The following is a 44,157-nucleotide window of genomic DNA, read 5'->3' as shown; positions in this document are numbered from 1 at the left end:
CGCGCACAACGTCGAGACCGTGCCGCGGATCTTCAAGCGCATCCGCCCCGCGTTCCGCTACGACCGGTCCCTGGACGTCATCACCCAGGGCCGGAACCTGGGCATGGTCACCAAATCCAACCTGATCCTGGGCATGGGCGAAACCCGGGAGGAAATCTCCGAGGCCCTGAAGGACCTGCACGAGGCCGGCTGCGACCTGATCACCATCACCCAGTACCTGCGCCCGTCCGAGCGGCACCTCCCGGTGGACCGCTGGGTCAAGCCGCAGGAATTCGTGGACCTCCAGCAGGAAGCGGACGAGATCGGCTTCCTCGGCGTCATGTCCGGACCCCTCGTCCGGTCCTCCTACCGCGCCGGCCGGCTCTGGGCCACCGCGATGCGCAAGAAAGGCTGGGAAATCCCCGCCGAACTGGCACACATCGAAAGCTCCGGCAGCACCCGCCAGGAAGCCAGCTCGCTGCTCGCAGCGCACTCCTAGCACCAGCCGTCTCCCTGCGGCAAAGGGCCGGACACCGGAGCTTTCCGGCGTCCGGCCCTTTGTCGTAAATCACGTAGAATTAAGGCACTATGGCGAAATCCCCTGATTCCAGTAACAACACTCCGGCTCCTGATGCCCGCAAGCGTGCCCTCTTCGCGCGCAAGCCGAAAGAGGCGAAGGCCCAGAAGCCCAACCGGCTCAAGCAGATCAGCGAAGTCTTCAACATGACCCGCCGCCACGATCCAATGGTTCCGTGGCTCATGCTGCTGGCGTTCCTGGGCGTTGTCGCCATCAGCCTCATCATCGGCCTGGTGCTGGAAAACTGGGTTACCGGCCTGATCATCGGCATCCCGCTTGGTCTGCTCGCGGCTACCTTCATCCTGTCGCGGCGCGCCGAACGTGCGGCTTTCGCCCAGATCGAGAATCAGCCCGGTGCATCCGGCGCTGCACTCAGCACGCTGAAGCGCGGCTGGATCACCGAGGAGCAGCCCGTGGCCGTTAACCCGCGGACCCAGGACGCCGTCTTCCGCGCCATCGGCCGACCCGGCGTCGTGCTCGTCAGCGAGGGCCCGACCCACCGGGTGAAGCCACTCCTGGATGCGGAGCGCAAGAAGCTGGCCCGGATTCTGCCCAACGTCACCATCCACGTGATCGAGAGCGGCCGCGGCGAGGGCCAGGTCCCCATCAGCCAGGTCGCGAAGAAGATGAACAAACTGAACAACGAACTGACCAAGATCGAGGTCAGCGCCGTTTCAAAGCGGATCTCGTCCCTGGGCACCCGGCTCCCCATTCCCAAGGGCATCGATCCCTACAAGGCCCGCCCCCAGCGCGGCCGCTAGCATTTTCCTGATCCGCCCCGGCGGCCGGACTTCCCTCCGGCAGCCGGGGCGTTTTCATTTGTCCGAAATACCGAGATACCACGTGAAGCCGGAGAGCTTGTGAATCCACCGTCAAGTGGCCATTCTTCGTGGCGCTTTTCGCCGGCTTTTCGGCCGTCTTGCCTTTCACCACGGTTCTTTTTGAACAATGGGCGGGTCGCCGAAGTTACCTTGCGACGGCCGAGGGGGCGACGGCCGAGGGCAGCCGGCTCCGGGAATCGGCTGCAGAAGAAACCGCGGACGCTTAGCGGGCTCCGGACCGTCTACATGCGGACGAGCACAGTCCCCATGGCCTTGTCGTGGACGCCGCGCTGGTCCGGATCGAAGATGACCGCGGGAACCACCAGGCAAAGCAGCAGGGTACGGACAAGTGCCGCCAGCGGTCCTGCGGGCGAGCCGCCGAGCCGGACCACCTGGATTCCCAGTGCGCGGTGGCCAATGCTGTAGCCAAGGGTTCCGATCAGCAGGATCTGTTCCGCGGCAAAGACGGCCAGTGTGCCCCATGAGTTGCCGGCAAAAAAGAAGTTGCTGATCAGCAGCGCGATGGTCCAGTCAATGGTGATTGCCAGGATTCTCCGCCCGGCCCGCGCGACGGACCCCGGACCCGACTCCGGCAGCCCGAGGCGCTCCCCGGGGTACTTGGAAATGCCGGATGTGTCGGGCCCGCTGAGCCAGGAGCCAATGTCTCTTCGATCTACCACTGTCCAAGTTTACCGGGGTGTCGCCCGGCCAATAACCGCCCAGAGTGTGGATGCGGATAGACCACAGTGTGGACACCGTATAGCGTTTACATATCAGGCGGTTCTGTAACCTGCCGGAAACAAAGCGGACACGGCCGGGAAATCCCGTGTCCCTAGGGTGGTAACAGTTGCTAGCGATCTGGGAGCGGGGGCACTTTTGTGTTTTCGCGCTGTCGGACTGCGCTGGACCACGATTGCGCTGGACCACATTGGATTTCCAGCCAGTTATTAAATATGCGTAAGGAGCATAGATGTTCAAGACTGCGGACGAAGTCCTCAAGTTCATCAAGGACGAAGATATTAAATTCGTCGATATCCGCTTCACCGATCTTCCTGGCGTACAGCAGCACTTCAACGTGCCGGCCAAGAGCGTGGACGCTGATTTCTTCGTCAACGGCCAGCTCTTCGACGGATCCTCCATCCGCGGCTTCCAGGGCATTGCAGAGTCCGACATGCAGCTCATCCCGGATGTCACCACTGCGTTCCTGGACACGTTCCGCATGGAGAAGACCCTTGCGCTGAACTTCTCCATCGTGAACCCCCGCACCGGTGACCCTTACCACCGCGACCCCCGTGGCGTAGCCGAGAAGGCTGAGGCCTACCTCGCGTCTACCGGCATTGCAGACACCGCGTTTTTCGCCCCCGAAGCCGAGTTCTTCGTCTTCGACAACGTCCAGTACCAGTCCTCCCCGCAGGGCAGCTTCTACAAGATCGACTCCGAAGAAGCGCACTGGAACACCGGCCGCGAAGAAGAAGGCGGAAACCTCGGCTACAAGACCCCCGTCAAGGGCGGCTACTTCCCGGTTTCCCCCACCGACAAGCAGGCCGACCTGCGCGACGCCATGTGCGTTGCCCTGGACGAAGCCGGCCTTGAGGTCGAGCGCAGCCACCACGAGGTGGGTTCCGCCGGCCAGGCTGAAATCAACTACAAGTTCACCACGCTGACCCACGCGGCTGATGACCTGCAGAAGTTCAAGTACGTCATCAAGAACACCGCCGATGCCTGGGGCAAGTCGGTCACCTTCATGCCGAAGCCCGTCTTCGGTGACAACGGCTCGGGCATGCACTGCCACCAGTCGCTGTGGAACGGCAGCGAGCCGCTCTTCTACGACGAAAAGGGCTACGCCGGCCTGTCTGACATGGCCCGCTGGTACATCGGCGGCCTGCTGAAGCACTCCTCGGCTGTCCTGGCATTCACCAACCCGACGGTCAACTCCTACCGCCGCCTGGTCAAGGGCTTCGAGGCTCCGGTCAACATGGTTTACTCGCAGGGCAACCGCTCCGCAGGTATCCGTATCCCGATCACCGGCTCCAACCCGAAGGCCAAGCGCATCGAGTTCCGCGCTCCGGACCCCTCCTCCAACCCGTACCTGGCCTTCGCTGCCCAGCTGATGGCCGGCATTGACGGCATCCGCAACCGCATCGAGCCCCCGGCTCCGATCGACAAGGACCTCTACGAGCTCCCCGCCGAGGAGGCCAAGGACATCCCCAAGGCTCCGGGCACGCTTGAAGAGGCCCTGGACGCACTGGCCGAGGACAACGAGTTCCTGCAGGCCGGCGGCGTGTTCACCCAGGACCTGATCGACACCTGGATCGAGTACAAGTACGAGAACGAGATCCGCCCGCTGTCGCTGCGCCCGAACCCCTACGAGTTCGAGCTCTACTACGGCGTCTAAACCCACCCCCGGGACATACCGGGTGTAGTGAGCAGTGAGTCCACGGGATTCCTGGCACCGCAAGGGCGGCCATCGGTGACGAAACCGGTGGCCGCCCTTTGCCGTTGCCGGCTGTACTCCCGCGGTGTGTTCGGGCCCCCGGGTATCACATTCCCCGGCAGGGCTCCTCCGCGTAAAGTCCCCAGAGTGAATCGGGTCCGGCACCCCCGAACGCCTCCCTGTCTGCGGACAGGGCGCGGCACAGGATGAGCGATTCCGCGAAACTTCGCCTGATATAAGCCTCCCAGTCTGCCCTTTCAGAGGTGAAGGCCTGCGTTCTCATCTGGTACTTCAAGTGGGCAAAGTGATCCAGTATCCGGTGAGCCGTGGCTTCAGACCTGGCGGCCAGTTGCTGTGCCTCCCGCCTGGCCGCAGGATCCTGGGTGGCCGCAGGATCAGGCAGTTCCTGGCGGCGCCAAAAGTACGGCTGAAGGTCCACATTCTCCACGAAAATCTTGTCGATCTCCTGCTGCTGGGCATACAAAGACGCGGCCGTACTGCTTTCCAGTGTGCTCCTGATGCCGAAATACTGGTACGCCGCTGCGATGAGGGTGGCAGCCACACCGGCCCCGATGAGCAGCAGCTCGACCCTTCTGTGCTTTCTGGCGCGGCTGCTTTTCACCTGCGCCCGGGCATGGTCCGTGTCCTGGCCCACCGTGCTTCGCAGGCCGCTGCCCGGTTCTTCCGGGGATGCGGCCGGGCCCTGCCTGCCTGGTTCGCCTTCCGGGTCGCCGAGTTCCATTTCCGCACTCCGTGGTGGTCACGCTGCCTTCCCCCCAACAAGGTTGAAGAGCGCTGCCAAGACACAGCGTAAGCACGCACTCGGGCCAGCGCAACGGCCCGACGAGACCCAAAGCCTGGGGCTTCATCAGAAGGCCGCGTACATGGTCCGCTGCGGACCGGCCTCGCCGCCCAGGTAACGGCCCCGGTCCTCGAAGCCTGCCTTCAGGTAGGCGGCGAGGCCTGCACCGTTGCGCTCATTGACTGAAAGCACGACGCCGGTCTGGCCGCCCCCCAGCCTGGCCGTCAGTTTAGCGGCAGCCGCCACGGCTGCGGCAGCGGCTGACGGGCCCAGTCCCCCGCCCTGCCGTCGCCGGTCTATCAGGAATCCCCGGAGCAGCCACACGGACTCGTCGTCCGGCCACCCCGCCAGCCGCGCGGCACCGGACTGGAGTGTCAGCACGCCCACAGCCTCGCCGCCTGCTTCGATGACATAGGGACGGCGCGAGTCTTCCTCCAGCCCAACGAGCATCATCCGCAGCGGATCGCCGACAAAGTCATCCTGGCCGGGGCCCAGTTCCATCCCGGCCACTTCGCCAAGGTGGATGGAACGGGCATCGTCATCAAGGTCCCTGAGGGATATCAGCCAAACGTCGGGAAGCATAGTCCGAGCCTACCCACGAACTGACGGCAGGCGGGACGCGCGACGGAACCGCCGCCGTCGTCGGCCTGCTGCCCTTATTGCGGCGCGGCAGTCTCGCCGGAGTCGGCGGGCGGGCCCGCGGGGTCCATCCACATGACCTCCCACAGGTGGCCGTCGAGGTCCTGGAAGCTGTGGCTGTACATGAAGCCGTAGTCCTGGACCGGCTGGGACTCCTTGCCGCCGGCGGCGATTGCCTTCCGGTACATGTCATCCACGCCCTCGCGGCTGTCGACAGAGAAGGCCATGATCGCTTCGGTGCTGCCGGTCGAGTCCACGATGTCCTTGGAGGTGAAGGTCTTGAAGAAGCCCTCCACGAGGAGCATGACGTAGGCGTCGTCGTTGATGATCATGCACGTGGCGTTCTCGTCGGTGAAGTCCGGGTTGAAGGAGAACCCGAGCGCCGTAAAAAACTCCACCGCTTTATCGAGATTTTTGACGGGAAGATTTACATAGATTTGGGTAGCCATGGGCCCAAGCTAGCAGTTGGCCCCCTCCGTGTCAGCCCTTGGCCGGCTCGGGCTCCCGGCGTCCTTTGGCGTCCTATTGACCGTAGAAGACCTTCTCGAAGACGCCCCTCGCGCGCCGGCTGACCCGAAGGTAGTCTTCCTCAAAGGCGGTGGCCATCCCCTCCTCATAACCGCACCAGCGGGCCACCGCTTCCAAGTCACGCCGGGACGAGGGCAAAAGGTCCGAAGCGCGGCCGGTCCAGATCACGTTGGCGGAGCGGATTCGGCTGGCAAGCCGCCAAGCCTCCGCGAGCAGCCCGGCGTCTTCGGCGTCGAGGAGTTCCAGCGAAGCCGCAACCTCCAGCGCCCTGAGCGTGGACGTGGTGCGCAGCTCGGGATGCCGGCCGGCATGCTCGAGCTGGAGCAGCTGCACCAGCCATTCGACGTCGCTGAGTCCGCCCCTGCCGAGCTTGAGGTGACGGGCAGGGTCGGCGCCACGCGGCAGCCGCTCTGATTCCACCCTGGCCTTGACCCGCCTGATCTCCCGGACGTCGGCCTCGGACAGCGCCGCCGGGTAGCGGATCGGATTGATCAGCTTAAGGAAATCATCCGCGAGCTGGTCGTCCCCCGCGATGGGCCGGGCGCGCAGGAGGGCCTGGGCTTCCCAGACCAGGGACCATCTGCGGTAGTACTCGGCGTAAGAGTCCAGCGACCTCACCATCGCGCCGCTTTTGCCCTCCGGGCGCAGGTCGGCGTCGACCGCCAGTACACGTTCAGCCATGATGGCGGGTCTGAGGGGCTGCGTCAGCAGGCTCGAGAGGTGGCCCACAATCTTCGCTGCCTGCTGCTGCGCTTCATCATCCGCGGCCCCAGGCAGCGCCCGGTGCACATACATGACATCCGCGTCCGAGCCGTAGCCGATCTCCCGGCCGCCCTGTCTGCCCATGGCTACCACCAGGACCGAGGTCTTCAGGGGACCGGACGCTGACACGATGTTTTCGGCCACCCGCAGGGCCCCGAGGATGGCCGCCCTGTCCGTTTCGGCGAGGGCTTCACCCACCTGGTCCTGTGCGAGCAGCCCGGAGCTGTCGGCCACCGCGATGCGCAGTATCTCCCGGCGGCGGATCAGCCGGATGAGCCGCATGGCGCTCTCCGGCTCCGCGTGCCGGGACATTTTGGACGTGATTTCCTGCCACTGGGCCTCAAAACTGAGCGGTGCCAGCTCCTTGTCCGTCCCCAGCCAGGCAACGGACTCCGGTGACACTTCCAGCAGGTCGGCGATGAGCCGCGAGTTGGACAGCATGTGGCAGAGCCGTTCGGCTGCCGCGGCGGAGTCCCGCAACATGCCGAGATACCAGTGAGTGGTGCCAAGGGCCTCGCTGACCCTGCGGAAGGCGAGCAGTCCGGCGTCGGGATCCACGCCTTCCGCGAGCCAGCCCAAAAGGATGGGGAGCAGCTGCCGCTGCAGGGCGGCCCGCCGGCTGACGCCCGCCGTCAGGGCCTCAATATGCCGCATGGCGCCCTGCGGATCGCGGTAGCCGAGCGCCGCGAGCCTGCCCTGTGCTGCTTCCGGGGTCAGGCGGGCATCTTCACTGCTCAACTTGGCTGCCGTGTTCAGCAGCGGGCGGTAGAAGATCCGGTCGTGAAGCTCCCGGACGGAGCGTTTGGTCTTCTGCCAGGCCGCCATGAGCGCGTCCGGGTGCGGCCGGTCGGTGGAGAACGGGCCCAGCACAGCCTTGGCGAGGGCGCGCTGCGAGGATTCCTTGACGGGCATCAGATGCGTCCGGCGGAGCTGGAACAGCTGGATGCGGTGTTCGAGCAGCCGCAGGTAGCGGTAGGCGTGGTCAAACGCTGCCGCGTCAGCCCGGCCGATATAGCCGCCCGCGGACAAGGCCGCGATTGCCGACGTCGTGTCGCGGCGCCGCAGCGTTTCATCGGCTTTGCCGTGCACGAGCTGCAGGAGCTGCACCGTGAATTCGACGTCCCTCAGCCCGCCCCTGCCGAGCTTGATCTGGCGCTGCTCCTCCGCCGCGGGAATATGCTCCGTCACCCGGCGCCGCATGGCCTGCACCGATTCGACGAACCCTTCCCGGTTCGCGGAGGTCCACACGAGGGGTGAAACTGCGTCTTCGTACCGCGTGCCCAGATCGGCGTCACCGGCGATCGTCCGGGCCTTGAGGAGCGCCTGGAATTCCCAGCTCTCGGCCCACCGCGCGTAGTAGCTCCGGTGCGAGTCAAGCGTGCGGACCAGGGGTCCCGACTTGCCCTCGGGGCGGAGGTTGGCGTCCACTTCCCACAGGCCGGGCTCGCGCGCGGGAGACGAAATGGCGCGGGAGATGCCGGCGGCCAGTGCCGTGCCGATGGTGTTGGCCCTGGCGTCATCCGGTTGCCCGGCCTCGACCACGTAGATGACATCGACGTCGGAGATGTAGTTCAGTTCGCGGGCGCCGCACTTGCCCATGCCGATCACGGCAAGGGCGACGTCGGCGACCTCCTCAGGATCGAACTGCGACGCCGCTTCAGCCCTGGCGACAGCCAGGGCCGCTTCGATGGCGGCGCCGGCCAGATCGGCAAGTTCGGCGCCCACGGCCGGCATGAAGTCGAGCGGATCCGCGGCGCAGAGGTCTTTGACTGCCAGGTCCACCACGCCCCGCCGGTATGCGGCTCGCAGGGCCTCGTAGGCCTCCGGGCCAGTGATTCCCGCGACCGGACGGGCGGCCTTCGGGTCGGCGCGCACCGACCTCAGCAAGTGGTTGCGCAATTCGGCTGGCTCCGCCTGGACCGGCTCGGGGCTCGCAGTCACATTGAAGGCATCCAGATGTTCGGGATGGCGGATGAGGAACTCACCGAGCGCCTCGCTGGCACCCAGGACGCGGTACAGCGGCTCGCTCGTGTCGGTGTCCGCCGCTGCCAGCTTCTTCAGGTCTGGGTGTTTTTCGATCAGCCGGACCAGCGACTGCAGCGCGGCGTCCGGACTCGCCGCCAGCTGCAGGCCGGCGAACAGCACGTCCTGGTCGATGCCCTCCAGTTCAGGGGCAGCGAGAAACCTCTCGCCCTTCTCCAGGTCGCTGAAGCCGGCCGAAATGAGGCGGCGGGCCAGGCTCACCGCGCAGTCCTAAAGGATGCCCAGGTTGCGCTGCAGCTCATAGGGCGTCACCTGCAGCCGGTAGTCCTGCCATTCGGCCCGCTTGTTGCGCAGGAAGTGCTCGAACACCTGCTCGCCAAGGATCTGGGGCATGAGTTCGGAGTCTTCCATGGTGCGGATGGCGTCGTGCAGGCTGGCAGGCAGGGGGTCGTGGCCCATGGCCCGGCGCTCGGCCGAACTCAGCGACCAGATGTCGTCTTCGGCCGCCGCGGGGAGCTGGTAGCCCTCCTCGATTCCCTTAAGCCCCGCACCCAGCAGGACCGCGTACGCGAGGTACGGGTTGGCCGCCGAGTCGATGCCGCGGTATTCGATCCTGGCCGACTGGCCCTTGCCCGGCTTGTACAGGGGAACACGTACCAGGGCGGAGCGGTTGTTGTGGCCCCAGCTCAAGTAGCTGGGCGCCTCTCCCCCGCCCCAAAGACGCTTGTAGGAGTTCACGAACTGATTGGTTACCGCCGTGAGTTCCGGGGCGTGCTTGAGGATGCCGGCGATGAACTGGCGGGCCGTTTCGGAGAGCTGGAACTCGGAGCCCGCCTCGTAGAAGGCGTTCGCGTCACCTTCAAACAGCGAAAAGTGCGTGTGCATGCCTGAGCCCGGATGCGCCGTGAACGGCTTGGGCATGAACGTGGCGTAGGTGCCCTGCTGGAGCGCCACTTCCTTGATGACGGTGCGGAACGTCATGATGTTGTCCGCCGTCTGGAGGGCGTCCGCGTAACGGAGATCGATTTCGTTCTGTCCCGGTCCGGCCTCGTGATGGCTGAACTCCACGGAGATGCCCACCGATTCGAGCATGGTCACGGCCGTGCGCCGGAAGTCCTGTGCCACGCCCCCGGGCACGTGGTCGAAGTATCCGCCTTCATCCACAGGCACCGGGGAGCCGTCCGGGCCCGGCTCCTGGGACTTCAGGAGGTAGAACTCAATTTCCGGGTGCGTGTAGCACGTGAACCCCATATCGGCGGCCTTGGCCAGGGTGCGCTTGAGGACGTTGCGGGGGTCCGCAGCGGAGGGTTCGCCGTCAGGGGTCAGGATGTCGCAGAACATCCTGGACGTCTGCTCGGTTTCGCCGCGCCACGGCAGGATCTGGAAGGTGGCGGGGTCCGGCTGGGCCAGCATGTCGGATTCGAATACGCGGGCCAGGCCTTCGATCGATGAACCGTCGAAGCCCAGGCCCTCTTCGAAAGCGCCCTCAACTTCGGCCGGCGCCAGTGCCACCGATTTGAGTGAACCCACGACGTCGGTGAACCAGAGACGTACGAACCGCACGTCACGCTCTTCGATCGTGCGCAGGACAAACTCTTGCTGGCGGTCCATGAGGCCTCTTCTCCGGGTCAACGTTCACGCCGCGGCCCATCACTAACCAAGCCGCCGGCAGCTCACGAATCACTTTACTAAGCATTCACGCCTGATGTTGGCGCAGGTGCTCCGCGTAACACAGCGTTAACACAAGGGGTGGCCTGAAGCGCCTGAAAGGGGCCGGCCGGGCACCGCCAAGCGACAGCTTGTGACGGGAATCACCCGGAGGCCGCCGCTGCCCGGTAGCTAGGACGTTGGGTCTCGGTTTACGCTCTAGCATATGGCCCCAAGCAGCAGTCCCGACGCAAGCATGTCCGCTGAAGTACCCGCCCCGTACGGCAACGGTCCCGCGGCGGCCGCAGCGCCGTCGTCGGAATCCACCAAAAAGGCTGTGCCAAGAATCCGCACGCACCACCTTCAGCAGGCGAAGGTTAAAGGGGAGCGCTTCGCAATGCTCACGGCTTACGAGCAGTACACGGCGGAGATCTTCGACCAGGCAGGTATCGAGGTCCTGCTCGTGGGCGATTCAGCGTCGAACAACGTTTTCGGCAACGAGACCAGCCTCCCGGTGACCGTTGATGAGCTGCTGCCGCTGTGCCGCGCCGTCGCGCGTTCGGCAAAGCGGGCCCTGGTGGTGGCTGACCTGCCGTTCGGCAGTTATGAGGTTTCCCCACAGCAGGGAGTGGCCACCGGCGTCCGGTTTCTGAAGGAGGGCCTGGCGCACGCCGTCAAGATCGAAGGCGGCAAGTTCTACGCCGAAACTGTCCGGGCCATGGTCCAGGCCGGCATCCCGGTGATGGCCCACATCGGCTTCACGCCGCAGAGTGAGCACTCCCTGGGCGGCTACCGCGTGCAGGGCCGCGGCGACGATGCGCAGCGGCTGATCGACGATGCCGTGGCCTTGGCCGACGCTGGGGCGTTTTGCGTGCTCATGGAAATGGTCCCGGCGGAGACAGCGGCAGCAGTGGACGCGGCGGTCCAGGTGCCAACAATCGGAATCGGCGCCGGGAACGTCACCACCGGCCAGGTCCTCGTCTGGCAGGACATGGCAGGGCTCCGCGGCGGCAAGATGGCCAAGTTCGTCAAGCAGTATGCCGACCTGCGCACCACCCTCGGCGATGCGGCCAAGGCTTACGGCGACGACGTCCGGTCAGGCCAGTTCCCGGGCCCGGAGCACTCGTTCTAAAGGATCTGTCCCTCCGGAGGTTCAGTCCTCGCGGGCATCAGTCCTCGTCGCCTTTTTCCCAGGCCTCGTTGCGGGCGTGGACCTTCTCCATCGCGTGTTCCGCCTCTTCCCGGGTCTTGTAGGGGCCAATGAGCTGGGTCCAGTCCGACATCGCGTCCTCTTCCACCTCATGGGTCTTCACGTTGTACCAGTACTCGGGCATCGACGTTCCTCGCTTCCGGTTGACAGCCGACCCCGCCGGCGTGATCCACGTAACGTAAACCGCAACCGGGGCCGGTGGCCGCACAAAATTTACATGGCAATCTGCGCTGCCTTATATGATCAATCTATGCCTTCCTTAGCCTCGACCGCACCCACCGGCACGCTCACCCCGGGATCGATCAGCCCGCAGCGGCCAGTCCCCGCGTCCATCCCGCGGCCCGAGTATGTCGGCAAGCCCGCTCCGGCCAAATTCACCGGCTCCGAAGTGAAGTCCGCTGAAACCATCGAGAAGATCCGCGTTGCGGGCAGGATAGCAGCGCAGGCCATCGTGGAGGTGGGAAAACACATCGTGCCTGGCGTCACCACGGATGAACTGGACCGCATCGGCCACGAATTCCTGCTCGACCATGACGCCTACCCGTCCACGCTCGGGTACCGCGGCTTCCCGAAATCCCTCTGCTCGTCACTGAACGAAGTGATCTGCCACGGCATTCCGGACAGCACCGTGGTCCAGGACGGCGACATCCTCAACATCGACATCACGGCCTTTGTTGGCGGAGTGCACGGCGACACGAACCACACCTTCCTCGTCGGGGACGTGGACGAGGAATCCAGCCTGCTCGTGGAGCGGACCAGGGAATCGCTGAACCGCGCCATCAAGGCAGTCGCTCCCGGGCGCCAGATCAATGTGATCGGCCGCGCCATCGAGTCTTACGCCAAGCGCTTCGGCTACGGTGTGGTCCGTGACTTCACCGGCCACGGCGTGGGCGAGGCCTTCCACACCGGCCTGATCATTCCGCACTACGACGCCGCGCCCGCCTACAACACGGTCATTGAAACAGGCATGGTCTTCACCATTGAGCCCATGCTCACGCTGGGCACAGTCGAATGGGACATGTGGGCCGACGATTGGACAGTAGTGACGCGGGACCACAAGCGCACCGCACAGTTCGAACATACGCTCCTTGTCACCGAAACCGGCGCCGAAATCCTCACCCTTCCCTGACGCCGCCTGTAGCGTCCCCCTGACTCTCCCGGCAAGCGACCCTTGCCCTGCCCGAGCCCAAACCCAGCCACGAACGGAATCCCATTGGCCAAGAAGGACGAAAAGACCCGCAAGCACGCCCCGCTGATCGGCATCGACATCGGCGGCACCGGAATCAAGGGCGGCATCGTCGACCTGAAGAAGGGCAAGCTGATCGGCGACCGCTTCCGCCTGGCAACGCCCCAGCCGGCGACGCCCGCAGCGGTAGTGGAGGTGGTGGCGCAGGTGGTCGAGGAATTGTCCGCGCGCCCTGACGCACCGGAGGCAGACAGCCCAGTAGGAGTGACCTTCCCCGGGATCATCCAGCACGGTGTGGTTCATTCCGCCGCCAACGTGGACAAGAGCTGGATCAACACCGACATCGATGCGCTGCTCACCGCGCGGCTTGGCCGTCCGGTGGAGGTTATTAACGACGCCGACGCCGCCGGCCTGGCGGAGGCCCGCTATGGTGCTGGTGCGGGAATAGGCGGCACGGTCCTCGTGATCACGCTCGGCACGGGCATCGGATCCGCCTTCATCTTCAACGGACACCTGGTTCCCAACGCCGAACTGGGCCACCTGGAGATCGATGGCTATGACGCCGAAAGCAAGGCGTCAGCCGTGGCGCGTGAGCGTGACGGCCTCAGCTGGGAGGAGTACAGCGTCCTCCTGCAGCGATATTTCTCGCACGTGGAGTTCCTTTTCTCCCCCGAACTGTTTATCGTCGGCGGCGGCATATCCAAGCGCGCGGACGAGTACCTGCCGCACATGCGGCTGCGCACCCCGATCGTTCCCGCCGAGCTGAAGAACGAGGCCGGCATTGTGGGCGCGGCCCTTGAAATTGCAGTGAAGCACGAGCTGGCAAAATAATTAGCTTTGGCGGAGGGACCCACTCCGGCCAAGGCACGCAGAAGGCGGCAGACACAATGTCTGCCGCCTTCTGCGTTTCACTGGAGCCGGTGGCGGCTGCGGCTTCCCCTCCGCTGCCGCCACCGGAGTCTAGAGCGGGCTCTTTTCGGAGCTCTTGCCTTCGGAGCGCTTGGCTTCGACTTCGCCCTCGTGGCGCAGCAGCGCGATGGCGGATTCGAAGTCTTCCAGCGATTCAAAGGCCTGGTACACGCTGGCGAAGCGAAGGTACGCCACCTTGTCCAGCTTCTGCAGCGGACCAAGAATTATCAGGCCGACCTCGTGGGCATCGATTTCCGCGGCCCCGGAAGCCCTGATGTTCTCTTCGACCTCCTGCGCCAGCAAGGCGAGGTCGTCCTCGCTGACGGGGCGGCCCTGGCAGGCTTTGCGGACACCGTTAATAACCTTGCTGCGGCTGAAGGGTTCGCCGACGCCGGAACGCTTGATCACGGAAAGGCTGGTGGTTTCGACCGTGGTGAACCGGCGGCCGCACTCAGGGCATTGCCGCCGCCGTCTGATCGCGGAACCGTCATCAGCCATTCGGCTGTCCACCACGCGGGAATCGGGGTTGCGGCAAAACGGACAGTACATGTTCGTTCCTTCCCCTGGCGCGCGGTAGCGGTGCGGGCCTGGCGCCCGGCGCTTCTCCCGAACCAGTTTACGGCTAGATGTAGCTGAATAACAAGCCTGTAATTACTACATGTAGTGGTCAGCTGCCTGATTTGAACCGGGCGGTGACCGCGTCGCCGTGGGCAGGCAGGTCCTCCGCCCCGGAGAGGCTGACGATGTGCCCGCTGACCTGCTCCAGCGCGGCTTCGGTGTAATTGATGACCTGGATTGCGCGCAGGAACGTTGTGACGTTCAGGCCCGATGAGAAAGCGGCCGTTCCACTGGTGGGCAGGACGTGGTTTGACCCCGCGCAGTAATCACCGAGGCTCACGGGACTGTAGTCGCCAACGAAAATGGCACCGGCGTTCCTGATCCGGGCTGCAACGGCGGGAGCGTCCGCCGTCATGATTTCGAGGTGCTCGGCCGCGTAGGCATCGCACGCGGCGATCCCCTGGTCGAGGTCGTCCACCAGGACGACGCCGGACTGCGGGCCGGACAGAGCTTCACGCACCCGCTCGCCGTGCTTGGTGGTGGCGGCCTGGAGCTCAAGCTCCTCCCGCACGTCGGCGGCGAGCTGCTCGGAGTCCGTGATCAGGACCGAGGCGGCCTTCGGATCGTGTTCAGCCTGGCTGATCAGGTCCGCGGCAACGAACGCCGGCCGGGCCGTGGCATCGGCCAGGATGGCGATCTCCGTGGTGCCCGCCTCGGAATCGATCCCCACGACCCCCTTGACCAGACGCTTGGCCGTGGCAACGAAAATGTTTCCCGGTCCGGTGACGACGTCCACCGGTTCCAAGGCTGCTTCACCCTCGGCGCCCGGGACTCCGTAGGCAAAAGCGGCGATGGCCTGGGCCCCGCCAATCGCGTACACCTCGCTGATGCCCAGCAGCGCCGCGGCCGCCAGGATCGTGGGGTGTGGAAGACCGCCGAAGTCCTTCTGGGGCGGGGAAGCCAGTGCGATGGATTCCACACCAGCTGCCTGCGCGGGAACCACGTTCATGATGACCGATGACGGATAAACGGCCAGGCCGCCCGGAACGTACAGTCCCACCCGTGCTACCGGCACCCATTTCTGGCTCACGACGGCACCATCCCCGAGGGCAACGTCGACGTCGGCAGGTCGCTGTCCGTCGGCAAAGCGCCGGGCACGGCTGATGGATTCCTCCAGCGCCGAGCGAACAGCCGGCTCCAGGCCGTCCAGCGCGGATTTCAGCGCCTCTGCCGGAACACGCGGGTGCGCCTGCTCCACGCCGTCAAAGCGCCGGGCAAAATCTGCCAGGGCAGCGAAGCCGCGCTGCCGGACCGCTGAAATGATGTCCGTTACCTTCTGCTCGGCATCTGCCACCGTCTGGTGCCGGGCACGCGGCACAGCCTCCCTCAGCTCCGCGAGGCTGAGCTGGCGGCCCCGCAGGTCAACGGTGCGAAAATCGACGGCGGAGGTATTCGGGCGTACGGAGCTGTCCGGAGAAGTGGTCACCGGTCCATTTTACGCAGGAAACCGAGCAGGCCGATGGCGAAGTAGCCGGCCGCAACGGCCGCCGGCCAAAGGAGCAGAACCGGGTAAGACCTCAGGGAAAATGCAACGCTTGCGCTGGCTGACGTGTCCTGTGGTCCGCCGAACCAGAGACCGGCAAGCACCCCGCTCTGCCAGGCGACGAGGGCAGCCGCGCCGCTGGCAGCCACCGACGCCGCCAGCATGCGGCGCGATCCTGCATCCTTCCGGCCGGTCAGCAGCACGGCGACGAGGCAGCCGGCGAAGAGAAAGAGTCCAGCCAGCACAAGGTCCCGCGGGAGCCAAACCTCGGTGTTGGTTCCGGATGCCAGCGCGGCATTCCCGGAAACGAGGTTCAGGCCGCCGGGCGCCAGCAGCCACCACAGGATGCCGGCAGGTATTCCCGACGCTGCGATTCCCGCCGCCCACGGCCAACTGCGTCGGTTGCGTTTCCGGCCCCTGAAGCTGCTTTCCTGGGCGTGGTCCGCCTGTTCCTGGTGGCGGGCCGGAGGTGCGGCTGCTGGCTGGGTCATGAACAAACGTTAACAAATGTTCGCCCGCATTGCGGAAAGAGGCCCTCACTGCACGCGGATCACGCAACCCGCCGGAAGCCCAATACTCTTGTAGTGGGAACCCAACAACCACCAGATCAGCAGGGAGATCGATAACAGTGGCCTCAGATGACGCCGCCTTCGAGGGCACGTTCAAGGAAATGTTCCGCCGTCATGCAGCTGGCGTGGCCATCATCACGGTGAACTTCAACGGCGTACCGTACGGCTTCACAGCCACCTCCGTGGCGTCGCTGTCGGCCAAGCCGCCGCGCTTCACGTTCAACATGGCACGCAGTTCGAGTTCATGGCCGGCGGTCGCCAACACCACGTACATCGGCGTGCACATGCTTGGCCTGGAAAACCAGGAACTGGCTGACCGTTTTGCCCGCACCAAAGAGCGCTTCGCCGGCGATCACTGGGCACTGGGCCCCCACGAGGTGCCCATCCTCAAGGACGTCGCCGGCTGGCTGATCGGGAAGATCCAGATGCGGCTCTCCTTCGAGAACAACGCGGTGGTCGTGGTGGAAGTGGTGGAAGGCCAGGTGGGCGAAGACGGCTCACCCCTGCTCTACCATTCCGGAACGTACGGGCAGCCCGTGCCGCTGGACTACGAGATCTAGCCCCGGTCCGCCGGGCCTGGGAGACCGAGCGCAGCTCCTAGGCGTCCAGGCAGGCAGGACCGAGCAGCACTTTGAGGTCTCCGAAGAGGGAGGGGTTGGGATTGACCCGCAGGTGCACGGGCAAGCCCATGACTTCTACGCGGGTGTCGCCCTGCAGGTTGATCCGCACCTCGGAGTTTCCCCGGTGGTTGCGCAGCACGTCCCCCAGTTCGGTGACCACGGCTTCCGTGGCCTTGTGCGTGGGCATCGTGATCACGACGGGCCCGTTAGTGCCCTCGCTGAGGTCCGGCACGGAAAGTTCCATGCAGTTCAACGTGACGGCGCCGTCGTCGCGCCGTTGAAGTCGGCCCTTGACCACCACGATCAGGTCCTCGGCGAGGACCGATGCGATGGGCCCGTACACCTGGCCGAAGAACATCACTTCGATGGAACCGCCGAGGTCCTCAATCTCGGCCCTGGCGTAGGCGTTGCCGCTGGCCTTGGCGATCCTGCGGCTGAGCGAGGTGATCATGCCCGAAATGGTGACGATCGCGCCGTCATGCGGCCCGTCTTCGGCGATGATCGAGGTGATGGACTGGTCGGCGTGCTGGCTCAGGAGCCCTTCGAGGCCCTGCAGCGGGTGGTCGGAGACGTACAGGCCGAGCATGTCGCGTTCGAAGGAGAGCTTGTCCTTCTTTTCCCACTCGGGAAGGTCTGGGATCTCAATGCTCAGAGACGCCTCGGACTCGGCTTCGTCAAAACCGGCGAAGAGGTCGAACTGACCGATCGCCTCGTTGCGCTTGAGCGTGATGACGGAGTCGATGGCCTCTTCATGGATCATGGCCAGGGCACGCCGGTGGTGGTTCAGCGAGTCGAACGCGCCGGCTTTGATCAGGGATTCAATGGTGCGCTTGTTGCAGACCACCGCGGGGACCTTCATGAGGTAGTCCTTGAAGGACGTGTAGGCGCCTTCTTTTTCGCGCGCCGCCACCATGGCTTCGACGGCGTTCACGCCGACGTTGCGGATGGCGCCCATCCCGAAGCGGATGTCGTTGCCCACAGGGGTGAAGTTCAGCGCTGACTCATTGACGTCGGGCGGCAGCACCGTGATGCCCATCCGCCGGCATTCGTTGAGGTAGATCGCCGACTTGTCCTTGTCGTCGCCCACCGAGGTCAGCAGGGCCGCCATGTACTCCGGCGCATAGTGCGCCTTCAGATACGCGGTCCAGTAGGAGATCACGCCGTAGGCGGCCGAGTGCGCCTTGTTGAAGGCGTAATCGGAGAACGGCAGCAGGATGTCCCAAAGCGTCTTGACTGCGGCCATGGAGTAGCCGTTGTCCTGCATGCCCTGCGAGAAGCCGGCGAACTGCTTGTCCAGTTCCGATTTCTTCTTCTTGCCCATGGCGCGGCGCAGGATGTCGGCCTGGCCCAGGGTGTAGCCCGCGAGCTTCTGCGCCACGGCCATGACCTGCTCCTGGTACACGATCAGGCCGTACGTGCCACCGAGGATTTCGGAGAGCGGTTCCTCGAGCTCCGGGTGGATCGGGATGACCTCCTGGATTTTGTTCTTGCGCAGGGCGTAGTCGGTGTGCGCGTTGGCGCCCATGGGGCCTGGCCGGTAGAGGGCCAGCACGGCGGAGATGTCTTCGAAGTTGTCAGGCTTCATGAGCTTGAGCAGCGACCGCATGGGGCCGCCGTCGAGCTGGAACACGCCCAGCGTGTCACCCCGGGCGAGCAGCTCGTAGGACTCGGTGTCGTCAAGCTCCAGGGTCTCGAGGTCCAGCTCGATGCCGCGGTTCATCTTGATGTTTTCCAGGGCGTCCGAAATGATCGTCAGGTTTCGCAGCCCGAGGAAGTCCATCTTGATCAGGCCCAGGCCCTCGGACGTCGGATAGTCGAACTGTGTGATGACCTGGCCGTCCTGGAAGCGGCGCATGACCGGAATCACGTCGATGATGGGGTCCGAGGACATGATGACGCCGGCGGCGTGCACGCCCCATTGCCGTTTCAGGCCCTCGATGCCCAGTGCCGTCTCAAAGACCTTGGCGGCCTCGGGGTCGGTGCTGATCAGTTGGCGGAAGTCGCCGGCTTCGCTGTAGCGCTTGGCGTCCTTGTTTTGGATGTCGGCGAGCGGAATGTCCTTGGCCATCACCGCCGGCGGCAGCGCCTTGGTCAGTTGCTCGCCCATGCTGAACGGGTAGCCCAGCACGCGCGAGGAGTCCTTGAGGGCCTGCTTGGTCTTGATGGTGCCGTAGGTGACGATCATCGCCACACGTTCGTCGCCGTATTTGCGCGTGACGTAGTCGATCACTTCGGAGCGGCGCCGGTCATCGAAGTCGACGTCGAAGTCAGGCATGGAGACGCGGTCCGGGTTGAGGAAGCGCTCGAAGATCAGGCCGTGGTGCAGCGGATCAAGGTCGGTGATGCGCATGGCGTACGCCACCATGGAGCCGGCACCCGAGCCACGTCCCGGACCGACCCGGATGCCGTTGTTCTTGGCCCAGTTGATGAAGTCGGCCACCACCAGGAAGTAGCCCGGGAAGCCCATGGAGGTGATGACCTCCAGTTCATAGTCGGCCTGCTTGCGGACCTTGTCCGGGATGCCCTGGGGGTAACGGTATTGGAGTCCCTTGTCGACTTCCTTGACCAGCCAGGACGTTTCGTCCTCACCCTCCGGGCAGGGGAACCGGGGCATGTAGTTGGCGCCGGTGTTGAACGAGACTTCGCAGCGCTCGGCGATCAGCAGCGTGTTGTCGCACGCGTCGGGGTGGTCGCGGAACAGTTCGCGCATTTCCTGCGGTGACTTCAGGTAGTAGCCGCTGCCCGAGAAGGCGAAGCGCGAGCCACCGTTGTCGTAGGTCGGCTCCAGGAGGGTGGAACCTGACTGGATGGCCAGCAGGGCCTCGTGCGCTTTGGCATCATGTTCGTGCGTGTAGTGCAGGTCGTTGGTGGCCACCAGCGGAAGGTTCAGGTCCTTGGCCAGGCGCAGGAGGTCTCCGGTGACGCGCCGTTCGATGTCCAGGCCGTGGTCCATGAGCTCGCAGAAGTAATTCTCCGCGCCGAAGATGTCGCGGAACTCTGCAGCAGCCTCAAGCGCTTCACGGTATTGGCCCAGCCGGAGCCTTGTCTGGACCTCACCGGACGGGCAGCCGGTGGTGGCGATGAGCCCTTCCGAGTAGGTGTTCAGCAACTCACGGTCGAGCCGGGGCCATTTGCCGAAGACCGAGTCCAATGAGGCGATCGACGAGGCACGGAACAGGTTCCGCATGCCCACGTTGTTGTAGCTCAGCAGGGTCATGTGGGTGTAGGAACCACCGCCGGAGACGTCGTCCTTGCGCTGGCTTTCCTCGCCCCAGCGGACCCGGCTCTTGTCACCGCGGGCGGTCCCGGGCGTCACATAGGCTTCGACACCGATAATGGGCCTAATGCCCTTGTCCGTGGCCCTCTTCCAGAAATCGAAGGCGCCGAAGAGATAGCCATGGTCAGTGGTGGCCAGGGCGGGCATGCCAAGCCGCTCGGTTTCATCAAAGAGCTCTCCGAGCCGGGCGGCACCGTCCAGCATCGAGTACTCGGTGTGGTTGTGGAGATGGACAAACGAGTCGTTGCTGGAAGTCACCGGACCATTCTAGTGCCGAGCAGCGACACAATCGCGCGGACCGGCCGCGCCGGCCCGGTGGCTGTGAGGTAAGGCTCAGGCGTCGCCGGACTCCAGCATCTGCAGTGCATAGGTCAGGTCTTCGGGGTATTCGCTGGTCACGGTCACGCGCTCCCCGGTCCGGGGGTGGTCGAAGCCGAGCTGCCGGGCGTGGAGCCACTGCCGGGTCAGGCCAAGCGTCGCGGCAAGCCGCGGGTCTGCGCCGTAGGTGAGGTCGCCCGCGCACGGGTGCCGGAGCGCGGCGAAATGCACCCGGATCTGGTGGGTCCTGCCCGTTTCCAGGTGCACCTCAACGAGGGTGGCTTTTCCGTAGGCCTCAAGGACCTCGTAGTGCGTGACAGACGGCCTGCCGTCCTCGATGACGGCGAACCGCCAGTCGTGGCCGGGGTGGCGGCCGATCGGCGCGTCGATGGTGCCCTGCAGCGGGTCCGGAAGGCCCTGGACCACGGCATGGTAGACCTTGTCCACCGTGCGTTCCTTAAAAGCCCGTTTGAGGGCGGTGTAGGCGGGCTCCGTCTTGGCCACCACCATCACGCCGGACGTTCCGACGTCGAGACGGTGGACGATGCCGGCCCGTTCGGCGGAACCGGAGGTGGAGATGCGGTAGCCGGCACCGGCCAGGCCACCGACGACGGTCGGTCCCACCCAGCCGGGAGACGGGTGGGCAGCGACCCCTACCGGCTTGTCGACGACCACAAAGTCGTCGTCGTCCAGCAGAATCTTCAGGCCTTCCACAACTTCCTCCACGACTTCCAGGGGATCCCGCCGCTCCGGGACCGTCACGTGCAGCACGGTGCCGGACGCGAGTTTGGCGGACTTTCCCACCGGTTTGCCGCCGCTGAGGACGTTGCCCTCGGCGATCAATGTGGCCGCGAGCGACCGTGATACACCGATCAGCTTGGCCAGTCCGGCGTCCACCCGGCTGCCGTCAAGCTCTTCGGGCACCACCACGCGCTCAGACATCCGCGCCCCCGTCCCGCTTAGCGGCGGTGTGGCGCGATCCGTCCAGGGCGATGCCCCGCAGCGTGAGCAGGCAGATGATGACCACCGACGACACAACGGCCGAGTCGGCAATGTTGAAAATCGCGAAATTAGGCAGCTGGATGAAGTCGACCACGTGGCCCATGGCGAAGGACGGCTCGCGGAACAGACGGTCCGTCAGGTTGCCCAGGGCCCCGCCGAACAGGAGGCCCAGTGCCACGGCCCACCACGCCGAACCGAGCCTGCGCAGCTGGACCAAAATGGCGACGGCGACGCTCACCATGACGATGGTGAAGACCCACGTCACGTTCTCCCCGATGGAGAAGGCGGCACCGGAATTCCGGATGTAGTACCAGTGCAGCAACGGAGGCAGCACCGGGATCCGTTCGCCTTCGACCATGGTGCTGGTGACCCACAGCTTGGTGAGCTGATCGAAGAAGTACGCGAAGAGGGCAAGCCCGGCGAACAGGGCGAGCAGCACGGCGCGCCGGGGCCGCGGTGGCAATGAGGCTGGGTGCGCTGCGTCAGCGGCAAGTTCGTCAGTCATGGTGCTTTCATTCGGGAACCGTTGTTAATCACAAAAGCCGGTGGCCGAGGAATCCTCAGCCACCGGCTTTCAGAATACGTGCTAAACGGCAGCGCTGCTTTCGCCGACCTCAGGCGCAGCGACCGAGCCGCGGGCATCCAGGTCACGAAGCTGGCCTTCGATGTAGGACTTCAGGCGTGAGCGGTAGTCGCGCTCGAAGCCGCGGAGCTGCTCCACCTTGCGCTCGAGGACAGACCGCTGCTGCTCCAGGGCACCGAGGATCTTGCGGGACTTCTCCTGGGCATCGTTGACGAGGCTGCTGGCCTCGATCTGCGCTTCGGCAATGATCTTGTCGCGCTGGTCCTGGCCGTCAGCAATGTGGCGGTCGTGCATCTGCTGCGCCATGGCGAGCAGGCCTGCGGCCGATTCGGAGACGTTGCCGCCAGCGGCCGGAGCCTGTGCCGCAACGGGTGCAGGCTGCTCGGCTTCCTTCTTCTTGGCAGCTTCGGCAGCCTTGGCTTCCGCCTCGGCCTTCGCACGCGATTCGTCCTTGTCGGACTTCGCGGGGGCGGGAACCTTTTCGACGACAGGTGCCACAGCTGCGGAGGCGGCAGGAGTTCCAGTGCCGCCCTCGGAGAGCTTCTTGCGAAGTTCGTCGTTTTCCTGGTTCAGGCGGCGCAGTTCAACGACGATTTCGTCCAGGAAGTCATCAACTTCATCCTGGTCGTAGCCTTCGCGGAACTTGGTCGGCTGAAAGCGCTTGTTGACAACGTCTTCTGGCGTCAAAGCCATCTGGTCACCTCGTTGGTCTAGTTAGTCAGTAGGCCTTCCGGCCGTCAAAACTACGGTACCTAAATATGGTCTGGTTCCTCTAATTCAACACTGTGATGTCAAACCGGAGATTCTTCCGCGCGGACGGCGATCGGGTCAGGAACCGCCGCTGCGCTGCAAGCTATTGTGAAATTATGCGAGGCCCCTGGTGATCGCCATTGCCACGCTGAGGGCAATGAACAACACCAGAAAGCCAAGGTCAAGCGAGACTCCGCCGAGCCTCAGAGGCGGGATGACGCGGCGGAGGACTTTCAGCGGAGGGTCCGTGACCGAGTACACGGCGTGGGCCGCCACGAGGGCCATGCCCCGCGGGCGCCAGTCCCGCGCGAACATCTGGACCCAGTCAAACACCAGCCGCACGATCAGGGCGACGAAGACGAACAGCAGGACAATATAGACAAGCCCGAAAACTAATCCCATGAGCTAACCCATATCTCCGTGTTCATTCCGGATGCCGTGGCGTCCTGTAGGTCTTGGCTGTTGATGCTGTCCGCTATTCCAGCACAAATACTACTTCAGCACGGATGCCAGGCAGGTGTCCCTGCCTGGCATCCGGATAGCCTGCTTAGCTTTGGTTGAAGAAGCTGGCGGTGGTCTCGCTGGCCTTCTTGTCATCGCCGATGACCTCAATGTATGACGGTGAGAGCAGGAAGACCTTGTTGGTGACCCGCTCAATGCTTCCGCGCAGGCCAAACACGAGTCCTGCAGAGAAATCCACCAGGCGCTTCGCGTCGGCCTCACCCATGTCGGTGACATTCATGATCACGGGGATGCCGTCCCGGAAGCTCTCACCAATCAGCTTGGCGTCATTGTAGGACCGCGGGTGGATCGTGGTGATCTGCCGCAGTCCGGTGGTCTCTTCGCGGCTCGACGCCGCACGTTTAATAGGTGTCACGGGTGCGCGGTATTCCTCTTCGGCGGCGGGTGGCGCTTCACGGACGACCTCGCGGACGGGCGCCGGAGCACGGCGTTCCTCGCGGTCAGGCTCCATTGAGTGGTCCTCATCCTTTTGCTGGGTGGAAAGCTCAGACTCGTAGTGTTCTTCGCCATCGGCGAGCCCAAGATAGATCATTGTCTTGCGCAGAGCGCCGGCCATGGTCGACTCCTAATCGTGTCCGTAAGCGGGCCGCCCAAAAAGTCTCGACAGCATTGGAATCCCCGCCATTCACTTCCAATACTCAGACGCTACCGCACCGCCGGGCGCGAACCGAGAATATCCGAACCAATTCTGAGGTGTGTCGCTCCGCACCTGATGGCCGCTTCGAGGTCCTGGCTCATGCCTGCAGAAACCCCGGTGGCATGCGGGTGGTCGGCCCTCAGCCGGGCTGAAATCCCGGACAGTTTCGCGAAGGCCCGGTCCGGATCGGCCCCCAGCGGCGCCACGGCCATCACACCTGCCAGCCGGAGTCCGGCGGCTCCCTCCAGCTGATCGGCCAGGAGGGGCACGTCGGCGGGGGCGGCGCCGCCCCTGTGCGCCTCGGCGTCGTCGTCGAGGCTGACCTGGATGAAGCAGTCAAGGCCGCCCCGGCCTGAACGCTCCTGTTCCACGGCCATCGCACGGCCAAGCGCTTCCACCAGCTGGGAACGGTCCACGGAATGCACGGCGTGCGCGTACCGGACCACGGTTTTGGCTTTCTTGCTTTGGAGCTGGCCCACGAAATGCCACCTGACATCGAGCCCGCTCAGCAACGCCGCCTTTTCCGACGCTTCCTGGTCCCGGTTCTCCCCGAAGTCCGCCACGCCAAGCCCGGCCAGCCGGGCGATGTCCTCGGCGGGGTGGAATTTGGAGACCACAATGAGGCGTGGCGGGTCGTCGGTGCGCTCTGCGGCGGCCACCGCCGCCGCGATCCGCTGCCTGACGGCTGTCAGTCGTTGCCCCAGCTGGGCTGTCCGAGGGTCCGTTTCCGGCGTCATCTCACTCATGGGTCCACACCAGGCCGGCGAACCGTCCCGAGTTCCTGTCCCTCCGATAGGAGTAAAGCGTTTCGGTTTCCAGGGTGCAGGGTCCCCGGTATTCAACCAGCACACCCTCTGATTCGAGTTGGCTCACCGCGCCGGCGGGTAAATCCAGAGCGGGAGTTCCCCACGTGGTGGTCGACCAGGCGGAAGGCGCGACGGCGGCGACCTCCTCGCGCAGTTCGGCCGGCACTTCATAGCACCGCCCGCAGATTGACGGTCCGAGCCAGGCGCGGATGTTCCTGGCCCCCGCGGCGCGAAGCTGGTCCACGGCAGCGGGAATGACCCCCGAGGCCAGCCCCGGGCGCCCGGCGTGAACCACGCCAAGCACAGGGCCGGCGCCGCCGGAGTCGCCAACCAGCACCAAGGGAATGCAGTCGGCTACCATGACCGCCATCGGCAGCCTGCGTGACACCATGGCATCCGCCGTGGGTGCCGCGGCGGCGGACTCCAGGACGGCCACGTCGTTTCCATGAACCTGGTTCATGTACTGGAACCGGCGGGGCGCGATGCCCGCCGCCTTATCCAGTTCCTCCCGGCGCCGCATCACCGACGGCCCATCATCGCCAACATGCAGTGCGAGGTTGCCCGCACCTGTGTCAGTGAATGCCACCGACACACCGGGGAAGACTTCAGCACGCCACAGAAACAATCAGAACACCGACAACAATCAAAACACCGACAATCAGGAGAGCGACAGCAAGGAACCTCGCGGACGGCACTGCCGTCCGGGCAGCGCCTACTTCAGGAAGTCCGGAACATCCAGGTCGTCTGAGCGGCTGCCCGAGAGGTCCGGCTCAACAACCGACGGAAGGTCGACGTCGAACCCCGAGTCAGCGGGAACGGCAGAGGGACGCTGCTGGCCCCAGTTGCTCAGACCGGCTGCTCCGACTCCGGCGTGCACCGGCTGGACGTGGACCTGATGGTTGTTCGACGGCGCCTGGCTCGACGGCGCGGTGGCCGGAACCGCCGGGCGCTGGGGCGCGGACTGCGGCTGGTCCATGGAGGGAGAGGTGGCCTTGACGTCGTCGAAGCCGGCGGCAATCACCGTGACGCGGGCTTCGTCGCCGAGGGCGTCGTCGATCACCGCGCCGAAGATGATGTTGGCTTCGGGGTGCGCCACTTCCTGGACCAGGCGGGCAGCCTCATTGATCTCGAACAGGCCGAGGTCCGAACCGCCCTGGATCGAGAGCAGAACGCCGTGGGCGCCGTCAATGGAGGCCTCAAGGAGTGGCGACGCAATGGCCAGTTCGGCGGCCTTGACGGCCCTGTCCTCGCCGCGCGCCGAACCGATACCCATGAGGGCGGATCCGGCACCCTGCATGACAGACTTCACGTCGGCGAAGTCAAGGTTGATCAGGCCGGGGGTGGTGATCAGGTCGGTGATGCCCTGGACACCGGACAGCAGGACCTGGTCGGCGGAGCGGAACGCATCCAGCACCGAGACGTTGCGGTCACTAATGGACAGCAGGCGGTCGTTCGGGATGACGATCAAGGTGTCGACTTCGTCGCGCAGGGCGTCAATGCCGGCCTCGGCGGAACCCGCGCGGCGACGGCCTTCAAACGTGAACGGACGGGTCACGACGCCGATGGTCAGTGCACCGAGGGAGCGTGCGATACGGGCCACGACGGGCGCGCCACCCGTTCCGGTGCCGCCGCCTTCGCCCGCAGTAACGAAGACCATGTCGGCCCCACGGAGCACTTCCTCGATCTCGTCGGCGTGGTCCTCGGCAGCCTGCTTGCCGACCTCAGGGTTGGCGCCTGCGCCAAGCCCGCGCGTCAGTTCGCGTCCGACGTCGAGTTTGACGTCGGCGTCGCTCATCAGCAGGGCCTGGGCATCGGTGTTGATTGCGATGAATTCAACACCGCGGAGACCCACGTCAATCATGCGGTTGACTGCGTTCACGCCACCGCCGCCGATGCCGACGACCTTGATGACGGCCAAGTAATTCTGCGGAGCTGCCACGTTACGTGTCCCTTGTTCGTGTCCTATTGCGAAAACTGATGGAGTCGAGCTTGAAGCTTTGAACCTTAACCTTCGAGTTGAAGGTTATAGTTATGTCAAGTAACTCATGTCTGTGACGCTATTTCCTATGCTTCGTACATTCAATGACCACCACCGCGTGTCGTACTAATCACCGCGAAATAGAGCGGATCAGCGCGTCACCGGGTGCCGCGGCACACTGATGTCGTAAGTATTGACCGGATTGGCCGGGTCTGCAGGAACCTTGAGAAGGGCTTCCAGCACCCGCGCCTTCAGTTCCCGCTCCCCCGCGTTGCCCCAGATGATCGTCTGGCCGTCTACCAGCTTCAGCTCCACCGCGTCCACGGACTTTGCGGAAGCGTTGGACAGCCTGCCCAGCACGCTTGGCGGCAGGGCACCGAGGACCGCTGTGGTGGCCTGGAAGAGGTCCTTGCCGATGGTGCCTGCTCCGCCGTCAATCACCGGCAGCTGCACCGTTTCGGGATCGGCCGTGGTGCTGAGGCGCACGCCGTCCACATCCACCAGGAGGTATTCCTGGCCCCGCTTCACCAGCGCTACGGGGACACGCTCCTGTACCTGCACCACGAGGACTGAAGGAGGGTGCGCCTGCGTGGTTACCGACTTGATCTGGACGAGTGGTTTCAGCAGTCTGCTGACTTCCTCATCACTCACTTGCGGCAGAGGTTTGCCTTCAAGCGGCTTGAGGGCGGCCTGGACCTGCTTGGCCTTGAGCAGCTTGGTGCCGCTCACCGTCACTGACTTGACCGCGAGCACCGGGGAGTAGACGGCCGCCAGGAGCAGGCCCGCCACAAGTGCAGCCGCCACGCAGGCGGCCACAATGATGTTCCGCCTGATCCGTTTGCCCTTGGGCTCGGGGAACGCAAGCACGTTGTCAGCCTCGGCACTGCCGGATCCGGTTGCCGCGGACGCCGCGCCGTCCGGAGCCGGCTGCCTAAGCGTGCGCATTCCCCACGGCCGCTTTGCAGCCGCCAGCGGTCCTGCCGTGCCCTTCCCGGACGCCTCATGCCCGGGTTTGGTGCCCTGCTGTTTGGGTTTGGTGCCCTGCTGTTTGGTGCCCTGCTTTTTGGTGCCCTGCTGCCGCTTCGCTGGCTCCGGGCGGCGTTCCTGGCCGTGGTCCTGCGACGGGTCAGCGGGTGCGCTCTTGGACGCGGAGATGACGCCCGGCTGCTGCTCCCCACTGGCTTCCGGCGTTTTGTCCCGGCTTCCGGAGCTGACGGGCCGGTAGGTGGGCCGGCGCGTGCTAGCCACTGAGCGACTCCACGATGAGGGGCCCGTACGCGGTCACGTCTCCGGCGCCCGCGGTCAGGATGATGTCGCCCGGCTGCGCGGCTGCGGCCATGGCTTCGACGGCGGCTGCACCGCCTGCGACCCGGCGTCCGCCGGCCCCAAGGTGTGTGGCGATGAGTTCGCTGGTCACGCCGGGGATGGGATCCTCCCGCGCGGGATAGATGTCCAGCACCAGGGCGGTGTCTGCCGTGTTGAGGGCATTGGCGAACTCTTCGGCAAATTCCCTCGTCCTGGAGAACAGGTGCGGCTGGAAGAGGACGTGCACCTTGTGGCCCCCGGCGACGGAGCGCGCCGCGGCCAGGGCCGCGCGGACCTCGGTGGGATGGTGGGCGTAGTCATCGTAGACCCGCACTCCCCTGCCTTCACCCTTGAACTCGAACCGGCGTGATGCGCCGGAGAACCCTGCCAGGGCGGCGGCCGCCTTCACCGCCTCTACCCCCAGCTCGAGCGCCACCGCCATTGCCGCGGCGGCATTGAGCGCGTTGTGGCGTCCGGGGACCTGGAGCGCAAGCGGAACCTGTCCTGCCGCCGTCGAGATGCTGACATTGCCGGGGCCGCCGTCGAAGAGGCGCAAGTCGGCGTCGTCGGAGGTGCCGTACAGCACCACCCGGGTGTTGCCCCGCTCGCTCGTGCGCCGCGCCAGAGCCAGCGCCCCGGCGTCGTCCGCGCATGCCACGAGCACGCCGTCAGCGGGCAGCAGCTCCGTGAAACGGTCGAACGATTCATAGACCGCCTCGGCGGTGCCGTAATGGTCCAGGTGGTCCGGTTCGACGTTCGTGACCACGGCGATCTGCGGGCGGTAGTTGAGAAAGGACCCGTCGGATTCGTCCGCTTCGGCCACGAACACACTGGTGCTGCCGTGGGCAGCGTTGACCCCGAGCGACGGGACGTTGGCCCCGATGGCGAAGGACGGATCCAGGCCCGCACCCTGGAGAAGAACGGCGATCATGGACGTGGTGGTGGACTTCCCGTGCGTGCCGGCCACGGCGACCACGAGGTCGTCGGCCATCGTGGCCGCCAGGGCCTCCGAACGGTGGAGGACCGGCAACCCGGCAGCTTGGGCGGCGGCCAGCTCGGGATTGTCAGCCCGGATGGCCGACCCCGCCACCACGGTCTCGGCGTCGCCGAGGTTGGCGGCGGCGTATCCCACGGAAATCCTGGCTCCGGCCGCGGCAAGGTCTGCCATGACCGGCAGGTCTTTCGCGTCCGAACCGCTCACCGGCACGCCCCTGGCCACCATGATCCGGGCTACGGCGGACATGCCGACGCCGCCGATGCCGATGAAGTGCACGCGGCCAAGCGAGTCCTGGCTCCGTGTGCCGTTGCTGGTCATTTGGATACCGCTTCCAGTACAAGACCGGCCATGAGCCGGTCGGCGTCCCTGATGCCTAGGTTTTCGGAGTTCGCTGCCATGGAATCGAGCCTCGCCCGGTCGGTCAGGAGGGGAATGAGCCGGCTCCGGACCCATTCCGGCGTGAAGTCACGGTCCGCCACCAGCAGTGCGCCCCCGGCCTGCACCAGCCCGCCAGCATTGAGGGCTTGCTCGCCGTTGCCGATGGGCAGCGGAACGAACACTGCGGGGACCCCGACGGCGGCGACTTCGCTCACCGTGGCTGCACCCGCACGGGCCAGCAGTAGGTCCGCTGCGGCGTAGACCGACTCCATGCCGTCAACGTATTCGAGCTGCCGGTAGCCGTCGGCCTGGAGGGCGTTGCCTTCGCTGTCCTCGATTGACTTGCCCCGGCCGGTGATGTGGAGCGTCTGGATTCCGGCCTCTGCCAGGGCACCGAGCGACGCGGCTACCGTCCGGTTGATGCTCTGGGCGCCGGACGAGCCGCCCGTCACGATGAGCACGGGCTTTTCGGGCTGCAGTCCAAGGGCGGCAAGGGCTGCACCGCGGGCCGATTCCCTGACCAGGGCAGAAACTTCCCGGCGCATGGGCATGCCGACATGGCGGGCATTCCGCAGCGGCGTGCCGGCGAAGGCCACGGCCACGTGCCTGCTCAGCCGCGCACCCACCCTGTTTGCCAGTCCGGGACGGGCGTTGGCTTCGTGGATGACAATCGGAATTCTGCGCCGCCAGGCCGCGAGGTACATGGGCGTGCAGACGTAGCCGCCCACCCCCACCAGGACATCAGCCCGGGCGTCATCAAGGATGCGGCCGGCCTGCTTCACGGCACTTGCCAGGCGGGCAGGCAGACGCAGCAAATCCGGAGAGGGGCGGCGCGGGAACGGAACGCGGTCAATGGTGGCAAGATCGATCCCCGCGGCTGGAACCAGTCTGGTCTCCATGCCTGCGGATGTTCCGACAGCGAGCAGCCGGGCGTCCGGACGCGCCTCACGGATGGCGGACGCGATGGCGAGCAGCGGATTGACATGCCCCGCCGTTCCACCGCCGGCGAGGACCACGGACAAAGACTCGGTTTTCATCAGATGCTGTTTACGCTTTCGTACGGGATTTCTTGCGTCCGGGCTTGCGGAGCGGGCCCAGCAGTTTCCTGGGCCGGAGGTTGGGCGCCATCTGGACCCGGGCCAGGGACAACACTACGCCGATTGCGCAGAGCGACATGAGCAGGGCCGACCCGCCGTAGGAAATGAAAGGCAACGGAACGCCGATCACCGGGACGAGGCCGGTGACCACTGCCATGTTCACCGTGGCCTGGCCCAGAAGCCAGACCATGATGGTGCCCGCGAGGACCCGGTGGAACAGGTCCTCCTGGGCCACCACCACACGGTAGATCGCGGCACCGAGGATGGCAAAGAGGATCAGTACGACGACGGTCCCCACCAGCCCGAGTTCCTCACCGATGATGGCGAAAATGAAGTCGTTGTGCGCTTCTGGTATCCAGCTGTACTTTTGCCGGCTCTGGCCCAGTCCGACACCGAACCAGCCGCCGGAGGCCAGCCCGTACAGGCCGTTGGTTGACTGGTAGTTGGCGTCCGTGCCGTCTCCGCAGGACTGTCCCGTCCACCACGAAGTGATGCGGCACATGCGGTTTGAGCTCGTCATGGCCATGACGGCCGTGGCCAGTATGCCGGCGACCGCTGCAAAGCCGAAGAGGTAGAGGCGCACCCCCGCGAAAAACAGCGCTGCGGCCATGATCATCATGATGATCATGCCCGTACCGAGGTCGTTTCCGGCGAGGACGAGTCCGATGATGCCGAGTGCCAGCGGCACTACCGGAACCACGGCATGCTGCCAGCGGTGGATTAGTTTGGATTTCTTGGCCAGCACGGTGGCCATCCACAGGGCCAAGGCTAGCTTGGCCGCCTCGGACGGCTGCAGTGTGAAGAACGAGCCTACTTCGATCCAGTTCTTGTTGCCGTTAACAGTAGTACCGATTAGCAGCACCAGCCCCAGGAGGCCGTAGGCGAGGATGATGCCCGGCCACGCCAGCCGCTTCAGCCAGACCACGTTGATCCGCGACAGCATGAACATGAAGAAGATGCCGATCCCCGCGAACAGCCCCTGCTTCAGGGCCGCCGTGTAGGGCGACTCCCCTGCTGCGATGGCCTCCACGCTGGACGCGGAGAGCACCATCATGATGCCGATCGCCGTCAGTGCGAGGGTAGCCCCCAGGATGAGGTAGTAGGTCGAGCCGTTCCGTGATTTCCCGGTTCCCTCCAGGGCGGACCAGAAGCGGCGGTACCAGCGCAGGAGCCTGGCCAGTGCCGGCGGCCGCTGCAGCGCTGTGCTGCCGGCGGGCCGCGATTGTCCGGCAGGCCTGCTTCGTCCGGCAGGTTTGGTCTGCCCGGAACGCTGTTTGGTGCGGGCGGCCGGTGTGCGGGAGGGCTGGGGGGCAGCCCCGCGGACTGTATCCGCCGTCCGCGGCTTGGCTGCCGCGGGACGTGTGGGCGTGCTGACCATTCTTACTCCTTGCCGGTCTGAGCCTGCCCTTCCACGAGCTCGCGGACTGCTTCAATGAAGGCGTCGCCACGGTGAGCGTAGGAAGAGAACTGATCCATGGAGGCAGCCGCCGGGGCCATGAGCACAGTGTCGCCTGAGGTGGCGAGCTGTGCCGCCGACGCGACGGCCAGTGCCATCACCGCCTCGCCGGATTCTGACGAAAGCTGCGCGGCGTCATGGCCCGTTCCGGCAGACTGCACATTTTCAGTGTCGCCCGTGACCGGCCGGATGACCGGTACATCCGGAGCGTGTCGCTGCAGCGACTCCTCGAGCGCCGCGGTGTCCCTGCCGATGAGCACTACGGCCTTGAGCCGGCGGGAGTGGCCGCGGACCAGTTCGTCGTAGCTGACGCCCTTGGAGAGGCCGCCGGCGATCCAGACAACGGGGTCGAAGGCCGACAGCGATGCGGCGGCAGCATGGGGGTTGGTGGCTTTGGAGTCGTTGATCCAGAGCACACCGTTATGCTTGGCCACGGGCTGGATGCGGTGGTTCCCGGGAATGTAGGATTTCAGCCCCTGCCGCACGTTTTCGGGGCTGAGCCCGTACGCCCGCACCAGGGCAGCCGCGGCCAGCGCATTGGCCACCATGTGCCGGGGGGCCACGGGGCCGAGATCAGCCATCGAGGCAAGCTCGGCCGCGCTGTCCCTGCGCTCAGCAATGAACGCGCGGTCCACGAGCAGGCCCTCCACGACGCCCACCATGCTGATGGCTGGTGTGACGGTGGTGAAGCCGACGGCCCGGCAGCCCTCCACGACGTCCGCGTCCTCCACCATGCGTTCGGTTTCGATTTGTTCGGCGTTGTAGATGCAGGCCTTCTGCGTGTGCTCGTAGATCTTGGCTTTGTCCGCAAGGTAGGACGTGTAGGAACCGTGCCAGTCCACGTGGTCCTCGGCCACGTTGAGGCAAACGCTCGCGACTGCCGAAACTGACTCGCACCAGTGCAGCTGGAAACTGGACAGCTCCACCGCGAAAACGTCGTACTCCACGGGATCCCGGAGGGCGTCAAGGATTGGTGTGCCGACATTGCCGACAGCGACTGCCTTGAGTCCCGCTGCCCGCAGCATTGACTCGGTCAGGCCGACCGTCGTCGTCTTCCCGTTTGTTCCGGTGATGGTCAGCCAGTCCGGCGTCTTGCGCCCTTCGCGGATCCGCAGGCGCCAGGCGAGTTCGACGTCGCCCCACACTGGAATGTGCGCGCGGGCGGCAGCGGCGAGCAGGGCCTGGTCCGGCCGCCAGCCTGGCGACGTCACGATCAGGTCCGGCTTCATGCCGTCGATTTTCGGTACCGACGTGACGGCGTCATCCCCCAGGAGGACGTCGGCGGCCCCGACGATCCTGAGGGTGTCCGCCTTTGCACTGGCCGTTTCGGACGTGGCAGCATCCACCACGACAACGCGGGCCCCCAATTCGATCAGCGTGTCGGCGGCCGAGAAGCCTGAAACGCCGATGCCCGTGACCACGACGCGAAGCCCGGCCCAGTCGGAGTCCCAGCTGACGAGGTCCTTCAGCCTGTCCGCTCCGGTTGCGGTGCCGCTCACAGCAGGACCACCCATTCTGCGTAGAAGATGCCCAGACCCGCGGCGACAAACAAGCCGGCCAGGATCCAGAAGCGGACGACCACGGTGACTTCGGCCCAGCCTTTCAGCTCGAAGTGGTGCTGAAGCGGAGCCATCTTGAAGAACCGCTTTCCCTTGGTCACCTTGAAGTAACCCACCTGGATAATGACTGAAAGGGTGATGAGTACGAACAGACCACCGATGAACGCGAGCAGCAGCTCGGTCCGCGACAGGATGGCAAAGCCGGCGATGGCGCCTCCGATCGCGAGGGATCCGGTGTCACCCATGAAGATCTTGGCAGGTGAGGTGTTCCACCAGAGGAAGCCCACGAGCGCCGCGCTCATGATGGCGGCCAGGAGAGCAAGGTCAAGGGGATCCCTGACGGAATAGCAGCCGCTTCCGGCTTGCCGTGGCGAACCGCAGGCCTGGTTACTCTGCCAGATGCCCATGAGTGTATAGGCGCCGAAGACCATCACCGCAGCACCCGCCGCCAGGCCGTCCAGCCCGTCAGTCAGGTTGACGCCGTTGGTGGCAGCAGTGACGATCAGGTTTGACCAGAGAACGAAGAGAATCGCCCCGATCACCGTCCCGTCGAAGGCGAGGTCAAGCCACGGGATGTCACGGACCAGTGAAATCTTTGTGGACGCCGGGGTAAGTCCGTCCGGGTCGGGAAAGTTTAGTGCCATCACGGCGAAGATAATGCCCACTGCGCCCTGCAGAATCAGCTTGGCCTTGGCGTCCAGGCCAAGGCTTCGCTGCCGCGAAATCTTGATGAAGTCGTCCAGGAAACCCACCAGGCCCATGCCCACCATCAGGAACAGCAGGAGCAGGGCCGAGGCAGATGGGCCCGCGGACCGCGGATTCAGCATCCACATGATGAGGTGCGTCAGTCCGTAGCTGAGCAGGACCGCCGCCACCACCACAGTTCCGCCCATGGTGGGCGTGCCGCGCTTGGTATGGTGCGAGGTTGGACCGTCGTCCCGGATGAACTGGCCATAGCTCTTGTGGACCAACAGGCGGATGAACAGCGGTGTTCCCACCAATGCCATCAGCAGGGCCAGGCCAGCGCCGATCAATAGTGCAATCACAGCTGCTCGCTCCCTTCGTTGGCGGTTGCGCGGGTTTGTGGGGGTAATGCTATCCGATCGCCCAAATGGCGGAGTCCCACGCTGTTCGAGGACTTGAACAGCACCAGGTCGCCGGGTTCCAGCTGCGCTTGCAGCACGTCAAAGGCCTCATCCACGGTCTCAGCGAAGATGCATTCCTCTCCCCACGAGCCTTCCTGGATGGCGGAGACGTACAGCGACCGTGCCTCCCGTCCCACCACCAGCAGGCGTGAGATGTTCAGCCGCACCACTTGGGTGCCGACGACGGTGTGTTCACGAATGGACTCGTCGCCCAGTTCGAGCATGGCTCCGAGTACTGCCCAGGTGCGGCGGCCGCGGCCAAGGTCGGCCAGCGTCCGCAGTGCTGCCCGCATGGATTCCGGGTTGGCGTTGTAGGCGTCGTTGATAACGGTCACTCCGTCGGCGCGTTCGGTCCGTTCCATGCGCCAGCGGCTGGCGGCCGACTGGGAGCTGAGGGACGCCGCGATGCGGGCCGCGGGGATGCCGGCGGCGTGGGCAGCAGCTGCCGCCGCGAGCAGGTTGGCGACATGGTGCTCGCCGATGAGCCTGCTGGTGACGCCGACGGGCTCCTCCCCCGGCAGTTCAAGGTCAAACTCGGGATGGCCGGAGGCGTTGGTGTCCAGGTTCAGGGCCCTGGCGACCGGTCCGTCTGCAGCGGCGTTCCGGGAGGAGAAACCGAACACCGCGGCTCGTGTGCGTCCGGACATGGGCGCCACGCGGGGATCGTCCAGGTTCAGGACGGCGGTGCCGGCTGCAGGCAGTGCTTCTACGAGTTCCCCCTTGGCGGTCGCGATGTTGTCCACCCCACCGAATTCGCCGGCGTGGGCCGTTCCCACACCCAGGACCACGCCGATTTCCGGTTGGACCATCTGGCTCAGGTAGGTGATGTGGCCGATGCTCGTAGCACCCATCTCGATGACGAGGAACCGGGTGTCAAAGCCGGCCTGGAATACCGTGAGGGGCACGCCCACTTCCCCGTTGTAGGACCCCTGGGGCGCCACGGTGTTGCCCTCGGTGGAAAGGATGCCGGACAGGAGGTCCTTGGTGGTGGTCTTGCCGGCCGAACCTGTAATGCCGATGACCGTGAGCTGTTCGCCTGCAGCCTCGCGGCGTGCCCTGATCCGGCGGACGCTCTCGGCCGCGAGGGCACCCATGGCCAGCACGGCGTCTTCGACCACCACGGCCGGATAGCTTCGCCCGGCGGCGTCGGTGACGTCGCGTTCGGCAAGTGCCAGCACGGCGCCGCGGTCAAAGGCCGCTCCCATGAAACTGTGCCCGTCGGCATTTTCGCCCGGCTTTGCCACGTACAGCGAACCGTTAATGGCTTCGCGGGAGTCGGTGACGACCGAGCCAGGAGTTATGCCGGGTTCGGCGAGGAGTCGGCCGCTGGTGATTTCGGCGATTTCCGCCGCAGTAAATGCAATCATGTCGGTCTAGGACTCTATCCGGTCGTCTTCAAGAACGGTGAATCCTTGTGCCGTCAAGGCTTTCCGGAGCTCCACCCTGTCGTCAAGGGCAAGGTTCACTCCCTTGACCTCCTGCCACACTTCGTGTCCCCGCCCGGCAACGAGGATTGTGTCCTCCGGGGCTGCCAGTTCAACAGCCTTGCGGATGGCCTCGTCGCGGGGGAAGACCTCCAGGATCCGGCAGTCGAGCTGTTCGATCTCCTTCGCGTCCGTGGCTCCGACCAGCACATCAGCCCGGATGGAAGCGGCGTCCTCGTCATGCGGGTCGTCGTCGCTAATTATCACAACGTCGGCAAGCCGCGCCGCGATGGCCCCCATGGCAGGCCGTTTGCCCTGGTCCCGCTGCCCGGTGGCGCCGAAGACGACAATGACCCGGGACGAAGGTTCGGTTGACCTGACGGCCTCCAGCGCACGGGCCAGCGCATCGGGATTGTGCGCAAAGTCAACCACGGCGGCAGGCTTGGCGGAAACGAGTTGCATCCTGCCGGGCACCGCGACGGTGAACGGGTCGGCGGCGTCGAGGGCAGCCTGCACGTCGGCCGCGTCCGCTCCGGCCGACAGGACCATGGCCAACGCAAGCGCGGCATTGGAGACGTTGAAGCTTCCGGGCAGCCCGGTGTGAACCCTCAGCTCCACGCCCGTGCGGCCCCGAAGGGTAAATTCGGTCCCGAGGCCGCGGGGCCGCGGGTCGGTGACGGTCCAGTCGGAGCGCTCAGCGGAAGGGGAGGAATCCTTCGTTCCGACTAGCGGCAGCGTGGAAAGCGTGGTGACCGGGAGCTTGGTCTCCGCGGCGAGGCGGCGCCCCCAATCGTCGTCGACCGTTACGACGGCGGCGCGGGCGCGCTCCGGCGTAAAAAGCTCCGCTTTTGTGCGGAAGTACTCGTCCATGGTTCCGTGCAGGTCAAGGTGGTCCTGGGTGAGGTTCGTGAAGCCGACGACGTCGAACACCACACCATCAACCCGGCGGAACTCGACCGCGTGTGAGGACACTTCCATAGACGCCGCATCGAGTCCCCGTTCGCGCATCAGTGCGAGCAGGGCATGGACGTCGGTGGATTCCGGCGTCGTCAGAAGGCTGGGAATCGGTTCGCCGCCGGCCAAGATCTCGATGGTGCCGATCAGGCCGGTCTTCTTACCCAGGGCCTGCAGCAGCGAGTTGACGAAGTATGTAGTGGTGGTCTTGCCGTTGGTGCCCGTGACGCCTAAAAGCGACGGCCGAGAGCCGTCCCCGGCCTGGCTCCGGTAAATCAGCGCGGACACGAGGCCCACCACGGCGCGCGGCCCGTCCACCACAAGTACCGGTACGGAAACGTCGGGTGACAGCGCAAGGAGCCGCGCTCCGGCGTCGTCCGTCAGCACGGCGACCGCGCCTGACTCAATGGCGGTCGCGGCGAAGTCCGCGCCGTGCCGGGTGGAACCCGGCAGCGCCACGTAGAGATCGCCGCGCTCCACCGTACGCGAATTGAGGGAGATCCCGGTGACCTGGACGGAGGCCGAGGCTCCGGCCACCGTGACGCCGACCGACTGGCCGATGACACCCAGCTCGACTGCGGCGACGGCCGTGGGCCGGAAACCGCTGCGGGCCGTCTGCCCGTCCGTGGCATCGGCAGCGCCGGGGGCATTGTGCTCTGACAAGTGGATCTCCGTTGGTTTTAGTGGACCAACGGACACGGCAGAACGAAGCGTTCACGTGTACCGCGGTCGTGATTAAGCGGCGTGTTACTTGGCGTACTGCGGCAGTCTGACCGGTGCGCCCTTGGACGGCGGAACGTTGTACGTCCGCAATACCTGGCTCATGACCGAACGGAACACAGGCCCGTTGGTGATGCCGTAAATGGAACCCTTGGGCCGCTGCAGGACCACCTCAACAATAAACCGCGGATCGTCCATCGGCGCCATTCCCAGGATAGAAGCGGTGTAGCCGCAGAACCCGGCCGTTCCGTCATCGCATGGCGATTCGGATGTTCCTGTCTTGGCTCCGACGCGGTAACCGTCGAGGGCCGCTTCCTTGATTTCGCCCTCGGTGACGGCGCTTTCCAGCATGTCCCGGACCTGCTTGGCAGTGTTCTTGGAGACGACCTGGCGGGAGGGCTTGGCCGGCACCTTCTCTTCGCTGCCGTCGGGACTGATGTAGCTGTCTATCAGCCGGGGCTGCAGCATGACGCCGTCATTTGCAATAGTCTGGTAGGCACGCACGGTCTGCAGCGTCGACTGAGACACGCCCTGGCCGAATAGCACAGTGTATTGCTGCCGATCGTCCCATTGCGCCGCCGGAGTCAAAATGCCTTTCGCTTCGGCTGGAAGTCCGATCTCCGGCGTCTCCCCGATGCCGAACTTCTGCAGCCAGTCGTGCCGCTGATCCTTGGTCATGCGGCTGCCCGCCATCACGGTTCCCGTGTTCATGGAGTAGCCGATGATACCGGCGAGAGTCCTTCGCTCCGTGCCATGGGAAAACGCGTCATCGAACTGCTGGCCGTCGATCACCAGGGAGGGCGGGATCGTGAAGGTGTCCAGCGGGCTGGACTTGCCTTCCTGGATCAGCGCGGAGGCAACCAGCGGTTTCTCCACGGATCCGGGCTCGTAGGCTGCGGTCACGGCCCGGACGCCGCGGTCCTTGGCCGCCACTTTGCCAGGATCGTTGGGGTCGGGTGCGTTGGTGTCTGCCATGGCAATGAGGTTGCCGGTCTTGATGTCCGAGACGATGATGACGCCCCATTCGGCACTCAGCTTGTCAGCCTGGCTCTGGATGGCCTGCTGCGCGAAGTACTGGATGTCGGAATTGAGGGTGAGCTTGACGTCCTTGCCGTCCTGCGCCGGCGTCAGCTGGTCCACGCCCACGGGGATCCGGAGGCCGTCCGCGCCGATCTCGAACAGGCGCTTGCCGGGAGTCCCCCTGAGGATCCCGTCCTGGGTCTGCTCGAGTCCGGCCTGCCCTTTATCGCCGTTCTCCAGGAAGCCGACGATGCCGCCGGCCACCGAGCCGTTCGGGTAGACGCGTTTGCTGGTTCCCTCCGAGAATATGCCCGGAATCTGCAGCTTGGATACGCGGTCTTCAACGTCGGGCTTAAGGTCTTTGGCCACGATGTAGTACGTCTTCTTGCCTGTGACGGCGTTCCGCACGTCATCGGCATTCATGCCCAGGACGGCGGCAAGCTCAGAGATCCCCTGGTCGCGGGAAATCGTGACGAGTTCCTCTTCACCGTTGACATTCTCAAGCCGTTTGAAGGATTCCGTCTTGGTATTGACGGCTTGGTCAACCGTGATGTTGTAGCGGATCACGCTGTTGGCCAGCACCGTGCCGTTTGCGTCCACAATGCTGCCGCGTTCCGCGGGCAGCACCGTCGGCCGCAGGCGGTTGTCCAGTGCAGCCTCTGCCATGCCACCGACGTCGAGTCCCTGGACCAGGAAGAGTTTTCCGCCCACCACCACGAGCAATGCCAGCATGATGCTGAGTCCGAGGCGCAGCCGCTTGGTAGCGTTCGGGACTTTCTGCCTGCTTGCCTTGCCTTGCGCCACGATCATCCCTTACTGCTTGCCTTGCTGGCTGCTAGCCACGTCCGCCCTGCCAGTTACTGCCCCGGCGCCTTTTGTGCCGGTGCCGGGATGGTTCCTCCGTTGAGGACCGCCGCCGGTTTCGCCGCGGCCACGGGTGCCGCTGCAGCCGGTGCCGCGCCGCCCTCGTCTGCTGCAGGTCGCCGGCTTTCCAATGGTTCGTTGGTGCTGGCCGGCGGCACGACGTTGAGCTGGCCGGGGACGGCAGGTGCAGCAATGACTGCTCCCGCGGAGTCGCCCTTGACGGCCGGCTTGGCCGTTCCGCTGACAGTCAACGTGGACAGATCAATCTGGCCCTTGCCGGTGGAAGCAACCATTCCCAATTGTGTGGCCTTGGCCGCCAGATTCTGCGGAGCTTCGAAGTTTTGGACCTGCTGTGTCAGATCCTGGTTCTGCTTGGTGAGCGCAGTCTGTTCACTGCGGAGCTTCACCAGCTGATACTGGGCAGTGGACACAGAGATATTGAGGACGAGCACGGCCATCAGGGCGACGGCCAGCATGCCAAAGCACAGAACCACGAAGGGGGCCCGGCGTTTCCTGGGAAGGGACCGGACCACCGACAGCGGCGTACGTGCCTTGCGGGCTCCGGACAGCCCGGTGTCCACGTCCCCGGCGGTCCGGCCGGAGGAGACGGTGAAGTTCTTGACAGCTGCGGCGCTCATGCGGCTCTCCTGGCTCTGATGCGTTCCACTGCGCGCAGCCGGGCAGAAGCTGCGCGCGGATTCTCCGCGATCTCGACGGCGGTAGGCACCTCGGTGCCTTTGGTAAGGGTCTTGAGTTCGGCCTTGTGTTCTTCGAGTTCAACCGGGAATCCCAGCGGAGCCGACGACTTGGAACCCGCTTGGAAGACGCTTTTCACGATCTTGTCCTCAAGCGAGTGGTAGGACATCACGACAATCCGTCCGCCCAGGGCAACGGCGTCCACCGCCGCGGGGACGGCACGTTCGAGCACGTCCAGTTCCTCATTGACCTCTATCCGCAGGGCCTGGAACGTCCGCTTGGCCGGGTGCCCCCCTGACTTGGCGGCAGAGGAGGGGACAACAGCCCGGATCTGCTCCACGAGTTCGCCGGTGGTGGCAAACGGCTTCATGGCGCGGGCCGCGACAATCCGGTTGGCGATGCGGCCTGCGAACTTCTCCTCACCCCACTTGCGGATGATCCTCACCAGGTCTTCTTCGCTGTAATTGTTCACGACGTCGGCCGCCGTCTGTCCGCGGCTGGTGTCCATCCGCATGTCCAACGGAGCATCAAACGAGTAGGCAAACCCGCGTTCCCGCTCGTCCAGCTGCAGGGAAGATACGCCCAGGTCCATCAAGATGCCGTGGACCTCGGAAATGCCCAGGTCTTCGAGGACCTCGGCAATTTCGTCGTAGACAGCGTGGACAAGGTCGGTGCGCTGGGAGAACGGCTTCAGCCGCTCACCGGCGAGGGCCAGAGCCTCTTCGTCGCGGTCGATCCCCACCAGGTGGAGGTCGGGGAAGCGCTGGAGCATGGCTTCCGAATGGCCGCCCATTCCCAGAGTGGCGTCGATTGCCACCGGAGTCTCGCCGCGCAGGCGTGCCGCCTCGAATCCCGGGGCCAACAAATTGATGCACCGGTCCTTCAGGACCGGCACATGGCGTTCGGACGTCGGTTTGGGGTCGTGTTCGTTCATACCTTCGTCCTTCCTAGCTTGCCTCGGGTTGTTTCTTAAGCCAGATCCCCATCCGCGCCTATCCTGGTGACCGCCTGGCTCCGGGGAAGTGAGCCAGGAGGACGGTTGGATGGGCGGCTGGAGATCTCGTCCAAGAAACAGGTCAGATGTTTCGTGCCGGCACTCAGAGAATTCCGGCGATGGGGTTGTCGGTTTCGGAGAAGGAGGTTTCCTTTTCCGCCAGGTACACATTCCAGGCCTCGGCGTCCCAAATCTCAGCGCGGGTGCCGGCACCAATCACTGCCAACTCCCTGCCAAGGCCTGCGTACTCCCGAAGGGCAGGAGGGATAGTCACCCGCCCTTGCTTGTCAGGTACCTCGTCCGAGGCTCCGGAGAGAAAAACACGAATGTAGTCACGAGCCTGCTTGTTGGAGATGGGAGCCTCCCGGATCTGCTCATGAACCTTCGCGAATTCCTGCTCGCTAAAGACATAGATGCAGCGCTCCTGGCCTCGCGTGAGAACAAGTCCGCCGGCAAGCTCCTCACGGAACTTGGCGGGAAGAATGATCCGCCCCTTTTCGTCCAGACGAGGCGAGTGTGTCCCCAGGAACACATCCCACCGCCCGTCTGCCGTCAGAAGCCGAACAACCCCGCGCTGCCACTACCCTCTTACGTCCTCCACTTTACTCCACTTCTCCCCACAGTCAACGCAACACGGGGAATTCTCCGCCGCTTGGATAAACATTTCCCGCGTCTTTTCAGGGGTCTGGCCCGGGGTGGGAAGTGGAGGGGAAATCGGGGGGCGGTACACGCCACCCACTGGGAAATGCGGAAGCACAATCCGAGGGTCGCTTCCCCACCGCGGTGCCGGGCCCAGCGAGGTGGGCGGAAGGGCTGCCAATCCGCGGTCTTCCGGGAAAAACGCCTCACCCAGCAGTTCCCGGCCAGGCGGTGGGAGCATTAAACAACAATGACCCGCCGGAGCGGGTCATCGTTTCAAGTGCACCGAGGAGGTCGTGTGGTGCGAAGTGGAGGTCGCTGGAAGTTCGGGTGGTGCGAAGTGGAGGACGCGGAGGTCAGGACTCGCCGCGGCGCCTTTCGTCCCAGCGCTCTTCAAGGCTGTTCATGAATGAGCTTTTGCCTTTGGACTTCTTTCCGCGCCCGCCGGTTTTTGCTTTGCCGGCCGAGGCGCTGCGCATCGTGGCGAAGTACACCCCCGCGCCCATGACGATAAATCCGAGGACACCAACGAAGATGTTCTGCAGGGAAACCCCCACCAAGAGGAGCAGGACTCCTGCCAGGGTCGCCAGTACGCCAATCACGATGTGCCGGGTGGACCATGTGCGGCCAGCATCCGAGCCCATGGAATTGGCGAACTTGGGATCGTCCTCATGCAGTTGCCTCTCGAGTTGCTCGAGCAGCTTCTGTTCGTGCTCCGAGAGCGGCATCACGACCTCCTTAAGTAGGCCAACGTCCGGACTGGTCGGGACCAGCTGTTCCTGCCACGTCAACGACCGGCATGCTTTACAGGTTCCCGGCCGTCCTTCGTTGGCAGGTCCTAGGATCCAAGCATACGGACGCTGGCGGGTCAGGTGATCCACACATGTCCAGACGTTCGAAATCTTTGTATCTCTAAGGATAGTTTGTTGAGCGGTGTTGTGAAAGACGCTATTCACGGACCGCAACCTTGATAACCCCTGAAAACCCGGCGAAATCTCCGGACCCGGTCCGGCTGTGTACAGCCGGCGTTCAGGGCCGGCCGGGAGGCATCTTGGCGGAGGCTCCCCCGGGGTCCAGCAGCCTCGCCGGAAGCACGGATTTGCTGCCGAATTTCTCCGTCACCCTGTCCAGCGCCTGCTCTGCGGCCCGCCAGTTGTCATCACGCCGGTCGAAGCTCAGCTGCAGCGACGTCTGTGCTGCGGCCTCCAGTTGCTCGGCACGCACACCCACCAGCCGGACCGTCATGGGGCGGTTTCCCAGGGACTCCAGCAGCTGGACTGCCACGGCGTAGATCAGCTGGGCGCTGTCAACCGGAGCATGCACCGTTCGGCTCCGGGTCACCGTGGAGAAATCGGCGTACCGCAGCTTAAGCGCAACTGTCCGCGCAACCATGCCGGACGCCCGCAAGCGTTCGGCGGTCCGGTGGGAGAGCCGCAGCAGTTCCCTATGGAGCAGGGCGGCGTCTGCGGTGTCCACGGCAAATGTTTCCTCTGCCCCAATGCTCTTCTCCAGCCGGACGGGGGTCACGGCCCTCGGGTCAATGCCCCACGACAGCCGGTGGACGTGTTCGCCCGTGGCGCCCAGCGCTTTCTTGAGCGACGCGACAGGAGTGGCGGCAACGTCAGCGACAGTCCGGATTCCCATCCGCGCAAGCACGTCCGCGGTCTTGGCACCGACGCCCCACAGAGCGTTGACCGGGAGACTATGGAGGTACGGCACCGTCTGCTCGGGCCGGATCAGCAGCAGGCCATCGGGCTTGCAGCGCGTCGAGGCGATCTTTGCCACGAATTTGCTGGCGGCGATGCCCACCGAGGCGGTGATGCCTAATTCGTTGGAGACCCTGCGCCTGATCAGCTCTCCGATGTCCTGCGGCGGGCCGAGCCGGCGGATCGCTCCCCCGACGTCGAGGAAGGCCTCGTCCACGCTCAGCGGCTCCACAAGCTCGGTGATGGATTCAAAAATGGACATCAGCTGCCCGGAAACTTCGTAGTAGAGCTTATGCCTGGGTTCGATGATGATGGCCTGGGGGCACATGCGGTGCGCTACGACCATAGGCATTGCGGACTTGATGCCGAAAGCCCGCGCTTCATACGAGGCCGAGAGCACCACGGAGCGGTCAGCGGGAAACCCCACGATGACAGGTCTGCCGCGCAGCTCCGGGCGTCCGCGCAGTTCCACGGAGACGAAGAACGCGTCCATATCCACATGCAGAATGCTGCTGCGCCGGAGGTCCCGAAGACGCGCTTCGAGTTGCTCTTTGTCCTGGTCC

At 64.9% G+C, this 44,157-nt stretch carries 40 protein-coding genes (1 of these 40 cut by a window edge); 7 read left to right on the top strand and 33 right to left on the bottom strand.

Going from position 1 to position 44,157, the window contains the following annotated elements; translation table 11 throughout:
* Together AC1DDG_RS14675 and AC1DDG_RS14670 are read left to right on the top strand one after the other, a co-directional pair.
* Positions 1 to 478: lipoyl synthase (locus AC1DDG_RS14675; protein ID WP_476876608.1), on the top strand; the 478-nt coding region annotated here is incomplete at its 5' end.
* An 89-nt stretch (positions 479 to 567) separates the two neighbouring features.
* On the top strand, positions 568 to 1,317 hold the full coding sequence (locus tag AC1DDG_RS14670; protein ID WP_476876607.1) for a DUF4191 domain-containing protein: 750 nt from the start codon (positions 568 to 570) through the stop codon (positions 1,315 to 1,317).
* A 302-nt stretch (positions 1,318 to 1,619) separates the two neighbouring features.
* On the opposite strand, the gene AC1DDG_RS14665 is transcribed toward AC1DDG_RS14670, so the two are convergent.
* Entirely contained in the window at positions 1,620 to 2,057 is a 438-nt protein-coding gene (locus AC1DDG_RS14665) for an RDD family protein (protein WP_476876606.1), read from the bottom strand.
* A 290-nt stretch (positions 2,058 to 2,347) separates the two neighbouring features.
* Between AC1DDG_RS14665 and glnA (AC1DDG_RS14660) the strand changes: the two genes are divergently transcribed.
* A complete protein-coding gene (gene glnA, locus AC1DDG_RS14660) occupies positions 2,348 to 3,772 on the top strand; it encodes a type I glutamate--ammonia ligase (protein ID WP_230117648.1) in 1,425 nt (474 codons plus the stop codon).
* A 145-nt stretch (positions 3,773 to 3,917) separates the two neighbouring features.
* On the opposite strand, the gene AC1DDG_RS14655 is transcribed toward glnA (AC1DDG_RS14660), so the two are convergent.
* From AC1DDG_RS14655 to glnA (AC1DDG_RS14635), 5 genes are all read right to left on the bottom strand, one after another.
* Positions 3,918 to 4,553, bottom strand: a complete 636-nt coding sequence (locus AC1DDG_RS14655; RefSeq protein WP_476876605.1) for a hypothetical protein — start codon at positions 4,551 to 4,553, stop codon at positions 3,918 to 3,920.
* Positions 4,554 to 4,679: 126 nt separating this feature from the next.
* Positions 4,680 to 5,195: a GNAT family N-acetyltransferase gene (locus AC1DDG_RS14650; protein WP_476876604.1), complete on the bottom strand. Its 516-nt coding sequence runs from the start codon at positions 5,193 to 5,195 to the stop codon at positions 4,680 to 4,682.
* A gap of 74 nt (positions 5,196 to 5,269) precedes the next feature.
* Positions 5,270 to 5,701 carry a VOC family protein gene (locus tag AC1DDG_RS14645; RefSeq protein WP_230117651.1) on the bottom strand — a complete coding sequence of 144 codons (432 nt, stop codon included), beginning with the start codon at positions 5,699 to 5,701 and terminating at the stop codon, positions 5,270 to 5,272.
* Between the two features lie 73 nt (positions 5,702 to 5,774).
* The gene (locus AC1DDG_RS14640) at positions 5,775 to 8,786 is read right to left on the bottom strand and encodes a bifunctional [glutamine synthetase] adenylyltransferase/[glutamine synthetase]-adenylyl-L-tyrosine phosphorylase (RefSeq protein ID WP_230117652.1); all 3,012 of its coding nucleotides are present in this window, start codon (positions 8,784 to 8,786) and stop codon (positions 5,775 to 5,777) included.
* A gap of 9 nt (positions 8,787 to 8,795) precedes the next feature.
* Complete coding sequence (glnA, locus tag AC1DDG_RS14635) at positions 8,796 to 10,136, bottom strand: type I glutamate--ammonia ligase (RefSeq protein ID WP_476876603.1); 1,341 nt, start codon at positions 10,134 to 10,136, stop codon at positions 8,796 to 8,798.
* Between the two features lie 262 nt (positions 10,137 to 10,398).
* Here glnA (AC1DDG_RS14635) and panB point away from each other — a divergent pair, with 262 nt between their 5' ends.
* Positions 10,399 to 11,304, top strand: a complete 906-nt coding sequence (gene panB / locus AC1DDG_RS14630; protein ID WP_476876602.1) for a 3-methyl-2-oxobutanoate hydroxymethyltransferase — start codon at positions 10,399 to 10,401, stop codon at positions 11,302 to 11,304.
* A 37-nt stretch (positions 11,305 to 11,341) separates the two neighbouring features.
* Here the strand turns inward: panB and AC1DDG_RS14625 are convergent, their stop codons facing one another.
* A complete protein-coding gene (locus tag AC1DDG_RS14625) occupies positions 11,342 to 11,506 on the bottom strand; it encodes an SPOR domain-containing protein (protein ID WP_230117655.1) in 165 nt (54 codons plus the stop codon).
* Positions 11,507 to 11,632: 126 nt separating this feature from the next.
* On the opposite strand from AC1DDG_RS14625, the gene map reads away from it, so the two are divergent.
* Both map and ppgK read left to right on the top strand, forming a co-directional pair.
* Positions 11,633 to 12,511: a type I methionyl aminopeptidase gene (gene map / locus AC1DDG_RS14620; protein WP_476876601.1), complete on the top strand. Its 879-nt coding sequence runs from the start codon at positions 11,633 to 11,635 to the stop codon at positions 12,509 to 12,511.
* A gap of 84 nt (positions 12,512 to 12,595) precedes the next feature.
* Positions 12,596 to 13,399, top strand: a complete 804-nt coding sequence (ppgK, locus tag AC1DDG_RS14615; protein ID WP_230117657.1) for a polyphosphate--glucose phosphotransferase — start codon at positions 12,596 to 12,598, stop codon at positions 13,397 to 13,399.
* A 129-nt stretch (positions 13,400 to 13,528) separates the two neighbouring features.
* On the opposite strand, the gene nrdR is transcribed toward ppgK, so the two are convergent.
* From nrdR to AC1DDG_RS14600, 3 genes are all read right to left on the bottom strand, one after another.
* Positions 13,529 to 14,026 carry a transcriptional regulator NrdR gene (gene nrdR, locus AC1DDG_RS14610; RefSeq protein WP_230117658.1) on the bottom strand — a complete coding sequence of 166 codons (498 nt, stop codon included), beginning with the start codon at positions 14,024 to 14,026 and terminating at the stop codon, positions 13,529 to 13,531.
* A 118-nt stretch (positions 14,027 to 14,144) separates the two neighbouring features.
* Positions 14,145 to 15,521, bottom strand: coding sequence for a histidinol dehydrogenase (hisD, locus tag AC1DDG_RS14605; RefSeq protein WP_476876600.1), 1,377 nt, complete (start codon positions 15,519 to 15,521; stop codon positions 14,145 to 14,147).
* Entirely contained in the window at positions 15,518 to 16,069 is a 552-nt protein-coding gene (locus tag AC1DDG_RS14600) for a hypothetical protein (protein WP_476876599.1), read from the bottom strand. The genes hisD and AC1DDG_RS14600 overlap by 4 nt, the downstream gene beginning before the upstream one ends.
* 179 nt (positions 16,070 to 16,248) lie before the next feature.
* On the opposite strand from AC1DDG_RS14600, the gene AC1DDG_RS14595 reads away from it, so the two are divergent.
* Positions 16,249 to 16,707 carry a flavin reductase family protein gene (locus AC1DDG_RS14595; protein ID WP_476876610.1) on the top strand — a complete coding sequence of 153 codons (459 nt, stop codon included), beginning with the start codon at positions 16,249 to 16,251 and terminating at the stop codon, positions 16,705 to 16,707.
* Between the two features lie 37 nt (positions 16,708 to 16,744).
* Here the strand turns inward: AC1DDG_RS14595 and dnaE are convergent, their stop codons facing one another.
* The 23 genes from dnaE to dinB all read right to left on the bottom strand — a co-directional run.
* Entirely contained in the window at positions 16,745 to 20,302 is a 3,558-nt protein-coding gene (dnaE, locus tag AC1DDG_RS14590; RefSeq protein WP_476876598.1) for a DNA polymerase III subunit alpha, read from the bottom strand.
* Between the two features lie 75 nt (positions 20,303 to 20,377).
* Positions 20,378 to 21,304: an RluA family pseudouridine synthase gene (locus tag AC1DDG_RS14585; RefSeq protein WP_476876597.1), complete on the bottom strand. Its 927-nt coding sequence runs from the start codon at positions 21,302 to 21,304 to the stop codon at positions 20,378 to 20,380.
* On the bottom strand, positions 21,297 to 21,869 hold the full coding sequence (lspA, locus tag AC1DDG_RS14580) for a signal peptidase II (protein ID WP_230117664.1): 573 nt from the start codon (positions 21,867 to 21,869) through the stop codon (positions 21,297 to 21,299). Before lspA ends, AC1DDG_RS14585 begins: the two co-directional genes overlap by 8 nt.
* Before the next feature lie 81 nt (positions 21,870 to 21,950).
* The gene (locus AC1DDG_RS14575) at positions 21,951 to 22,640 is read right to left on the bottom strand and encodes a DivIVA domain-containing protein (protein ID WP_476876596.1); all 690 of its coding nucleotides are present in this window, start codon (positions 22,638 to 22,640) and stop codon (positions 21,951 to 21,953) included.
* Positions 22,641 to 22,811: 171 nt separating this feature from the next.
* Positions 22,812 to 23,099, bottom strand: coding sequence for a YggT family protein (locus tag AC1DDG_RS14570; protein WP_230117666.1), 288 nt, complete (start codon positions 23,097 to 23,099; stop codon positions 22,812 to 22,814).
* A 145-nt stretch (positions 23,100 to 23,244) separates the two neighbouring features.
* On the bottom strand, positions 23,245 to 23,775 hold the full coding sequence (locus tag AC1DDG_RS14565) for a cell division protein SepF (protein WP_230117667.1): 531 nt from the start codon (positions 23,773 to 23,775) through the stop codon (positions 23,245 to 23,247).
* An 89-nt stretch (positions 23,776 to 23,864) separates the two neighbouring features.
* The gene (locus AC1DDG_RS14560; protein WP_476876595.1) at positions 23,865 to 24,602 is read right to left on the bottom strand and encodes a YggS family pyridoxal phosphate-dependent enzyme; all 738 of its coding nucleotides are present in this window, start codon (positions 24,600 to 24,602) and stop codon (positions 23,865 to 23,867) included.
* Positions 24,595 to 25,287: a purine nucleoside phosphorylase YfiH/LACC1 family protein gene (locus AC1DDG_RS14555; RefSeq protein WP_476876594.1), complete on the bottom strand. Its 693-nt coding sequence runs from the start codon at positions 25,285 to 25,287 to the stop codon at positions 24,595 to 24,597. Before AC1DDG_RS14555 ends, AC1DDG_RS14560 begins: the two co-directional genes overlap by 8 nt.
* A gap of 87 nt (positions 25,288 to 25,374) precedes the next feature.
* The gene (gene ftsZ / locus AC1DDG_RS14550; RefSeq protein ID WP_476876593.1) at positions 25,375 to 26,601 is read right to left on the bottom strand and encodes a cell division protein FtsZ; all 1,227 of its coding nucleotides are present in this window, start codon (positions 26,599 to 26,601) and stop codon (positions 25,375 to 25,377) included.
* 189 nt (positions 26,602 to 26,790) lie between these two features.
* On the bottom strand, positions 26,791 to 27,888 hold the full coding sequence (locus tag AC1DDG_RS14545; RefSeq protein ID WP_476876592.1) for a cell division protein FtsQ/DivIB: 1,098 nt from the start codon (positions 27,886 to 27,888) through the stop codon (positions 26,791 to 26,793).
* Positions 27,881 to 29,260 carry a UDP-N-acetylmuramate--L-alanine ligase gene (murC, locus tag AC1DDG_RS14540; RefSeq protein ID WP_476876591.1) on the bottom strand — a complete coding sequence of 460 codons (1,380 nt, stop codon included), beginning with the start codon at positions 29,258 to 29,260 and terminating at the stop codon, positions 27,881 to 27,883. Before murC ends, AC1DDG_RS14545 begins: the two co-directional genes overlap by 8 nt.
* Positions 29,257 to 30,357, bottom strand: a complete 1,101-nt coding sequence (gene murG, locus AC1DDG_RS14535) for an undecaprenyldiphospho-muramoylpentapeptide beta-N-acetylglucosaminyltransferase (protein ID WP_476876590.1) — start codon at positions 30,355 to 30,357, stop codon at positions 29,257 to 29,259. The genes murC and murG overlap by 4 nt, the downstream gene beginning before the upstream one ends.
* Before the next feature lie 10 nt (positions 30,358 to 30,367).
* Positions 30,368 to 31,795, bottom strand: coding sequence for a putative lipid II flippase FtsW (ftsW, locus tag AC1DDG_RS14530; protein ID WP_230117673.1), 1,428 nt, complete (start codon positions 31,793 to 31,795; stop codon positions 30,368 to 30,370).
* A gap of 2 nt (positions 31,796 to 31,797) precedes the next feature.
* Positions 31,798 to 33,387, bottom strand: a complete 1,590-nt coding sequence (murD, locus tag AC1DDG_RS14525; RefSeq protein WP_230117674.1) for a UDP-N-acetylmuramoyl-L-alanine--D-glutamate ligase — start codon at positions 33,385 to 33,387, stop codon at positions 31,798 to 31,800.
* On the bottom strand, positions 33,369 to 34,478 hold the full coding sequence (gene mraY / locus AC1DDG_RS14520; RefSeq protein WP_476876589.1) for a phospho-N-acetylmuramoyl-pentapeptide-transferase: 1,110 nt from the start codon (positions 34,476 to 34,478) through the stop codon (positions 33,369 to 33,371). Before mraY ends, murD begins: the two co-directional genes overlap by 19 nt.
* Positions 34,475 to 35,944, bottom strand: a complete 1,470-nt coding sequence (locus tag AC1DDG_RS14515) for a UDP-N-acetylmuramoyl-tripeptide--D-alanyl-D-alanine ligase (protein WP_230117676.1) — start codon at positions 35,942 to 35,944, stop codon at positions 34,475 to 34,477. Before AC1DDG_RS14515 ends, mraY begins: the two co-directional genes overlap by 4 nt.
* Positions 35,945 to 35,950: 6 nt before the next feature.
* Positions 35,951 to 37,618, bottom strand: a complete 1,668-nt coding sequence (locus AC1DDG_RS14510; RefSeq protein ID WP_476876588.1) for a UDP-N-acetylmuramoyl-L-alanyl-D-glutamate--2,6-diaminopimelate ligase — start codon at positions 37,616 to 37,618, stop codon at positions 35,951 to 35,953.
* Between the two features lie 84 nt (positions 37,619 to 37,702).
* Complete coding sequence (locus tag AC1DDG_RS14505; protein ID WP_230117678.1) at positions 37,703 to 39,505, bottom strand: peptidoglycan D,D-transpeptidase FtsI family protein; 1,803 nt, start codon at positions 39,503 to 39,505, stop codon at positions 37,703 to 37,705.
* A gap of 47 nt (positions 39,506 to 39,552) precedes the next feature.
* Positions 39,553 to 40,197, bottom strand: a complete 645-nt coding sequence (ftsL, locus tag AC1DDG_RS14500; RefSeq protein ID WP_230117679.1) for a cell division protein FtsL — start codon at positions 40,195 to 40,197, stop codon at positions 39,553 to 39,555.
* Positions 40,194 to 41,189, bottom strand: a complete 996-nt coding sequence (gene rsmH / locus AC1DDG_RS14495) for a 16S rRNA (cytosine(1402)-N(4))-methyltransferase RsmH (RefSeq protein ID WP_476876587.1) — start codon at positions 41,187 to 41,189, stop codon at positions 40,194 to 40,196. Before rsmH ends, ftsL begins: the two co-directional genes overlap by 4 nt.
* Before the next feature lie 163 nt (positions 41,190 to 41,352).
* On the bottom strand, positions 41,353 to 41,781 hold the full coding sequence (gene mraZ / locus AC1DDG_RS14490; protein ID WP_230117681.1) for a division/cell wall cluster transcriptional repressor MraZ: 429 nt from the start codon (positions 41,779 to 41,781) through the stop codon (positions 41,353 to 41,355).
* Positions 41,782 to 42,244: 463 nt separating this feature from the next.
* Positions 42,245 to 42,616, bottom strand: coding sequence for a DUF3040 domain-containing protein (locus tag AC1DDG_RS14485; RefSeq protein WP_230117682.1), 372 nt, complete (start codon positions 42,614 to 42,616; stop codon positions 42,245 to 42,247).
* 301 nt (positions 42,617 to 42,917) lie between these two features.
* Positions 42,918 to 44,157: the 3' portion of a DNA polymerase IV gene (gene dinB, locus AC1DDG_RS14480; protein WP_230117683.1), read on the bottom strand. 8 nt of this gene lie beyond the right edge of the window; only the last 1,240 of its 1,248 coding nucleotides appear in the window; the start codon falls outside the window, past its right edge; the stop codon is at positions 42,918 to 42,920.

It is taken from the genome of Arthrobacter sp. 10L430 (assembly GCF_056395245.1).
This window is presented reverse-complemented; position numbering and strand designations above follow the sequence as displayed.

Coding starts and splice junctions, on each gene's coding strand:
- AC1DDG_RS14670 (WP_476876607.1), top strand. CDS start 568: ATGGCGAAATCCCCTGATTCCAGTAACAACACTCCGGCTCCTGATGCC.
- glnA (WP_230117648.1), top strand. CDS start 2,348: ATGTTCAAGACTGCGGACGAAGTCCTCAAGTTCATCAAGGACGAAGAT.
- AC1DDG_RS14655 (WP_476876605.1), bottom strand. CDS start 4,553: ATGGAACTCGGCGACCCGGAAGGCGAACCAGGCAGGCAGGGCCCGGCC.
- AC1DDG_RS14650 (WP_476876604.1), bottom strand. CDS start 5,195: ATGCTTCCCGACGTTTGGCTGATATCCCTCAGGGACCTTGATGACGAT.
- AC1DDG_RS14645 (WP_230117651.1), bottom strand. CDS start 5,701: ATGGCTACCCAAATCTATGTAAATCTTCCCGTCAAAAATCTCGATAAA.
- glnA (WP_476876603.1), bottom strand. CDS start 10,136: ATGGACCGCCAGCAAGAGTTTGTCCTGCGCACGATCGAAGAGCGTGAC.
- panB (WP_476876602.1), top strand. CDS start 10,399: ATGGCCCCAAGCAGCAGTCCCGACGCAAGCATGTCCGCTGAAGTACCC.
- AC1DDG_RS14625 (WP_230117655.1), bottom strand. CDS start 11,506: ATGCCCGAGTACTGGTACAACGTGAAGACCCATGAGGTGGAAGAGGAC.
- map (WP_476876601.1), top strand. CDS start 11,633: ATGCCTTCCTTAGCCTCGACCGCACCCACCGGCACGCTCACCCCGGGA.
- nrdR (WP_230117658.1), bottom strand. CDS start 14,026: ATGTACTGTCCGTTTTGCCGCAACCCCGATTCCCGCGTGGTGGACAGC.
- AC1DDG_RS14600 (WP_476876599.1), bottom strand. CDS start 16,069: ATGACCCAGCCAGCAGCCGCACCTCCGGCCCGCCACCAGGAACAGGCG.
- AC1DDG_RS14595 (WP_476876610.1), top strand. CDS start 16,249: ATGTTCCGCCGTCATGCAGCTGGCGTGGCCATCATCACGGTGAACTTC.
- AC1DDG_RS14585 (WP_476876597.1), bottom strand. CDS start 21,304: ATGTCTGAGCGCGTGGTGGTGCCCGAAGAGCTTGACGGCAGCCGGGTG.
- lspA (WP_230117664.1), bottom strand. CDS start 21,869: ATGACTGACGAACTTGCCGCTGACGCAGCGCACCCAGCCTCATTGCCA.
- AC1DDG_RS14575 (WP_476876596.1), bottom strand. CDS start 22,640: ATGGCTTTGACGCCAGAAGACGTTGTCAACAAGCGCTTTCAGCCGACC.
- AC1DDG_RS14570 (WP_230117666.1), bottom strand. CDS start 23,099: ATGGGATTAGTTTTCGGGCTTGTCTATATTGTCCTGCTGTTCGTCTTC.
- AC1DDG_RS14565 (WP_230117667.1), bottom strand. CDS start 23,775: ATGGCCGGCGCTCTGCGCAAGACAATGATCTATCTTGGGCTCGCCGAT.
- AC1DDG_RS14560 (WP_476876595.1), bottom strand. CDS start 24,602: ATGAGTGAGATGACGCCGGAAACGGACCCTCGGACAGCCCAGCTGGGG.
- murC (WP_476876591.1), bottom strand. CDS start 29,260: ATGACCAGCAACGGCACACGGAGCCAGGACTCGCTTGGCCGCGTGCAC.
- murG (WP_476876590.1), bottom strand. CDS start 30,357: ATGAAAACCGAGTCTTTGTCCGTGGTCCTCGCCGGCGGTGGAACGGCG.
- ftsW (WP_230117673.1), bottom strand. CDS start 31,795: ATGGTCAGCACGCCCACACGTCCCGCGGCAGCCAAGCCGCGGACGGCG.
- murD (WP_230117674.1), bottom strand. CDS start 33,387: ATGGGTGGTCCTGCTGTGAGCGGCACCGCAACCGGAGCGGACAGGCTG.
- AC1DDG_RS14515 (WP_230117676.1), bottom strand. CDS start 35,944: ATGATTGCATTTACTGCGGCGGAAATCGCCGAAATCACCAGCGGCCGA.
- AC1DDG_RS14505 (WP_230117678.1), bottom strand. CDS start 39,505: ATGATCGTGGCGCAAGGCAAGGCAAGCAGGCAGAAAGTCCCGAACGCT.
- ftsL (WP_230117679.1), bottom strand. CDS start 40,197: ATGAGCGCCGCAGCTGTCAAGAACTTCACCGTCTCCTCCGGCCGGACC.
- rsmH (WP_476876587.1), bottom strand. CDS start 41,189: ATGAACGAACACGACCCCAAACCGACGTCCGAACGCCATGTGCCGGTC.
- AC1DDG_RS14485 (WP_230117682.1), bottom strand. CDS start 42,616: ATGCCGCTCTCGGAGCACGAACAGAAGCTGCTCGAGCAACTCGAGAGG.